The following is a 57,671-nucleotide window of genomic DNA, read 5'->3' on the forward strand; positions in this document are numbered from 1 at the left end:
AAAAAGAAGTGAGGTTATAACATGTCAAAGGTCATTCAAGATATACATACAGCGTTTGAGCATTTAGATGATGGCATGACAGTGCTCGCCGGTGGTTTTGGACTATGCGGGATACCAGAGCATGCTATTGAAGCAATTCGGACAAAAGGTACAAAAGGGTTAACCGTAGTGAGTAATAACTGTGGTGTTGATGATTTTGGACTAGGTCGCTTACTAGAGAAAAAACAAATAGATAAAATGGTCAGCTCATATGTTGGTGAAAATAAAATATTTGAACAACAGCTGATTAATGGTGAGTTAGATGTAGCACTAACACCTCAAGGTACGTTAGCTGAAAAACTACGTGCAGGAGGTGCGGGTATTCCAGCATTTTACACCAAAACAGGTGTAGGTACTTTAATTGCTGAAGGTAAAGAAACACGTGAATTTGACGGTGAAACGTACATTATGGAACGTGCCATTACAGGTGATTTTGGTATTGTGAAAGCTCAAAAAGCGGATACATTTGGTAATTTAGTATTTGAAAAAACAGCGCGTAATTTTAATCCTTTATGTGCTATGGCGGCTAAGACTACTGTCGTTGAAGTAGAAGAAATTGTTGAATTAGGTGAAATTGATCCAGATGATGTACATCTATCAGGGGTATATGTGGATTATATTTATCTAGGCAAGCATTTTGAAAAACGTATAGAAAAACGTACAGTGAAGGAGGCATAACATGGATAAACAAACACAGCGTAAGAAGATTATTCAACGTGCAGCACAAGAAATTCAAAGTGATATGGTGATTAATTTAGGTATTGGTATGCCAACTCTTGTAGCAAATGAACTCAATGATCATGTGGAAAATGTTTTTTTTCAATCTGAAAATGGTTTGCTTGGGATTGGTCCATATCCTACTGAAGATGAGGTTGATCCTGACTTAATTAATGCAGGTAAAGAAACGGTTACTGCTGCTAAAGGTGCATCCTATTTTGACAACGCAGAATCATTTGCCATGATACGAGGGGGGCATATTGATTTAGCAATTCTTGGAGGCATGGAAGTTTCGGAAACAGGAGATTTAGCGAACTATATGATACCAGGCAAGCTTGTAAAAGGTATGGGCGGCGCTATGGATTTAGTGGTTGGTGCTCAGAAAGTAGTCGTTATCATGGATCATATGAATAAGCACGGTGAATCTAAAATAAAAGCAAAATGTGACTTGCCATTAACTGGCGCAAGTGTTGTTAACACGTTAATCACAGATTTAGCTGTTTTTAAATTTGAAGATAAAGTTATGAAATTAGTTGAACTTCAAGAAGGCGCCACACTTGAACAAGTACAAAAGTATACAGCTGCTTATTTTGAAAATTGTTTGAATCGTTAGGTGTTTTTCGAGATTTTATACGATCTATTCCTAGATAAGCCGTTTGTTATATTAAAAAATTAATCTTTAGCCAAGCTTAAAATTCGGTTTAAGTATGTTATTGTAACATTATAGCTTGAATTGATTACAAAGGTGCGAAGATTGATATGAAGCAAAATGCAGAACTGAAAAGTATTGTTATTGCTATTATATTTGCAGCGGCTGCAGATGTGGTTCCTGATGGAATATTTCATAAAATATTGTTGCTAATGGGCATTTTAGCATTTATTTATATGTTGATTACACATTTAAAGTTTACGTTATATCATATTAAAATAGAAGATAATCAGCAACAAACATGGTTTAGTGTGAAAATGGATTATTGGTTGCTTTTTATTAAAAATATGGTGGCCATAACGCTATTATTAGCGATATATTGTGTGTCTGTGTATGTCAATAATCATATGGCTTGGATTATCATTCCTTTACTTATCGTTGGATTTATAGGATTAATCCTATTTGAAAATAAAATGGAAAAGAAGAGTAATATTTTAGAGTCAGAAAATGTAGAAGAATAGAGGTGGCTTATGCAATTTATTGATGCACATGAACAAGCAGAATTATTAAACATGGAAGAAGTCGTTGAAGCGGTCGCAGAATCTTTACAGACCTATTCTGAAGGGAAGACGGATACTCCTTTACGTTATGTACTTCCTTTTAATGAAGATAATCGTTATCTGGTTATGCCGGCCCTATCTGATGAATTGAAAGTTGTGGGTCTTAAAACAGTAACAGTTGCACCTAACAATACAAAGATAGGTAAAAATACTATCGTCGGATCTGTTATATTATCTGATTATGAAACCGGTGAAACATTAGCTGTATTAGAAGGTTCATACTTAACCAAGATTCGTACAGGTGCAATTTCTGGCGTAGCTACAAAATACCTTGCCCGTGAAAATGCAGAAACATTATGTGTCATAGGCACAGGTGACCAAGCGCAGGGATTAATTGAAGCTGTACTAGCTGTTAGAGATATCAAGCGTATTCAACTTTATAACAGAACATATCGTAAAGCTGTGACATTTGCAGAAACAGTACAACAGCAATATCAATTTGTAGATGTGACAGTGATGGAAAATGTTAATGATGCTATATCTAATGCCGATGTTATTGTCACAGCAACCAACGCCACACAACCTGTTTTTAATAAACCATTAGATGCTGGGGTGCATGTGAATGCTGTGGGCTCTTTTAAACCAGACATGCAAGAGTTACCTTCACACGCTATAGCCAATGCCGATAAAGTAGTTGTAGAAGCATCGGAAGCGGCGTTAGAAGAAACAGGAGATTTAATTACCCCTATGGATGAAGGCTTATTTGGAGAAAAAGATTTATATGGAGAATTAGGAGAAATCATCGGTTCTAATTTAGCTGGACGCGAAAGTGATGATGAAATTACCGTTTTTAAATCTGTAGGTGTAGCCATTGTAGATATTATTGTTGCTAATTATTTTTATCAAAAAACACAAGAAAACAATGATGCACTTTAAGTTATATAAGGTCGACAGAGTAAAATTTTGATAGTTTATAGTAAAATTCTTAAGCGTTTCGCCATATCGCTTTATAGTATAATGTAGGTATTATTTTATCCTTTAAAGGAAACTTATGGTGGAACGCTTTTTATGATAGTTTTCTAAGTTGAACGTTTTAAACACCATTTGCACTAATAGCAGAACATATTATAACTCATTTCATTTATTGGGGGAAAAGAATTTTTGCAAAGGGCATGGTGTTATTATTCAATTATTATTAAGTTTTTACCTCAATTTCTTTTGATTTGTTCTTCAAAATTGTTAAACTTGTATTAATATATAGAAAATGTTAATTAACTAAAATTATAATTTTATTTGTGATACTATTGCGTTTTTTTATAATAAAAGTTAGTTGTATGAAGTAATATATTTTATTAAAAGCATTGACGATAAATATCTTATGACTTGAATATATAGGAGGAGAAAAAATGAAAATACTAATTACAGGTGGTGCTGGATTTATTGGCTCACATTTAGCAGAACATTTTAATAATGATAATGAGGTGTTTATATTAGACAATTTAAGCACAGGCCATCGTTCGAATGTTAAATTTATAGATGATGCACATTTCATTGAAAATGATGTGGTTAATACATCTTTTGTGACATCATTAGTAGAGCAAGAACAATTTGATATTGTCATTCATTTAGCAGCAGTAGTTAGCGTTGTAGAAACAATAAATGATCCTATAAAGTCTCAATCTGTCAATATAAATGGTACATTGAATCTCTTAGAAGCCAATCGTCAATATAACCATAATTTGAAGAAGTTTATTTTTGCTTCATCAGCAGCTGTATATGGCAATACTGAGGGGTTGCCAAAACAAGTTGAAACATTTATCGATCCGGAATCACCTTATGCTGTCGAAAAATATGTTGGGGAACAATATACAAAAATTTACAATACGCTATACAACCTACCAACAACTGCTTTAAGATTCTTTAATATTTATGGACCGAGACAAGATCCTCATTCACCATACTCTGGTGTGTTATCCATTATAGATAAAAAATTTAAAAATAATGAAACATTCACATTTTTTGGGGATGGAGAACAAACAAGAGATTTTGTGTACGTAAAAGACTTAGTGCAAGCGGTTTCAATCGTGATGGATAACGCAACAACGAATGGCCAAATATATAATTTAGCTACTGGTAAACAAATATCACTATTAGAAATTTTCGATAAATTCAAAATAGTTTATAATAAATCTATAGACTATCAGTTTGCTGAATCAAGAAGTGGGGATATCAAACATTCTTGTGCTGATATCAAAGGTTTAGAAGCGCTAGGATTTAAGCCACAATATGATATTGTGTCAGGTTTAACTGAATATATTAAATACTCGAATACAGATAAGATAAACTAAGAGGTGGAAGAATGATTGGTAAAACGAAAAAGTTTGTATTAAATCAAACGAAAAGAAAATTAAAATTCATTTCTGAACCATTGAAATTACAACTAAGAAGTAAGTACACAAAAAATATTATGCATTACGCAAATCTTTATAAAACGATTGAAGTAGATAACAAGCATATTTTGTATCAAGTTAGAGACGGACAAAGCATGACGGATAGTCCTTATGCGATATTTAAATATTTAATGAACCATCCGGATTATCAAAAATATATACATATTTGGGTCGTGGCATCTCAAAAAATGCAAAAAGCATTTTCTAAAAAATATAGTAAATATAAAAATGTAAAATTTATTGTAAAAGAAAGTGAAGACTATTTACATTATTTAACAAAGTGTAAATATCTTATTAATAATGCGACATTTCCAACGTATTTTACGAAAAAGCCAAATCAGATATATGTAAACACTTGGCATGGTACGCCATTAAAGGCAATGGGTTTAGATATCAATCAAAATTTATTAGAATCACAAAATACAATTCGCAATTTTTTAAGTTCTGATTATATCATTTCACCTAACCAACATACGACAGATATTTTTAAAAAAGCATTTAAATTAGACGGTTTAAACGATGAAGCAATTTTAGAAATTGGTTATCCTAGAATAGATGCTACATTAAATGCACAGTCAAAAGAAGTTATACAAAAATTAAAAAAACAAGGCATTAAATTAACAGATGCACCGATTTTACTCTTTTCACCAACGTGGCGTGGCCAAACAGTGAGTTCACCAGAAGATAATATTGAAGAAATTGAAGCGCTGATTGAAGCATTAAATAAACAAACACGTTACCAAGTATTATTAAAAGTGCATCCGTTTATTTATAAAAAAGCAGTAGGTAATAAAAAATTAAAGAAATACTTAGTAGAGGATACATTTGATACGAATGAATTACTCAGTATTGTTGATTTGCTCGTAACTGATTATTCAAGTATCTTTTTTGATTATTTAGTTACAGATAAACCTATAATTTTTTATACACCTGATTATAAAGCCTATGAAGAAGACAGAGGATTTTATCTTTCTGTGGATAGTCTCCCAGGGCCAAGTGTACACTCAATTGAAGCATTGGTAGCTACTGTCAAAGAATCACAAAATATGTTAGCGCAATATCAAGGAAACTATCAAAAATATAAACAAAAATTTGTGAATTATGATGATGGTCAAGTCACGGAAAGAGTCGTCAACCAAGTGTTTCATCACGACGCACCCAAAAAAGGTGATCAAAATAATAGAAAAGAGCGTATTTTAATATATCCGGGTGGTATGAAACCTAATGGCATAACAACATCGATTCTAAATTTATTAGAAAATGTTGATTATGATAGATATGATATTACAGTTTACCTTGGATTTAATAGAAATAAAGACGTCATAGATAATTTATATAGCTTAAATGACAATGTGAGAGTTATTTTAAGAAGAGGCCCATTGTTAGCCAACACTTCAGAATACTATCGTAATCTATTGGTTCGCAATAGAGGCATCAAATCGAAAATTGAAGAAAAAATTTATCCTGAAGCAATGTATCAACGCGAATTTAGAAAAGTGTTTGGTAATTCAGAATTTGATGTAGTTATGGATTTTAGTGGTTATGCGATGTTTTGGTCTGAAATCTTGTTAGCAAGTAATGCTAAAAGAAAATTAATCTACTTACACAGTGATATGAAAATGGATATGGAGCGTAAAGTGAACGGTGTGAGACCACATTATGCCAATTTAAAAGGTGTAATGTCCTTGTATCCTTATTATGATAAGCTCGTAAGTGTTTCTGAAGTGACCAAGCAAGAAAATGTTAAAAAAATAGCAAATAGAAAAACAAAAGAAAAATTTAAATCATCGATGAATACAATTAATTTGGATAGAATTTATAATTTGGTGGATGAAGATAATGATATCTTTATGAAAAATGGTGAGCGTGTCATCGTTAGAGAACAGGATAAGCAAATTACAAGCGTGCCATTCCATAAAGCTGATTTTAAAGTGATGACTATGGGAAGATTATCACCTGAAAAAGGATTTGATAATTTAATTCAAGCGTTTAGCGGTGTCGTGGAAGCAAATCCTAATGCGAAATTATATATTTTAGGAGATGGTCCACTCAAAAACCAATTAAGTAAGTTAATTGACTCATTAGATTTATCAGAACATGTATTTTTAATGGGGCAAAAAAGAAACCCATTTAATATTATGAGAGACTGTGATTTATTTGTTTTACCATCTTATTACGAAGGACAATCAATGGTCTTATTAGAAGCGTTAACTGTAGGCATAGATATTTTGGCATCAGATATACCAGCCAATCAATATGTCCTTGACTATGGTAAATACGGTATGTTGAGTTTTAACGATGCTGAATCATTACAAACAAGCATACAACAGTTTATTAATAAGGAAACACCTGCTTATGCTAAATTTGATCCGGAGTTATATAATAAAGAAGCAATTGAACAATTTTATCATTTATTAGATGATTAAAATATCAAATAACTAAGGGATGAGCAATAATGCTCAAGCCCAAAATAAAGGACGCATCCATATGAAGTGGATGCGTCCTTTATTTATTTAAAATCGTTCGATTTATACTGGCTTGTTAATTTGAAATGCTTTGTTTATACAGCAACTTTTGCACATTAACTATGATGTTTATAGTTATTAACAACCATAGGATGTAGCGTATTTCTTCCTACAATAATTCTTACATATGGAATAAAAGATAGTATTATCGCTAATCCAATACAAAATCCAAGTGTGAAAATAGTACTTAGAATTAAAAATAGTGTTGGGAACGTAACAAATGATGCCAACGATCTAGAAATAAAGTCTACAATAATCTGATGTGCTAAATAAATGAAAAATGATATTTCACTAATTAAAAACACAAACACTAAATTAAATCGAGTTAAAAATTTCGATATATAGACGATAAATACAAAACTGATTGCAGAAAATAAGACTAAGTCAAATCGATTAGATTCATTCAGATGTACATCTAAATAAGAAAAGTTAAATGCCATATAACATAAAGCCAATAGCCATATCAATAGCAACCAAACTAAATGACGTTTTAAAAATTGAATAACAGTGTCATAATATTTACCGAAATAGAAACCGACAACAAAGTAAAATAACCAATATAAAATAATCGTTCTACTAAATAATGGATAAAAATCCCAGAATGCAAGATAATCATTACTGTAATACATTAAATAAGAATGTCCAAAACTAATGATAAAAGTAATGACAAGTACAACTATAGGATTGGCCTTACTCAATAATTTATAAAATAAGCGATGTAATATGTAAAACTGAAAAATAACGAGTACAAACCAACCGAAAAATTTACCTTCTAAGACGATATTTAAAAAGATTTCCCAAAATGATTTATCTGAACTATCACCAAGAAATAGCCTGAAAGTGACAAATAAACCAAATAAAGCATAAGGAATTAAAATAAATTTCATACGTTTAAGTAAAAAGTTTTGCGGAATTTTATTTGAATACCGCATGCCTAATAATGTTTCCGACAAAATAATAAAACACGGTGTTGCAAATAATAAAATAACTTGTAAAAAACTAAAAAGTGATTTTTCAAATTGTGAAATATGATAATCGTTTACTAAACCGGTTAAACAATGGACGATGACTATTGCGATACAAAATATCGCCCTAGCATAGGTGAGTTCCATTTTCCTTTCCAAAATCAAAACTCCTCTCAAAATCCATTCCATAATATGATAATTAGTATTAAAAGTAAAGTTTATATGAATTTAGTTTTATAATCATTTTATATAAAGCGTGGCAACTCATAATATAGTAATTGAGTAAGATTAATAAAGAATGATATGATTACATATATTTAAAATAATCATTTAAAACCTTAAATAGTGAAAGGAATCGGTTTATGAAATCAATTTTACTTATTGGTCAATCAAATATGGCAGGACGAGGTTTTTTAGATGGTGTAAAGCCAATCATTGATGAACGTATTTTTATGCTTAGAAATGGTAGATGGCAAATGATGGAAGAACCGATACATAGTGATCGTTCTGTAGCAGGTATTGGACCAGCAGCATCGTTTGCAAAGCGATGGCTAGATGATCATCCAGATGAAACAATTGGATTAATTCCATGTGCTGATGGGGGTACTTCCATTGAAGAATGGTCGGATAAAAGCATGTTGACACGGCATGCTTTAAGTGAAGCTAGATTTGCCATGGAAACTTCTGAATTGATAGGTGTTTTATGGCATCAAGGTGAAAGTGATAGTCAAAATAATAAATATCAAACATATGAAGCAAAACTATCACATTTAATTCAATTTTTTAGGACAGAACTGGAATTACCTAAACTTCCCTTTGTCATTGGATTGTTAGGAACGTTTTTAGGAAAAGAAGGATTTGGCGCTAGTGCTACAGAGTATCAAGAAATTAATAAAATAATAAAAAATATAGCGCAGAAAGAGCATCATTGCTACTTTGTTACAGCAGAAGGCTTAACAGCAAATCCAGATGGCATTCATATAGATGGTTTCTCTCAACGATTGTTTGGAATTAGATATTATGAAGCATTTTCAAGCGCAAAGAACGTCGTAAATCGTTTAGAGAATGAGAGCGAAATTGAAAAAGATTTATATAAAAGTGAATTCACAAAAAATGAACAAATATATATGCTTGTTGCTAGGTTATCTAAAAATAAAATAACGTATCAAGATTTTATCAATGAAATGTCTCAACTGAACTAGTAATCACCTGAGAAGTCATCATTTTTAAAGTATTCATTTTATTCGCTTCATTAACGCCTAAAAAAGCCTTTCAAAACGCACTTCTTTTGTGTGGATTTGAAAGGCTAGTTGTATTTTATCGTTCAAGTTCGGCTATGTTAATCTTCCATGTGTGATTTTAGTAAGTGTGTCATTCGTAGCAAATATTTTAGCATTTACATTGGGTACACCCATGGATTTAAGGCGTTCACTATGCATATTTAAATAGTTTTCGGCATTTTCGTAGCTATCAAATGCATAAATGCCACCCGCTTCTTTTTCATCAGCATTTTCTGTCCATATCTTCCATAAAAAACCTGGTTCCTCATTTATAGATTTCGCTAAATCAGCGAATTGTGTGGACATTTCTTGGCCAAAAGGGCCATCGATTGGAAAATCAACTTGTAAAATATAAATCATGATAAACCATCCCTTTTAAATTATTTATTACGCTTACTATATCAATTTATGTTAAATCGCATAAACTTTTGGCTCAAATCGTTTTCTGATAGGTATTATCACAACTTTTTGAATGATCTTATTGGTATATCAATAAAGCATTTTCATATATAATTTCCATTATTTTGTAAAGAAAGTGTAAATTTACTTGCAAATAAAATAGAGAGGTGTATGATGAAAGTGAATAATTACACTTTGAATATAGGAGACTACAAATAAGGAGTGATTTATTATGCGTAAAGTCGGAAAGTTAATTTCAGCAACTGTCGTAGTATCTACACTGGTCGTTGGTTCTTCAGCAGCATATATCTCAACGAGTAGTCCAACAGCGCAAGCAGCAGAACAAGTCCAAAAATGGGGACACGGTGAAGGTGGCGCAAGCGGTGCAAATAGTGAAAATGGTGTTCGTTCTCAAGCACAAACAACACCTTGGTATAATTACGAAGGTTATACAACATATGACCCGTCATTTACACAAGATTATAACTTCGTACGCGCTTTGAAATATGATAATGTCACGATCGATGGTTATAAAGTTGACACTGATGCCAAAAAAGAATTTGATCATTCTAAGAAAGTTTATGATACAAGCGTAGAATTTAACAGTGACAATGAAGTAGTACAACTCACTTTCTTCACGAAACCTGATTCTGTATCTAAAGCAACGTTTAAGAAAGCACATGCTTCAAATGAAATCATAGAAGATGGAAAATTAGGCAATGGAGATGGCACTTATGTAAAATACGCGACAAATAATGGTTTTTATACTGCATTCTTTGATCAAAATGATAATTTGGTAGAAATAACAATTGGTCAGTAATTAGAATGATGTTTATAAAAATAGGATACAACTAAGAGAAGCTTTGAAATGGTATGTTTTTGATTGTAGTAACATTTAATTTAAATGAAAGTGTACTCTAGGCTGGGGCATTTTAAATGTCTCAGCTTATCTTGTTGTATAGCCATTAAAAAATAGTTTTCATTTAGCAAATGTATCAGCATTTTTGCTGATTATTGTTATTGAAGATATACCGTCAATTTGAATTATATCTATAATTTAATGCGTATGTTTAATAAAGATAATTGTGTTTTGTTATATTTATGATTATAGTTAAACGTAAGTATAGAGCGTTTCGTTCACATATGAATAGGGGGAAAAATATGAAAAAATTATATTTAAGTGTTTTGGTTGGTCTTATTTTGTTAGCAGTCACAGGGAACGTCGCTGCGGCAAAAAGTTTTAACCACATTGAACAAGATAATGATACAATTGTAGGGGTCTATGGCATCAATACCTCTAATGGTAAAGTGATACAGCACAGATCAGATGAACGATTTGCATTTGCATCTACATATAAAGCAATTTCAAGTGGCATATTATTACAAAATACGCCAACATCAGAACTAAATAAAAAAATAACTATTTCAAAAGATGACATTGTCGCTTATTCACCTGTTACTGAAAAATATGTCGGCAAGCAAATGACCTTAAGAGCGTTAATTAAAGCTTCTATGTTGCAAAGTGATAATACAGCAAATAATAAAATTATCGAAGAAATAGGTGGTATTAAAGGATTTCAACAAGCACTAAAACAACGCGGAGACAATATCTCAAACCCGCAAAGACTTGAACCAGACTTAAATTTATATGATCCGCAAAGTACAGCCGATACAACCACACCTAAAATGGCTGCAACAACGTTGAACCATCTTTTAGCGAGTGAGAACATGAGTAGACCCAACCTTGAGCTACTAAAACATACAATGATCCATAATGAAACTGGAGATACATTAATTAAAGCAGGTGCGTCAAAAGATGATGTTGTAGGTGATAAGAGTGGCCAGGGATTAACATATGGTAGTCGAAATGATTTAGCTTTTGTTTATCCAGAAAACCAAAGTAAGCCAATTATTCTTGCTATTTACACGAAAAAAACAGATAAAGATGCGAAACCTGATGATAAAGTGATTCAAACAGCAGCGGAAAAAGCTATTAAGTCATTGAAATAGATTCAGTCAAATGAAATATAGATTGGTACAGAGGGGTTTAACATGGAAATAAAGCAAATGAAATATTTTGTAGAAGTCGTAAAAAATGGTGGGATGACACAAGCATCCGAGCATTTATATATTGCGCAATCTACAATAAGTAAAAATATTAAAAGTATTGAAGACGAATTTAATATTACTTTATTTGATAGACGAAAAAAGCATATTATTTTAACAGATATCGGTCAGATTTTTTATGATAAATGTGTGGAAGCATTAGCGGTTCTAGATGATTTATCATTAGAAATGGGAGATGTAACAAATTTAGAAAAAGGTCATATTAGAGTAGGTATATCTGCGATTATGAATGTGAGACTTTTTACAGAAAGTTTAAATCACTTTCATAGTAAATATCCAAAAGTAACTTACGAAGTGATTGAAGGTGGCGGGAAAGCTGTAGAGTCTTATTTGAATAATGATGAAATAGACGTGGGTATTACTACGTTGCCTGTAGATAATGATATTTACCATGCCATTCCATTATATAATGAGAAATTATTGTTAGTTGTAAACAGAGATGCGATGCTTGCTAAACAAGCATCGGTCTATCTAGGCGATTTAAAAAATGAGCGTTTTATTATGTTTCATGATGATTATTATTTAAAAGATCAAATTATTGAAAGTTGTAGAAAAGTTGGCTTTCATCCAAAAACAGTTGCAAAAATGTCTCAAATTACATTTATTGAAAATATGATTCGAGATGGTATCGGTGTGAGTATATTACCAGAAAGTATCGTAGATATTTTAAATGATGACCTCATAGGTATAGAAATTTCTGGCGCAGATGTATCGTGGAATTTGGGAGTTATTTGGAAAAAAGATAGCTATATGAATTATGTAACACACGAATGGATTAAATTTTTAAAAGATACACAGTAATAGTGGTTAACAAGGTGTTCATGGTTGTGAAATATGTATTCCATAACAGAATATTATATATTCCAACTATGTATTTTAATCATATTTCAGTGCGTAATATAATAGAGATATAGAGGTAGTAAGTACTGATTATTAATAGAAGAGTAAAAGTTAAAACATTTATGATAATCCCTAGCGCCAAAATATTAACTATATATGCGTTTCATAATTTAAAGCTCATAACAAATTTATCTAGAATTTAACTAATATAATAACTCTCCCCATTCATTCACTAAAATAAGGACACCCTATTCTTATTCATTATTATATTATTGAGCAATGATATTAAAAAACTAAGCTTACCTTCTAAATCAGTACAGTTAATATAAACGAACCTCTTGTCAAACATCAAACAAACATATAAACATGCCCAAGCCTTAGAAATAGGTTTGGGCATGTTTATTTTAAATGTTTTTTTGAATTTTAGGATGAAGATGATATGCGGGCGCTGTGACTTCATTTTTAATAACTTTGTCTAAAGTAGCTACAATTGTTTGAGCAATTTCAGCGGTTGGCACGCCAATCGCGTTGACAGGGTAATCTAATTTTTTAATTTGTGGTATATTGTCATATGAATATAGGGTAGGGTGATCTTGTGGTCCAAGTGCATTAATGGTGCCGACTGTAATATCATAGCTACCACAGATAACCCCTGGTGCAAGTGCATGTGCTTGTAAAAATTGTTTGACGGAAGATTCTGTTTCAATTGCATTCAAACTTGTAGAATCAATGATACGATAATCTATTTTGTGTTCGTTACAATATTGAGCAATCGCCTCTTTTTTAGCGATTTGTCGTGTATCGTTTGTATGTATATCACCAATATAATCAATATGGTCTATGCCCTGATCAACCAATGCTTTAATTGCCATAATCATCGCTTCTGAATGATTTACATTTATGATCGGATAAGGAATATCACGATTGACACCATAGGCAACGACAGGAACGTTATTATAAATTTCTGGAGATAAGTTTGTTGCATCACCTTCATCAAAAATGACGATACCATCACAGCCGAATTCAACAAATTTTTTTGAAGCGGCAGCGACATCGTCGATAGACACAAACATGACATAACCTAAATCTTTAATGGCATGATTGATTTCTGAAATAAGATGTGTCACGGCTACACGATCTACAGAAGGCCAGATTAATCCTATTGTGCCGCTTTTCTTTGAGACAAGTGCTCTAGCGGAGTGATTAGGTATATAATTCATTTCTAGAGCTTTTTGTTGAATCATATTTTTTGTTTTTGGTTTTACGAGATGAGAATTTTTAAGTGCTTTACTAACTGTGGAATAGCTGACACCACAGGCTTCAGCAACATCTTTTAAAGTTACAGCCATAAAATTTCTCCTTGAAATTGATTGATTTAAATGCAAATTAATTATACCATAGAGATAAGCATTACAATATTTTTTTGTACAAAAATAACAACGTTGTTATTTTTAAAGGTATTGTAATTGATATCATATTTGAGGGGTTGAAGACATGGATTCAATGAATACAATGAAAGAGATTCAACAAGGTAAACACATTGCTGTCATGCGCACAGAAGATGCAAAATCATTTTTAGATATTGCACATACCATTATTGACAAGGACCTTCATACGATTGAGGTAACTTTAACTACGCCGAACGCTATAGAAATTATAGCTGAACTATCAAAAAGGGAGGACGCATTGATTGGAGCAGGAACAGTATTAGATAGCATTTCTGCACGTACTGCCATTTTAAATGGTGCAAAATTTATCGTTAGCCCATCCTTTGATAAAGAAACAGCGAAAATTGCTAACTTATATGATGTGCCATATATTCCAGGCTGTATGACAGTTAAAGAAATGGTTGAGTCATTACGTTATGGTTGCAAAGTCCTTAAACTATTCCCAGCGACACAATTCACACCTAAGTCAATTAAAGATTTCAAAGGGCCATTACCACAAATTGAAATTGTGCCTACAGGTGGTGTTGGTAAAGCAAACCATAAAGAATGGTTAGATGCTGGTAGTTTTGCAGTTGGCATTGGAAGCGAAATCACAAAAATTTATCAACAAGAAGGAAAAGATGCTTTAGAAAGATATATTTCAGAAATAAAAAGCGAGGTATAACAATGACGGTCTATGGTTTTGGTGAAGTATTATTACGTTACACACCACCAAATTATGAACAGTTGAAAGATGCCAATATGTTTAAAGTTAATGTTGGTGGTGCAGAATTAAACGCACTTGTGACACTAGCACAATTTGGACACGAGACTGAAATGTTGACGGTATTACCTAATCACGCGCTTGGTCATTTAGCATTACAAAAAATGTTTCAAACACGTGTAGGTACTGCTTCAGTGAAATATAATAACGGCAGAATTGGCACATATTATATGGAAGAAAGTTTCGGATTTCGTAGTGGCAAAGTCATTTATGATCGTGAACATTCAACGTTTGCTAATCATGGTGAAGATGTAATGGAAGGAATCAATGCTCAAAGCGGTGATTTCTTTGTATTTACAGGTATTACGTTAGCTGTAAATAAAATGATTCGTCATCAAATTGTCGATGTATTAAAGAAACTAAAGCAACAAGGCGTTAAGATAGTGTTCGATATTAATTTTAGAAGTAATTTATGGTCAAAAGAAACAGCAGTACCAATAATCAAGTCTATTTTACCATTTGTCGATGTTCTATTTTTTGGAAAAAAAGATGCTACACATCTACTTGAAACGAACGATTTAGAAGATGACATTCAGACATGTGCAAAAACAATTCAATCCAAATACGACATCGAATTGATGGCATCAAGTAATAGAAATATAGAACAAAGTACATTACAAGGTATTATGCTGACAAAAGAAAAATATATTGAAGGCCAAGCATATACTTACACCGTTTTAAACAGAATTGGTGCTGGTGATGCATTTATGGCGGGGGTATTACATGGACTGAATAAAGAATGGCAACCAGAAGATACAGTAGATTTTGCAACAAAATGTTCTGTTCTACAACATACAACAAATGAAGATGCACTAAGTGTACAAGAAAGTGATGTTTTTAATTTATCAACGCATTTTGGAGAACTGAAGCGATAAAAACTGCAATACAAGGGGATTAATCTTTATGAGGAAATTTATACTCCTTCTTGTAAGCGCATTCTTTGCGATGGGGATGGTATCGATGATGCTTACAAATGAGGAGACGATTGCTAAAACAAAGACCAAAGAAATCATGTTAGCGCATAATCAGCCAACAGAACATCCTGTTCATAAATCATTAAAAATTTTTAAAGATAGATTAGAAAAAGAATCACATGGTCAAATAAAGGTGAATATTTATCCGAATGGTCAACTCGGTAGTGAGCGTGAAGCGATAGAAATGACACAAACGAATGCAATTCAAATGACTAAAGTTTCGGCTGGCGCACTGGAAAGTTTTTCGCCAACGTATTCATTATTTAATATGCCATATTTATTTGAGTCAGAAGATAATTATCGACACGTAATGAAACGTAAAAACGTACAAGATGCTTTCTTTAAATCGACAGACGACCAAGGATTTTTAGGTATTACTTACTATGATGCTGGTATGCGTAATATCTACACGAAAGATAAGAAGATTAAAGACAACAAAGATTTGAAAGGCTTGAAGATTCGTGTTCAACCAGGAAAAACAAGCGTAGATTTAATTAAATCGTTAGGTGGTACGCCAACACCGATGGATTATGGTGAAGTGTACACTGCAATGCAATCAGGTGTTATTGATGCAGCAGAAAATAATGAAACTTCTTTAACAACGAATAACCATGGTGAAGTTGCTAAAAATTATTACTACACAGAACATGCAACCGTGCCCGATATTTTAATTATGAACAAAGAAACCTATGACAGCTTGACGAAACAACAACAAAAATGGTTAGAAGATGCTGCGGATTATTCCACAAAAAAACATGAAGTTATTTGGGATAAAGCAGTGAGCGATGCTAAAAAAACAGCGACAGAAAAAATGGGCGTGAAGTTTCATGATGTAGACAAGTCTACATTTAAAGCGACTTCTAAACCTCTTCAAGATGAATTTAAAAATAATCCTGATACGAAAGAGGATTATAAACTAATCGAGAAGGAGGAACAGCGCTATGAAAAAAGCAAAACAAATCATTGATAAATTGTTGTTAACGCTAGCTGGTATTACGCTTTTTGTAATGGTTATCTTATCGATTTATCAAGTCGCAACACGCTTTATTTTTAACACACCAAGTACGACGAGTGAAGAAATTGTTAGATTCTTGTTGATATGGTTTGGGCTATTGAGTGCTAGTTATGTCTTTGGGATTAAACAGCATATTGCCATTGTATTTATCAGAGAAAAATTACCTGAAAAAGTACAGCTATACTTGGAAAAGATTTCGGACATTATATTAATTATCGTGGCATTCGTGCTCATGATTTGGGGCGGTTTTGAAGTTGTGAAATTGACTTGGTCTCAAATCGCACCGTCAACAGGTTTATCAATGGCCGCGATGTATGGCGCATTGCCTGTTTCAGGAGTATTTATTATATTCTATGCATTTTATAATTTATTAAATACAGAGGAAATGACTGCAGTTCAAGAGCGTGATGAGCTTGAAGGTGGTGATGGCTTATGACAACGATTGCAGGATTAGTATTATTTATCACTTTCTTCATTTTTCTTATCATTGGCTTACCTATTGCATTAGCGATTATTTTAAGTTCTATTATTACGCTGTTATTGATTTTACCATTTGATGTCACTATCGTAACTGCAGCGCAGCGTATGGTAACCGGCATTGATGATTTTACGATGTTAGCGATTCCGTTATTTGTGCTAGCGGGTATCATCATGAACAACGGCGGTATTGCATTTAGATTAGTTAACTTTGCGAAGGTGCTCGTTGGCAGATTACCAGGATCATTAGCTCATACAAATATTGTTGGTAATATGCTTTTTGGTTCTATTTCTGGTTCTAGTGTAGCTGCAGCAGCTGCCATGGGTCGTATTATGGGACCTATGGAAAAAACACAAGGTTATAAAAAAGAATACTCAGCAGCAGCAAATATCGCATCAGCACCTTCAGGTTTACTTATCCCACCGAGTTCACTATTGATTGTTTATTCATTAGTCAGCGGCGGGACATCCATTGCAGCGCTATTTATCGCGGGTTATATTCCAGGAATTTTATGGGGTATTGCGTGTATGATCGTTGCTTATGTAATGGCGAAAAAACAAGGTTATAAAGTATCAGAGAAAATAAGTTGGAAAGATAGATTATTCTTAACATTGGATGCATTACCAAGTTTGTTTTTAATTGTAGTGGTTATCGGCGGTATTGTCGGAGGTATCTTTACAGCAACAGAAGGTGCAGCAGTCGCGGTTTTATATTCTGTAGTACTTTCGTTGATTTATAAAAGTTTAAAAATCAAACAATTATCCAACGTTATCAAAGAAACAGCTGAAATTAGCGGAATGATTTTATTCTTAATCACCGCTTCGGCATTATTTTCACTTGTGATGAGTTATACCGGTTTACCGGAAGCGATATCCAATGGCATTATCTCAATGACTGACAACCCAATTGCATTGTTATTATTAATCAACGTTATTTTATTAGTCATTGGTACTTTTATGGATATTACACCAGCAGTACTTATATTCACACCTATCTTTTTACCGATTTCAGAAGTATTAGGCCTTGATCCAATTCATTTTGGTATCATTATCGCGTTTAACTTATGTATTGGTAATATCACACCACCAGTTGGTAGTGCGTTGTTTGTGGGAGCAAGTGTAGGCGGTGTGCGTGTTGAATCAGTATTTAAATATTTAATTCCATATTTTGTGGCATTAATTATTTTAATGCTAATCATTACTTTTATTCCACAATTATCACTATTCCTTCCGAAATTACTAGGATTATAGAAAAGGAGCAATTATATGACTTTAATTAATGATAATTTTTTATTAAATAGTAAAACAGCAGTAAAGCTATACCAAAAGGTTAAAGATTTACCAATTTATGATTTCCATTGTCATTTAGACCCAAAAGAAATTTACGAAAATAAAAATTATGACAATATTACACAATTATGGTTAGGTGGAGATCATTATAAATGGCGTTTAATGAGAGCTTATGGCATTGAGGAAGCTTTTATTACAGGCAGTGTTGATGATTTTGATAAATTCCAAGCATTTATGCATATGTTACCGTTTGCTATTGTGAATCCAATGTATCATTGGTGTGCATTAGAATTAAAACGCTATTTTAATGAAGATACAGATTTAGATAAAGTGAATATCAGTAAATTATATAAATCACTAAATAAAAAGTTAGCAAAACCTTCACACACACCACAAAATTTAATTAAGCAAAGTAATGTTAAAGTGGTATGTACGACGGATGATCCATGTGATGACTTGAAATATCATAAGTTATTAAATGAAGATAGCAACGTTACATTTAAAGTCATCCCAACGTTTAGACCAGATAGTTATGTTTTCTTAAATAATGAGTCTATCCATACAAAAATCGACCAATTAAATCAAGCGACGGATTGTGACGTTCAAGATTTAAATACTTACATTGATGCGTTAAAAGCGCGTGTACATTATTTTGATAGACAAGGTGCACGTAGTTCAGATCAAAGCTTTGAAAAGACACCGTTAGTAACAGCAACTGTTGAAAAAGCAACTGAAATTTATAATGCGCTAAAACGTGGTGAACAAGTAACAGAAACTGAACAATATGAATTAGCAGGTTATATATTAACTGAAATTAGTAAGGTTTATGAAGAATTAGGTTGGGTTGTACAATTCCACCTTGGACCAACAAGAAATAATAACTCAAGCATGTTTAAAATTACAGGACCAGATAGTGGCTTTGATAGTGTAGGCGAACAGCTAAGTGCTAAAAAATTAAATGTCTTACTAGATCATCTAGAACAAAATCATGCGTTATCAGATACGATTATTTATCCAAATAATGGTAATGACCATTTAATGGTACAAGCAACTGCAGGGAATTTTACTAATAGTAATCACAAAGTCCAACTCGGTGCTGCATGGTGGTTTAATGATACAAAAGAAGGTATGGAGCAACACTTAGTAGAGTATGCTAATGTCGGTTTATTATCTAAATTTGTAGGTATGCTTACTGATTCACGTAGCATGATTTCGTATACACGTCATGAGTACTTTAGAAGAATATTATGTAATTTCTTAGGAGATAGAATTGAAAAAGGTGAGATTCAATTATCAGAAGAAACCATCACTAAAATAGTGAAAGATATTTGTTATAACAATGCAGTGAAATTATTCAAAATAGAAGGCGTTGAGGAGGTATAACCATGGAATTATCATTTCGTTGGTATGGAGAAGATGACCCAGTAACATTAAATAATATTAGACAAATTCCAGATATGAAACAAATTGTTACAGCTATTTATGACATTCCTGTTGGAGAAGTTTGGACTAAAGAAAGAATTGCAGCATTAAAACAGTCAATTGAAGATGCGGGTTTGAAATTTGAAGTTGTAGAAAGTTTACCTGTCAGTGAGGAAATAAAGCTTGGTACAGATAAACGAGATCAACTCATTGAAAACTATAAAACTTCACTGATTAATCTCGCTGAAAATGGTGTTAAAACGGTAACTTATAACTTTATGCCGGTATTTGATTGGACACGTTCGCAATTAGATTATGATTTATCAGATGGTTCCAATACACTGATCTATAACCATGATCAAATTAAAGATATTGATCCACTAACGACGAATTTAAATCTACCAGGTTGGGATGAAAGTTACACACGTGAAGAGATGAATCAACTGATTACATCTTACCGTGAAACATCTGATGATCAACTATGGGATAACTTAAAATACTTCTTAGATGCTGTATTACCAACTGCTATCGAACATGATGTGGATCTGGCTATACATCCGGACGATCCACCTTGGTCGATATTTGGTATACCACGTATCATTAAAAATAAAGAAAGTTACGAACGTTTATTATCCATTAGCAATGATACACATAATGGCATTTGTTTCTGTACTGGTTCATTAGGCGCATTAGCAGAAAATGATTTACCGAGCATGATTCGAACATTTGGTGATCACATTCATTTTGTACACATGAGAAATGTTAAACGTATTGGTGAATATTCATTTATAGAAACAGGCCATTTATCTAAACATGGTTCAGTAGATATGAAAGCCGTTACTGAAGCGCTGAGAGACATTGATTACAAAGGTACCATCAGACCCGACCATGGACGTATGATTTGGGGAGAAACAGGTAAAGCTGGTTATGGCTTGTTCGATAGAGCTTTAGGTGCAACTTATATTAATGGCTTAATAGAAGGAGTGAGTAAATAATGGCAACACAATTTAAAGATGTTAATGTCGTTATTACAGGTGCGACAGGTGTCATTGGTTCTACTTTTGTCAAAGCACTTGTAGAGAAAGGCGCGAATGTGGGAATACTAGGTCGTTCCGAAGACAAAATTGTGGAATTGCAAGATGAAATTGATATAGATAGAGCGCAAACGGTAGGGTTAGTAGCAGATGTGTTAGATAAATCAGCTTTAGAGCAAGCGAAACAAACATTCAATGATAAGTTTGGCGCAATTACGATACTTATCAATGGCGCAGGTGGCAATCATCCTGATGCGACAACGAATGATGAAATGTACGACAAAGCAGGCGACAAAACGTTCTTTGATCTTACAGAAGAAGGTGTAGATAAAGTTTTTAAATTAAACTATACAGGCACATTTTTACCATCACAAGTATTCGGCAAAGATGTTGTTGCTTCTGAAACAGGAACAATTATCAATATTTCATCTATGAACGCATTTACACCGTTGACAAAAATTCCAGCGTACAGTGGTGCAAAAGCTTCAGTAAGTAACTTTACACAATGGTTAAGCACTTACTTTGCGGGACAAATTCGTGTTAATGCAATTGCACCAGGATTTTTCGAAACAAATCAAAATAAGGCATTGCTAAGAAATGAAGACGGTTCATATTCAGAACGTGCTCAAAAAATACTTTCACAAACACCAATGGATCGTTTTGGTGTACCTGAAGATATTTTAGGCACATTATACTGGTTAATGGATCACGATATGAGTGGTTTTGTCACAGGTATTGTAGTTCCAGTTGATGGTGGCTTCTCATCATATTCTGGCGTATAAATAAAATAATCAAGTAAAAAATCAACACTTTCATTTTTATAAGATGAAAGTGTTGATTTTTTTTGTTGAATAACTAGTTGATTAAAATAGCAGTGATTCTATTCGTCATTATAAGTAATATTGTTGCGATATAATACATCTTCTAATTTTTCTAAATTGGATAGTGCATTATCTGAAGTACGTCTGCCAAGTTCCAACACTAATGCATCGATCAGCGCAATAATTGGAATGATTGAAAAATGATCCTTTCTAACAGAAAGTTTTAAAGTAATAGTTGCATACTCTAAAACTGGTGAAGAGTCATAATCTGTGATTAAAATAACACGGTTGCCTTGACGCTTTGTTTCTTTTACAGCTTGAATCACTGAATTTGTGTAGGGTTCAAAAGCGAAGACAATCAATATATCATTTTTAGTCATTTTGGTAATTTTATCAAAAATAGCATCAGTATCATTACTAAGCTGATGAATATTTAAATAAAATTCGTTTAGTAAATGCTCAAAATATAAGGCAGTCGCCCTATAAGGACGTGTACCAAGGATACATACACTCGTTGCATTTTCTATATATTCAACAGCAGTAGCAAAGTTTTCTATTAAGTCAGGTTTTAACGATTGATTTAATAAATCGACGCTTTTATCCCAAACATCAGTCAATGCATAACCTTGTTCATGATTGATGTCACCAAAAGCATTTTTAAGAGAGAATTTAGTTTCATTTGGCAAGGCTTCATTGTAAATATCTTTACGAAAATCATTGAAATTTTCATAATCTAAAGCGTGTATGGTACGCATAACTGTAGAAATTCCAACTTCAGCTTGTTGAGACAATTCTTTAATCGTTATTAACCCTAAGTCTTCAAAATGTTTAAGTATAAAGTCACAGAGTTTTTGCTGTTTTTTGGGTAAACTTTTTTTAACTTTTACAATTTTTGATTTTAAATCTGGATTTTGATTCATAAAAACCAAGCGCCTCGTTTCTGTTCATTCAAATAACTTTATCTATATCATAACAAAGGTTTATAGCAAATAAAAATTCTGAAAAAGAACAAAAATATTCCTTTTATAAATGTAAGGGTTTACATTCGTTCATTCAAGTGATAATATTCTATTTAATAAAAACAAGGGGGTATAAAATTGCTAAATTATAAATTTGAAGATTTAAAACCAAAAGTGCAATCATTTTTGAAAGAAGATATCCAACTTTATATTAATGGCTCTTATTGTAATGCTAATGAAGGAAAGGTATTTGAAGTTTTGGATCCTTCTACTGAAAAGGTCATAACTAATGTACATGAAGCTGATCATGTAGATATTGATTATGCAGTTGATTCAGCAAGAGCAGCTTTTGATAATGGTGAATGGACAAAAATGGAAGCGCATACAAGAAGTAATATTATTTATGATTTTGCACAGTTGTTAAAAGCACATCGAAAAGAGTTGGCTCAACTTGAATCTATTGATAGTGGCAAACCATATGATGTTGCATTAGTGGATGATATAGATGGAACAATTCAACAATTTGAATATTATGCTGGATTTGCAACAAAAATTAGTGGTAAAACCACTCAAATTTCAAATGACTTGGTCAGTTACACGGTTCACGAACCTATTGGTGTTGTTGGACAAATTATTCCTTGGAATTTTCCATTATTAATGGCTTCCTGGAAATTAGGTGCTGCATTGGCCGTGGGTTGTACGATTGTTATAAAACCAGCGACTGAAACGCCATTATCGTTATTATATGCAGCTCAGTTATTTAAGCAGGCTGGCTTTCCTGATGGGGTAGTTAATATTGTTCCTGGCCCAGGTAAAACAGCAGGTGAGGCAATCGTTAATCATTCGAAAATAGATAAAATCGCATTTACTGGTTCTACAAATGTAGGTAAGAATGTAATGAAAAGTGCAGCAGATGAAATAAAAAATGTCACGTTAGAATTAGGCGGTAAATCTCCAGCTATTTTATTAAAAGATGCTGACTTAGATGAAGCGATTGAAGGCGCATTTAGTGGCACAATGTATAACCAAGGACAGAATTGTAGCGCTTGTACGCGTGTTTATGTGCATAGAGATATTTATGAAACTGTTTTAGAGGGATTAAAGGAAAAAGCAGCGTCAATAAAATTAGGTCCAAGTATGGATGATAGTTATGATATGGGGCCGTTGATTTCAAAGAGACAACAAGACAAAGTAATAGATTATATAGAGAAAGGAAAAAAAGAAGGTGCCAGATTAATATTTGGTGGTAATCAAGCATATGAACAGGGGTATTATGTTGAACCTACTATTTTTGCAGATGTGGAAGATGATATGACCATTGCGAGAGAAGAAATATTTGGTCCAGTCATGTCTGTCTTTGTATTTGATGATATTGATGAAGTCATTGATAGAGCTAATGATAGTCAGTATGGTTTAGCTTCAAGTGTTTGGACACAAAATATTAAACACGGTCATTATATATCCAAAAAGTTAGAAGCTGGCACAGTATGGATTAACACAGTCGGTCTTGAAATAGAAACAATGCCTTTTGGTGGTTATAAACAATCTGGTATCGGTAGAGAAATGGGCGGCGAGTATGGATTAGAAAGCTATACGTCAGTTAAAAGCGTCATGATTAATATAGATTAAAATAAAAAAAGATAAGGAGCATAATATTATGTATAAACCATATGGAATGATAGCAGCTTTACCAACACCAATGTTAGAAAATGGAGATATTGATTTTGAATCGTTTGAAAAATTAATCGAACATGTAATTGCAGGAGGAATTCACGGCGTGCTAGTAGGGGGGAGTACTGGAGAATACTCACTGATGACTTTCGAAGAGCGAAAAAAAATCATAGCATTTGTAACATCCCAAGTGAATAAAAGAGTCCAAGTAATGGCAGGAACTGGTTGTCATAGAACGCTTGATACAATTGAATTGACGAATTATGCAGAACATGTTGGTGCAGACTCAGCATTAGTCATCAATCCATATTATATGGTTACAAGTGACGAAGGGATATTAGATCATTATAAAGCTGTGGCTAAAAATGCTGACATTGGCATCGTTATTTATCATTATCCAGATGCAACAGGCGTTGAACTTTCACCTGAATTAATACATGAAATTAGTCAAATTGAAGGTGTGATCGGTATTAAAAATACTGCAGACGGTATTCATACATCTAAATTACTTAACTTAGTGAAAGATAATACAGATTTTGCTTTGTTAAATGGTTTTGAAGATCTATTTTTACCTTCATTATCAATAGGAGCAAATGGTGCAATAGGCCTTGTACATAATTTAGTTCCGGATAAAATTGCAAAACTGTATGAGTTAGTTCAAGAAAATAATGTAAAAGAAGCAGCTGAATTAAATAAGAAATTACTACCTTTATTTAACTTATTAGAAGAAGAAACTGTACCTGGAACAGTTAAAGCTGGTTTGAAAGCATTAGGTATCTCAGGAACTGCGTGCCGCTTGCCGTTACAACCAGCATCTGAATCTTTTGAAAAGAAAATGACACAATTATTGAATGAAATAAATAACTAAGTGCAAGAAAATTAGAATAAGAAGGTGCTAATATGAAAGATGTCATTATTATCGGTGGTGGATTGGCAGGATTATCAGCGGCATGGAGATTAAGTAACCACGATATACTATTATTAGAATCAGAAAATCGTGTTGGTGGACGCGTGATGTCTGAAAGACGTGGTAACTATTGGATGAATTGGGGCGGGCATGTTTATGCAGGCGAAGGATCAGCAACAGATGATTTATTAAAATCTGTAGGTGTTAAGTCATTACCAGTGCCTGGAAAACTTTCTGCTATGCATTTAAATGGAAAACTTTTGTTAGATGGACGAGTAGAATTGTACCCATTTAGAGTGCCTATGTCATGGAAATCTAGACTAGCAATGTTGACTGCAGGTGCAAAAGTAAGAGCTGCAGTGATGAAATATGCGAAGGTTGCTCAAAAGAAAGAAGTTGAAGATTATAGTGTACAACAACAACGCATTTTAGATTTTATGAATAATAAAACATTTTCGGAGTTTACAGGAAAATTACCAGTTGACGCAGATGCTATTTTTAGGCCTACAGTAAGTAGGTCAACAGGTGAACCTGAACAAATTTCAGCTGGTGCAGGCATCGGTTACTTTCATATGATTTGGAATAAAAAAGGCGGTTTATCCCAAAACATAATGGGAGGTCCATCGACATTAACGAACACAATTGCCAACCATTTAAAAAATAAAGTTGAAATCAATGCACACGTCCAAGAAATCATTCATAATCAAGACTTTGTAACAGTGAAATATCAACAAAATGGAACTGAGTTTGTGGAAACTGCAAAGTATGCCATCATAACTACACCAGCACCAATCACACGTAAAATTACAAAAAATTTAAGTGCAAAGCTAGATTATGCACTTAGCCAAATTAAATATGGCCCACATGTGAGTGCATCATTCTTAACAAATGAACAAGGTAAACAAATTTGGGATGATGTGTACGCATTTGCTACTCCCAAGAGATCATTCGATATCTTAATACACAATTCAAATGTCATTCATGCACAACAGAAAAATCGTGAACAGGGCAGTAGCTTTATGACATTTTCACCTGCGAATAGAGGTAAAGCATTAATTGACAAATCTGAAGACGAAATATTAGAAATATACCTGAATGATTTAGAAGAGATTCTTCCTGGGTTTAGAGATTATGTCGTAGAAGCTAAGGTGAATAAATTTCCATATGGATCAGCGTATGTGTATCCTGGACGTGCTGATATACAATCAACATTAATAGAACCAGAAGGGCGTTTGTTTTTAGCAGGCGATTATTTAGGCACGTTTTATACTGAAACAGCAATTCAAACTGGGTATACTGCAGCTCAAAATATTAATAGCTTATTAGGTTTTACCAAAAATAAAGATTTGCGAGAAGTTTTGTAAGCGTTTACAAAAACGATGTGGAGGCTATTTTATGACAAATAAATCTATGGAGGATATGCCCTTTTGCAAGTTTCACATGAAAATTTTTTCTTATGCTAGTGGCAGTTCTTTTGTTGATGGCTATAGTTTAGGAATTATAGCCATCGCACTTTCAGTAATGCAAAATGATTTTGAAATGTCTGTGACGATGATTGGTTTACTAGGTATGGGGACATTAGCAGGTATGGTCATTGGCGGGTTAGTTGGCGGTTATTTTACTGACATATTAGGACGGAAAAAAATGTTTATTATTGATATGTTGTTATTAGGTGTTTTCACCACCGCACAATTTTTTGTTGCAGATCCAATGCAGTTAGTAGTATTGAGACTGTTGATTGGTATTGCACTAGGTACAGATTATCCAATAGCTGGTTCGCTTATGAGCGAATTTGCACCCAGAAAGCATAGGGGAGCATTGTTAGGTGGCATTAATGCATTTTGGTTTATTGGCTATGCTATTTCGTATCTTGTTGGTTATTTTATGCTCCCATTAGGCACAGAGAGTTGGAGATGGATGTTATTAAGCGGGGCTTTACCAATTATCTTTTTATTATTAGCTCGACTTAATATGCCAGAATCTCCACACTGGTTAACAAAACAAGGGAAAAGTGTAGAAGCAGCACAAATTGTAAAAAAAATATTTGGTGACGACGTGGTTGTTTCAAATACAATTCATGAGCATAAGAAAACAAATTTGGCAGATATTTTTAAAAATGGTTATGGCAGACGTACATTTTTTGTTTCTGTATTTTGGTCATTACAAGTGATGACTACATTTGCTATTGGAACGTATATCCCTGAGATTCTTTCACAATTTGGATTCCATGAAGGCTCACAAAAATATTTAGGATCTGCTGTTATTAATATGTTTTATTTAATAGGTATTTTTCCAGCATTATACTTAGTTGAAAAGTATGGAAGAAGACCAACTTTGATATGGCCCTTCTTGATTACTGCACTAGCTTTGTTATCATTAGGTATAGTATCTGGAGGAAACGCTCCATTTCTAATTATACTTGTACTATTTATTATTTACGGTATTTTCAATACAGCTATGGGAAGCCACCAATGGATTTATCCATATGAACTATTCCCAACTTATGTACGTGGTACAGGTGGAGGATTTACTACTACTGTGAGTCGATTAGCATCTGCTTTAAGTACATTTTTCTTTCCGATGATTTTAGAAAATTATGGGTTGAGTATAACAATGTATATTTCATCAACCCTATTATTTATTGGTTTTATACTGTCAATCTATATGGCACCGGAAACGAAAGGGAAAAATTTAGAAGAGGCAGGAGCTATTTAGGTTAAATTTTAAAGTTTTTTGAGTCTAGGTATAAATGAATGGCTTTGATTTAATTGAATACGGTTGTTATGAGCTGAATGAAGTGAAAAAGTTGACTAGATAAATTGTTTATTAACCCTAGTTACTTTTGCTGGGGCGAGACAAAAGCATCTACTATGAAAGTATGATATTTGTCTCGCTCCCGTTTGTTTCGATTTTTGTGTTTTTAATCTATTGGCACAACGATTATTTATTTTGAAAACCTGATAAATAGTACATAGTAACTAACTTTGAAGGGGATGTATGATAAATGAGTAAAGATAATAAGGCTGCAGTTAAGACTGCGCTCGCTTATCTTAGTTTTATAGTTGGCGCAGGATTTACAACGGGCCAAGAACTATTACAATTCTTTGTTAACCATGGAAATTATGCATATATTGCAGTAATTCTTACAGGTATTATTGTAACGTTTGCAACTAGACAAATTTCAAAAATTGGTTATCGTTTGGACGCGAATACATATGAAATTTCATTGAAACATATTTTCGGAAAATATGTCGGTAAGGTAATTGATTATTTAACAATTTTCTTTTTATTTGGTTTAACTGTGGTCATGATTGCTGGTGGAGGCTCTGCGCTTTATCAAGGGTTTGGACTTCCGATGTGGACAGGTTCATTAGCGATTGTAATTTTACTTTTTATTGTACTGCAACTTAAATTTAATAAGATCATGACAATATTAAGCGTAGTTACGCCGTTTTTAGTAATCGCCGTTTTAGTGATTGCGGGCTATAACATTATCAATCCTACAATTCCATTTTCAGAGGTAGCACAATATACAAAACCATCTAAAACGTCTAGTTCCATATGGTGGTGGGATGCAATTGTTTATGGAGGATTAATTATTGGAAATAGCTTTAGTTTCCTAACCATCGTTGGCAGTGATGCTATGAGTCATAAAACAGCGCGTAGGGGAGCGTTTTACGGTGGCCTGTCATTTAGTATATTGTTATTAATTATGACGTGTGGATTAATGGCTAACATCCAAAATGCTAATAGTGTAGATATTCCTACATTATTATTGGCCAATGATATACATCCTTATATAGGTGTATTTATGTCAGCAGTAATGATTGGTGTTATTTTCAATAGCTGTATTGGTATGTTGTATCCATTTTTAAGTAGATTTACACGACCAAGTAGTAAAGGCTACGTTGCACTTTTGGCAATTTCTTTAATTGTAGCTTTTATCTTAAGTTTTATTGGCTTTGTAGATCTTGTAAACTTTGTGTTTAAAACATTTGGCTATATTGGTCTGTTTATCAGTGCTGCATTATTAATTAGATGGGTTTATAATAAATTTAGTGAAAAACGTTTAATGTAATCGCTAAAAATGTAAATAAAAGACGTATAGTAACCAATTTTGTAGACAATTGGACTATACGTCTTTTTAATTTAAGACAAGAAACTTGTAATTGCGTCAACTAGACTATAAAGGCCTAAGAATGTGACGATTAAAACAACGATAAAACCGATAATATTAAGCCAAATGTTATTGACGAAACGGCCCATTAGATTTTTCTTGTTGATGATAATAAAGATTAGTATGGCAACGATAGGTAATATAATACCATTTAAAGCTTGTGCCACTAACAATACTTCTAATGGTTCAAATCCGAGTGAGGATGTTGTAATACCAATAAGGATAATGACTGTAAATACAATCTTGTATTTTTTACTTTCCATGCCACCTTTCCATCCTAATAAGCTACTTATTGTAGCTGCCGCACCAGTAGGGGAAGCAATCGCTGATGAAAGCCCAGCTGCAAACAAACCAATGCTAATTGCAAAGGGTGCAGCATCGCCTAAAACTGGTTTAAGTGGTCCAGAAAGTTGAATAATACTTTTGACTTCATCACCTCGAATTAATGTGGCAGCGGCAATAAGAATAGCTGCCGAAATAATACCGCCAACAGTTATTGAAATAATAGTATCCCAACGCGCAAATTTGAGTTCTTTTATACCATTAAAACGTTCGTGTACCGCTGTAGAGTGGATGAAGAAATTATAAGGGACTACTGTTGTTCCAATTAATGCTATGACAGTTATAATAGAGCCATTCGGAATCGTAGGTACAAATACACCCTTTAAAATACCAAAAATATCTGGCTTAATCACAACCATAGTTGTAATAAAGATGATGCCCATGATTACCATAAGGAAAATCATTATTTTTTCCAAAAATTTATAATTACCAAATAACCCGATAAGTAAAATAATAAAGCCGATGATAGGCGCTACTAGATTTTCTGGTAAATTTAATAGATATGCTGCACCAAGTGAAGTTCCAATTAAATCGCCACTAATATAAGCAGCACAACCAATGGTTACAGCTATTAAGGTAAACCATACAATAATCAGTTTACCTACTTTATGGGCAAACAATTCTTGTATTGCTTCCCCTAAACCTTCTCTTGTTACGAGTGACAGTCGAATAATCATTTCTTGGAGTACGATGGTTGCAACAATTGAGAAAACAACAGCCCATAATAGACTATAACCAAAACCAGCGCCACCTTGTGTCATTGTTGTTACGGTTCCAGGACCAATAAATGAAGCGGTGATAATCATACCAGGACCAAGAGATTTAATAATCTTCCTTACATTTTTGACCAATGTCATCACCCCTCATTATTTCGTTTTATTTAAATAATTTACATGACCCGCAAGTACATATAATACAGCTGTTGAAACGAAGTGTGCAGAGTTCTGGTTTGCGTCTTGCATTGGATAAACTTCTACATAATCCATACCGCATAAGCCTAACGCACCAAACTCATATATCATTGTTAATAGTTCATAAGAACTTAGTCCATTGCCATCTACAGGACCGCCTGGATTAAAGGCAAAGTCTAGTACATCACTGCAAATTGTTAAATAGACGACATCTACATCTTTACTCGCTTGAGCATAAATGTCTCTAGCATATTGTTTTAAATCTTTTGCTGCTCTAATATCATTAATCGTAAGTGTTACTGCACCAGCTTCTTGAGCATAACGGCCTGTCTCTGGTTTGTTTCTAGGACCATGAATACCTGTATGAATGATACTTTCATTACGTATACCATCTGTTTCATATAATCTCATGAATGGGGTATTACGAGCGTAAATTTCTCCTTCATAATCAGGCATGTTGTCATAATGCGCATCCAAATGTATAATGCCCACTTTTTTACCCGTTTCTGTCAGTGACTTAAGAATAGGGTAAGTGACACCATGTTCACCACCAAAACCAACTAAAAATTTCTCGCTTTCCCATAGCCTTTTAGTGAATTTTTCAATGTTTTCATAGCTTTGTTGATTATTGTGCGCAACAAATGGTACATCACCGACATCGCCCATTGTTAAATGTTCGCTAATATCAATATGGTTCAACTCTGGTAAATATTGACTATAACGTGCTGAGCAAACTCTAATTTGTTTTGGACCTAATTCAACACCAGTATAGTCACCCCAGGTACTTTCACCTTCAAAAGGTGCACCATAAACAATAACATCTGTATCTAAATTATCTGTGGATGTAAGATTTTTACCATTTAAAAAACATGGTACATTACCATAAATATTGTTTTTCATAATGTATAACCTCCCCTTTGTTGTAAATAAGTATATATTGGATAATTTTTAATTTCAAACAAATTCAGAAAATTCTATTTTTAAACCTTTTAAAAATGTAAATATATCAATAGGAAAGTATTTTAGTTTTGAAATTTGATTAAATCATGAATACTAAGGTAAAAAAATAAGCTGATTCAAATTCGAATCAGCTTTTTGCGCCATAAAATAGAAAGTAAGTATTATGCCCAGCCACGGAAACGTGTTGCTTCAGCTGTACGTTTTAGACCTACAACATAAGCTGCTAAGCGCATATCCATTTTTCTATTTTCTGCCAAATCATAAATTTTATTAAATGCTTCAACCATCTTTTCTTCAAGTTTCGTGATAATTTCTTCTTCAGACCAATAATAGCCTTGATTATTTTGAACCCATTCGAAATAAGATACCGTTACGCCACCTGCACTAGCAAGTACATCTGGTATGATTAAAACGTCACGGTGCGTTAATATTTTAGTTGCTTCTTGTGTCGTAGGGCCATTGGCTGCCTCTGCCACAATTTTAGCTTTAATTAAATGTGCGTTTGTTTCTGTAATTTGATTAGATAATGCTGCAGGAATTAAAATATCACAGTCGAGTTCAAATAATTTTTCATTAGGAAGGACTTCTTCAAACAATGGTGTTACACGACCATGTTGTTCCTTCAATGCTAGAAGGTGTTCAATATCTAGACCTTCAGGATCATATAAAGCGCCTCGACTTTCCGATATTGCGACAATTTTAGCACCTTTATCATGTAAAATTTTAGCAATGAAACTTCCGGCATTACCAAAACCTTGAATCACTACACGAGAACCTGCAATATTAATATTTCGACGTTTTGCAGCTTCTTCAATTGTGATTACAGCACCTAGCGCTGTAGCACGATTACGGCCTTGCGAACCACCTAAAGAAAGTGGTTTACCTGTAATAAACGCAAATGCATTTGAACGGTTGATTTTACTATATTCATCCATCATCCAGGACATAATTTGGGGGTTTGTATATACATCTGGTGCTGGAATATCACTGGCAGGTCCTACAAATTGCGAGATAGCTTTGACATAACCACGTGATAAACGTTCTAGTTCTAAATTACTCATTTCTCTTGGATCACATATAACGCCACCTTTACCACCACCGAAAGGTAAGTTTGTGATACCGCATTTCATTGTCATCCACATCGATAATGCTTTGACTTCTTCTACATTCACGTCAGGGTGGAAACGGATGCCACCTTTTGTTGGGCCAACAGCTTGATTGTGTTGCGCACGATATCCTTTAAACGTTTTGACAGTGCCATCATCCATGCGTACAGGAATTCGAATTTCTAAAAACCTTAAAGGTTCTTTGACAAGTTCATACATACCATCGTCAAAACCTAATTTATGTAGGGCTTCCTTCATAATTTCTTGAGTCGAAGTTACTAAGTTATTATTTTCTGTCATGTTTATCTCCTCTATCATTACTTCAATATATAAGTTACTTATATATAAATGTTATCGATAATAAGATATAAAATCAATACATAATAACTGAATTTTTATAAAAGTTAGAAAATTCAATTAATATAAAGGTGTATAATTTTTTTGTGAACAAATATTTCATTTTAAGCTTAAATAGTGATTAAATATTGCAGAGGACGCCAAGAAAACACATTACAGTGGTGAAAATCAACATTACAAAATTGGTTAATTATACTTAAATCTTAATAGATATTGAAAGGAGAATGATGTTGTAGATAGTTATATTTAATGTTACTAAAATATAAGTGCTCATGGGATAGTTAAAAGTGATTTTTAATGGTGTACGAAAATGGCTAGCCATGATTAAAGACCATATATTTATTATAATAGTTATATTTTTTTATGACACGTTACATTGTGTATTGCTCATCTATATTGGGACTATGTCATAACTAGACTTCTCTACTATAGCTATGAACAATGAAGAAACATACGTCTTAAATATTTATATTTTACATAGATTTTACCTCGCAATAGTGATATAGAATGAAATCAACATAATGCACAATGAAAATAGAAATAAATCATATAGTAAATGACTCATAAACTTTATAGTATAAATAAAATAATAGTGTAATAACACAATTTTATTTAAAATAATTTTGAGGAATAGTTGTAATTTTCAGAAATAAATAATATTATACAATCAAACATTTTTGATTTATAGTATTTTGCAACTTGAAGTTAAGGGGTATGATTTTAAGTTCTATATGTTGGTTATGTTTTAAAACAAAGGAATTGGAGCAAATTTATGACAAATAAATTAAACAGAGAGTTAAGCAATAGACACATTCAACTTATTGCTATTGGTGGTGCTATTGGTACTGGCCTATTTTTAGGGGCAGGTCAGTCTATCAGTTTGACTGGACCATCGATATTACTCACTTACATTATTGTAGGTTTTGTTTTATTTTTATTTATGCGCGCGATGGGGGAAATGTTGCTTGCTAATACGAAATACAAAACATTTGCAGATATTGCTCATGATCAAATTGGGCCTTTTGCTGGTTTTGTAACAGGATGGACGTATTGGTTAACATGGATAACTTCAGGTATGGCAGAAATTACAGCTGTTGCGAAATATGTAGAATATTGGGTTCCAGATTTACCAAATTGGATTACATCATTAGCTTGTATCTTGATACTCATGACTTTTAACTTAACGAGTACTAAAATGTTTGGTGAGTTAGAATTTTGGTTTGCCATTATTAAAGTTGTAACGATATTGGCACTCATAGTTGTGGGTGTAGTGATGATTATATTTGCGATTCAAACGCCATTTGGAAAAACGAGTATATCTAATATTTATAGTAATGGTGGATTATTTACACATGGTGCTTCTGGATTCTTTATGTCATTTCAAATGGTTGTTTTCTCATTTACAGGTATAGAAATTCTAGGTATTACAGCAGGTGAAACGAGAAATCCACATAAAACGATACCTAAAGCGATCAATAGTGTACCTATTCGTATTTTACTATTTTATGTGGGTGCTTTAGCCGTTATGATGTCAATTATTCCTTGGCAGGATATAGATCCGAACAACAGTCCATTTGTCAGCTTATTTGCATTAATTGGTGTACCGTTTGCAGCTGGTTTAATCAATTTTGTAGTACTTACAGCAGCATCATCGGCTTGTAATAGTGGTATTTTTGCAAATAGTAGAATACTTTTTGGACTGTCGGAAAAAGGTCAAACACACCACTTGCTAATGAAAACGAATCATAGAGGTGTACCTTTTGTCGCAATACTTGTCACTTGTGCGTTGTTATCTATAACTGTACTTTTAAATTATTTTATTCCAAATGCGACACAAGTATTTTTCTACGTAACTGCAATTTCAACTATTTTGTTAGTTGTTGTATGGATGTTCATCATGCATGCTTATGCAAAATATGCGAAATCAAATCCTAACCACCACAAAGAAAGTCAGTTCAAGTTACCAGGTGGTATTCACACTGCAAGGTTTGTACAATTATTCTTTGTCTTTGTGTTGTTGATATTATTTATTGTACCTGACACAAGAATGGGTGTTGTGTTGTCGCCAATATGGTTTATATTATTGGGACTCATCTATTTTAATTACACGAAAAAAGAAAAAGCGCTTCAATCACAATCTAAAGAAAAAGTATAATAAAAAAAATTTTAGGGAATATAACCAAAGTAATGATTACTTATAGGTTATATTCCTATTTTTTTAGGAGGATAAAAATGGCGATACAGTATGCTAAAGATCAATCAGGTGTTTATCAAACAATAAATTTGAAAATCAAGAGTGATGCACATAGTATTTTTGATTATTTAAGTACCACGGAAGGGATACAACAATGGTTTCCTCAATTGTCATTTCAAGAACGCGTAGAAGGTGGAAAAATGTTGTTTCACTTAGATGATAGTGAAGATTTAGAAATGCGTATTACACATTTTGAAGCAAATAAAAGGATTGGTTTTACATGGGATATTGGGAAAGTGAAATTTGAATTATATGAACATCAATCCTATGTAGAACTCATTTTTTATGAGTATTTACCTTTTGAATTTCCACATATTACACTAGATTTTGCTGGATGGCAATTTCAAATAGAAAGTATCAAAAATATTGCCGAAACAGGTAAGCCGTTAGAGCAACAGGATTGTGATTTTGAAGCGAAGAAAACTGAAATTGAAGCCAGTTTAGCGGTGATTTAAAGTGAAATGCATTAAAAATTTATCAAAAAATAAGGCAAGCAAACGGAAACAAATTTCGTTTGCTTGCCTTATTAGTGCGACAAAATATATTGTAACTGATCTTTTGTATTTAAAGAAATCGTTTGTATATCAATGGTTTGTTTAGGTTACATAAGCTTAACGTTAATAACTGGTATTTTTAGCTACTTTTTTTCCATGTAGAATGAAATAAAGTACTATAGATAAAATAACGAGTGCAGCCATAGTGATATATAAATTACGATAACCCATAATTGGGATAAGCACACCTAAAATAAATGGCCCTATACCAGCACCAAAATCTGCAAACATATAGAAAGTAGAAGTTGCGAGTCCAATTTTTTCTACTGGAGACTGTTGTATAGCAATCGCTTGCGCACTTGGAATGATTGTACCGTAACCGATACCAATAAAAATTGCTGAAATAAGTAATAATAAACTTGTATGTGTTGCACTTAAAAGTATGAGTCCAACCATGAAGCTAATTAATACTGGATACATTACCTTATTTTCACCGAAATGATCATAAATTTTTCCAGTAAACGGACGTGTAACAAAGGTACTTACTGCATATACAATAAAGAAGAAACTAGATGCCGTAGCAAGGTTGATTTGTTCTGTATAAACAGTTAAAAACGATAGTACACTAGAATATGCGATACCAACGAATATGATAACAAAGGATATTGGTAATGCTTCTTTTTGGATATAAGCACTAAGCCCTTTTTGCTTAGATTCATTGTCCGTTGTTGACGGTTCTGGTTTTGGTAACCCTTTGATGAATAATGAGATAACAAAAGCGAAAATAATGACTGCCAAGCTAACGATAAAAATAGATTCGAAACCAAATCTTTGATTTAATATGATACCAGTGAATGGTCCGATTGCTGAAGCGGTCGTTACACTTAATGCATAATAACCAATACCTTCACCCTTACGTTTATCTGGAATAATTCTAGATGAAATTGTACCAGTTGCAGTTGAAGATAGACCAAAAGCAATGCCATGTAATAATCTTACTATCATTAATATAAGAAGACTGTTGATTGCAAAGTATAAAGCAACAGTGATGATTGAGAAAATAATACCGTATATTAACACTTTTTTAGGTTGCAGATTATCGATAATTCTTCCCGATACTAAACGTCCAAATAACATACCGATGATGAATATACCAGCTGCTAAACCACCCATGCTTTCCGAGGCGTGGTATTTATCAATCGTAAATATAGTGACAGTGACGATTAATGTATAATGTATTAAATACATTAAAAAGTTTGTCATTGTAATGAAGATAAAATCTTTTGACCAGAGTTTATCGTACATATTTAATACCGTCCTTTAATATAAATTTTTAACCATGATTTATTATAATAGATAATATATACTAATGTATAATTAGAATTTTTTAAGTTTACATAAGCTTTACTAATGTAAGGGGGATATAATGAATTTTGAACAATTATCGTACGTAAAAAAGATTTATGAGTTAGAATCTATTGTTCATGCTTCAGAAGCTATGCATATTAGCCAATCAGCAATGAGTCAGTCCATTGCTAATTTAGAGTCAGAGTTAGGATATAAAATTTTTAATCGTTCACGCAAAGGGACATTGCCGACGGAAGTTGGAAAACGACTTATACCTTTGATTATAGATATTTTAGAAGCTCAGACGGGTTTATTATCTGAAGTAGAAGCATTGCATAGTAATATCAAAGGTTCATTGAAAATAGCTACCATACCAACTTTATTTAATAAAATTGTACCTAAAGCTTTATCAAACTTTAAAAAGGACTATGCGCATATTGACGTAGAAGTGTTTGAAAGTGATAGACAAGAGATTATAAAAATGATTGAAAATAATGAGATAGACATCGGGCTTATAGGAAAAACTGAAAATGAAACTTTTAGTCATCGTATTGTCCCACATTCATTAAATTTATCTACTGATTTTAAACTAATTGTACCTAAAAAATCTAAACTGTCTTTAAAAAGCATGGTTGAAATGGAATCGATTAAACAGTTTCCTTTTGTCTTGTATGATCGCAATTTTTATCATAATAATTTTAAAGCATTTGAAGATGAGAATGGGCCGTTAAAAATTGTGTTTAGAACGAATAACCCAAGTGTATTGATTAAAACAGTTTCTGAAGGATTGGGTGTAAGTATCGTATCGAGTTTGATGCTAGAAGATGATCCATTTATATTAAATGGTTTAATTGAGATGTTACCCATTGGCTCACCGTTTGATTATTATATTTATTTTACAGCTTTAACAAATGTTAATCATGTTAATGAACAAACAATTCGTACTTTTATTGAGTATTTAAAAAAATAAAGTCCCACTAACTCAATAAATTGAGAAGTGGGACATATGCATGAGCTTGAGCGCTACGTTTTTCAATTTTAGTCATCGCTACAGGGGTGGGAGGACGAAATCTTATTATTAAAATTAAATTTCTGTCTCATTACCCCTTATTTTGTGCTTGATATCCTAGACGGTTAACATGTTAGTTTAGATATAAATTTTATGACTGTATTTTATCGACGAATTGATAAAATTGTGTAATGTCTGACAATTGTTGGTTACATTTGATACTGTCAAAACAAATATAGTCACCTTTTTTGGTATATTGTCCATCACTAGAAGTACGAGTTTTACGCATAAATAGAGCGACATTAGATTCCTTATTACAAATTGCGCAATAACCCTTAACGGTTTGGTTAGCAATGTCACCATAAAACCCAGTTAGTAATCCTTGTTCGTCATAATAGATGATGAATTTTCTGTTTGAAGCGATATCGTTCCATCCAATATAAGTACTTTCCAAAAGAATTTCATCACTAATAAGTGGCGATTTAAGCTTTTTAATTTTACGAAAAGTTTTTTCAACTTGCTTCTTTGAAGGGTGTTCAAATGGTATGACATATGTTTGTAAAGTTGCTAAAATCTTATCTACTTGAGCTTTAGAAATGCGTATATTCATTAATTTTTCAATAGCTTCAATCAGCGTATCGTCTGTTTGATGAAACTGTTGATAAATGTCTTCTTTGGTTGTTTCTTTTATAGAAGTAATTGTATTTAAGTCATTTACAGATTTATAAGCATTAAGTAAATGTGCGATGCGTTCTTTGATATAGTTAAATTGATATGGATAAAGTTGTTTTTCCAATTTTTTAAATTCCTTTCACATTATAATTCTTAAAAGCAAAAGATGCTTTGTGAAAAGAAATTTTAAACAAAGCATCAAACTATAGACAGTAATTGCTTTGTATTAATAATGAAGCATTGTTATGCAACATATCATCATCTCCACGTAATGTATTTGTTTGTTTTATATCAAATTCATAAAGAAATGTCAAAAGCAATATATGATAAAGTTTTCTCGTGAATTGAGATAAAAAACTTAACAATATTCAGTTTTTGCCTACAATATCATTAAAATATAACAAATCGATTTATGTACACTCGTGGTATACAAAAAAGCGCTTTTATAGTATAATATTTATAAATACTAGATGTTTGTCCATTACAAAAATACATTACATTTTCTGTAATAAACAAGGGAGTTTTTGATTATGAAAAAAATAATGATTACAGGTGCTTTAGGTCAAATTGGTACGGAGCTCGTAGTAAAATGTAGAGGGTTATATGGAAACGATAATGTACTTGCTACAGATATTAGAGAGCCAGAAGCAGGTTCAGCGATTGCTGATGGCCCATTTGAAATTTTAGATGTTACAGATAAAAACAGAATGACAGAAATCGTTGAGTCTTTTAAACCAGATACTTTAATGCATATGGCTGCACTATTATCTGCAACGGCTGAGAAAAATCCACAATTTGCATGGGATTTAAATATGGGTGGTCTTTTAAATGCTTTAGAAGTAGCTCGAGAATATGATTTACAGTTCTTTACACCAAGTTCAATTGGTGCATTTGGACCTTCAACACCGAAAGTAAACACACCACAAGTTACGATTCAACGACCAACTTCTATGTATGGTGTTAATAAGGTTGCTGGTGAGTTATTATGTCAATATTACTTTGATAAATTTGGTGTAGATACAAGAAGTGTTAGATTCCCTGGATTAATATCACATATTAAAGAGCCTGGTGGCGGTACAACAGATTATGCAGTAGATATCTATTTTAAAGCAGTTCGTGAAGGACAGTATACAAGCTATATTGCCAAAGATACATTTATGGATATGATGTATATGGAAGATGCGGTTGATGCAATTATCAAGCTAATGGAAGCAGACGGTGTGAAATTAATTAATCGTAATGCGTATAATTTGAGTGCAATGAGTATTGAACCAGAAATGGTCAAAGCGGCAATTCAAGAACATTACCCAGATTTTAAATTAAATTATGAAGTTGACCCAGACAGACAAGGAATTGCGGATAGTTGGCCGAATAGTATCGACACTAGTTGTGCTAGAGCAGAGTGGGACTTTAACCCTAAATATGATTTGGCTAAAATGACAGAAGTGATGCTTAAAGAAATCTCAAGAAAAGATAAAGTCAGATAATTATTTTTGCAATGATTGATGAAGCAGTGACTAACACATAATAATCTTTTTCAAAATAAAATCGCTAATCCATTATGGGTTAGCGTTCTTTTGTATTTAAATTTTTACGATTTTGATTGGACATGTTTGTCTAGGATGTGAGTTACATATTTCAAACCCGTAAGCCTGTCACTCCTCTTATTTTCGTCAACGGTAGCACTGTGGCAATTTAATGCAATTGATAAGTTTTAACCCTAAAAATATGCCTTTTTTGCATTGTTCAATACATTTGATCAATGAAAACTTTAAGCTTAATTTCTAATAATAAATTGCGGTATATAAATGTGAATTTCTAAAGTATATCAGTAAATATGAACGTTTATACTTTAATCAGAGCCACTTATGTACTATTTTTTTATATAATGATAAGCTTGATTTAATAAATTTAATTAGTCTAACATAAAGATATTGTTATTTTTTAAATTTTTTGAAAATTATTGAACGAAACTATTCTGATTGGTATAATTTAATGTATTACCTATTAATAGAACATTGGAGGAAACAGTCATGTCAGAAAAAATTAAATTGATACAGCGTGAAAGCCTTAAAGAAAAACCGGATCCAAGTAATTTAGGATTTGGAGAATATTTCACAGATTATATGCTCAGTTTCGATTATGATATTGATCAAGGTTGGCATGATTTGAAAATTGTGCCTTATGGACCAATTGAACTTTCTCCAGCAGCCCAAGCATTACATTATGGACAAGCAGTATTTGAAGGATTGAAAGCCTACAAACATGATGGTGAGGTAGATTTATTCCGACCATCTGAAAATTTTAAACGTATTAACAATTCTTTGGCACGTCTGGATATGCCTAAAGTTGATGAAGATACCTTGTTAGAAGGTTTAAAACAATTAGTAGATATCGAACGTGATTGGGTGCCAGAGGGGGAAGGTCAATCATTATACATAAGACCCTATGTATTTGCTACTGAAGGCATTTTAGGCGTACGACCTTCATATTCATATAAATTATTAATCATTCTATCACCTTCAGGTTCATATTACGGTGGGGACTCTTTAAATCCTACAAAAATTTATGTGGAAGATGAATATGTGCGTGCTGTCCGTGGCGGTGTTGGTCATGCAAAAGTTGCTGGTAACTATGCAGCTAGCCTTTTAGCACAAACAAATGCATCAGCACAAGGCTATGATCAAGTATTATGGTTAGATGGTGTAGAGCAGAAATATGTTGAAGAAGTCGGCAGTATGAATATCTTCTTTGTAGAAAATGGCAAAGTGGTTACACCAGAATTAAATGGTAGTATTTTACCAGGTATTACACGAAAAACAGTCATTGAATTAGCGCAAAATCTAGGCTATGAGGTAGAAGAACGTCGCGTATCTATCGATGAGCTAATTGAAGCACACCATAATGGTGCATTAACTGAAGTATTCGGTACTGGAACAGCAGCGGTTATTTCACCAGTTGGTCAATTGAAATACGGCGATACTGAAATAGTTATCAATAATAATGAAACAGGAGAAGTAACTCAAAATTTATATGATAATTATGTTGGTATTCAAAGTGGTAAACTTGACGATCCGAACGGCTGGAGAGTAGTTGTACCAAGATATTAAGTTTTTTCAAAAATCGATAACAATAGTTATTACAATAAAAGGAGCAAGTCAGAAATCTAATTTAACAAAGATTTCAGCGTCTTGCTCCTTCTTTTTTGTTTGAAAACCATCAGCATTAAGACAGCGATGTTTCAACTTATTGCCAATATTTATATAGTGGGCCATCCTTGCCATATATTGGATCTGTGTCAGGTAAACTTATGTTTTTGATGTTCTCTAAATTTTGTGGCCATTCATCAGGTTTCCCTGAACAAAAATCATAATCATTACCATTTGGGTAAGCACCAATTACTGCAAAATCATGATGACTATGAACAAGTTTATGGCCAAAACCAGCTGGTATGATAATGACATCACCCTGTTGTATATCTACATGAGGGCCAAGTTCACCGCCTAGTTGTACGGTGGCCTTTCCTGAAACAACAATAAGTACTTCATGTGTATTGCTGTGATAATGATGTGTTGGAAATATGCCACCACGCCAAGCATTTGACCAATTGTTCTTAGATAAAATATCTAGAGGGCTCTCTTTTGGCTTGATTACATTTTTATATAGCAGTAATGCATATCTGGAGTTATTGGGAATCGAATCATCGCTGTCGCAAGAAATGGTTTCTATTTGAATATTAGGATTAGGCGTCAATGTATTCACCTCTTTTGTGGTATTACTATACGTCATAACCTAAATTTTAGTTTTTTAAACGGTGTGCATAGTCAGTGTGTTAGTTGAGTTATTTGTTTTAAGAACGATTTTTATATTAAAATTAAGTAGTAAATTGAGTGATACATATTGTTTAACATAGGAGCTGTTGAAAACATGGAATGGATATTATTTGATAAAGACGGCACAATCATATATTTTGATCGCAGTTGGATGAAAATAGGGTTGCAACTCGTTGATGACTTTATGGAAACATATAAGGATTCGATTGCTGATATAGATGGAAGTTACGCGTATTTAGGTATCATAGATGGCGAAATTCAACCAGGTACGATCATGGCGTCAGGAGCATTAGATGAAATGATTGAGGCATTTTGTAAAATTGCAAATCAAGATGTAACAAATTGGGCTCAACAAAGAAGTCAAACACTTGTTGATAATAGGGTGCCAGAAAATGTTTTAGTTGAAGGCATCAGCGAAACACTAGATACGCTGAAACAAAGAGGTTACAAATTAGGTATTGTGACAAGTGATTCTAAAAAAGGGGTAGAGCAATTTTTGGAATACACACAATTCGACCATTACTTCGATATTGTAATTTCTACTGAAGCGGATGCCGTTGAAAAACCAAATCCTGAAGTGTTGAATCCGCTTTTTTATAGATATAATGTAGAACCTGAAAATGTAGCAATTATAGGTGATACTGCGAATGATATCCAAACTGGCATCAATGCTAAATTAGGGTTGAAAGTTGCAGTTTTAACTGGTGTTGGCTTAAGAGAATCTTTTGCTCAAGCGGATTATATTTTTGAAACTGCAAATAGTGTCGTCGATATATTATAATAATAGAAATGATGCACAAAATATGGGAGTGGGACAGAAATCTAATTATATTAAATAGATTTTGTCGTCCAACCCTAGCAAGGATGACTAGAATTGAAAAAACTTGATTTAAAGCGCATTTTCAGTTCAGTCATCTACTGACAATATGAAATGAGGTTGGTACGAATCCATTATGTCTCAGCCTCTTTTTGTATAAAACGTATATGGGGTGATTGAATGATTGATGGAAGATATGCAACTTATCGTGGGGAAACATATAAAGTGGTAGAAATTGTAAGTAATGAGGTATTGTTAGTTACTGAAGATGAACGAGCTACAGAACATGGTTTTGAAGCACAAACATATCGTCACGCTGCGCATACATTATATTATAAAAATGTAGCCAGAGACGATGTTGATGAACTTTATGAATTATATCAAGAAGCGAGATATAGTGGTGCTATTTTTGATTTATATCAAGACGTAGAGGGTCAATTGTATATTGGAACTGAAGATGAAGATAAAGCAAGTACATTTGATCTCGACCAAACAGATGAATATTATTATAGTAAATATGTTGATGAAGATGAGATAGAAAAGATTATATATCGTAAACATATTGAATAAAGTCCCACTTCCCAACTTGTTGGGTTAGTGGGGCTTATGCATGGGCTTTTAACTCAGGTGAATGAGTTATCTTGTTGAAGTGGGACAGAATGAATTTATTTAAAATGACTTCGTTGTCCGACCCTTTATTGTGCGCTACAAAATCTGTTTTATAGCGTACGTATTGTTGTTTTTAAATACTTTCAAACAGTGAAAATATTATCGTTGATCTACATTGCGATAAGTTTCAATGATGTGACGGATTTTATCAATGACAGGGTTTAAGGATTCTGGATCTGCATGTAAATCATATTCATTAATGTTCACCCTTACAACTGGACACGCATTGAATTCACTAATCCAGTCTTCATAACGTTTGAATAATTTTTGCCAATATTCTGGATCTGTTTCAATTTCCATTTGGCGACCACGTTGTTTGATACGATCAATCACTTCATCATAATCACATTCTAAATAAATAAGTACATCTGGTTTTGGGAAGTAAGGTGTCATGACCATAGCATTAAATAGTTCAGAATATGTGTTGAAGTCTTCTGGACTCATTGTGCCTTGTTCTTCATGCATCTTAGCAAAAATATCAACATCTTCGTATATTGAGCGGTCTTGGATAAAACCACCACCGTATTCAAACATACGCTTTTGTTCTTTGAAACGCTCAGCTAAAAAATATATTTGCAAATGAAAGCTCCATCGTTCAAAATCATTATAAAACTTATCCAAATAAGGATTGTGATCTACATTTTCAAAAGACGTTTTGAAATTTAATCTTTGTGCTAAAGCTTTCGTTAATGTTGATTTTCCAACGCCGACTGTACCAGCGATTGTTATCACAGCATCTTGAGGGATACCGTATTTATTCATCATCTTTTCCTCCAATCAATGGTTGCACTAAATTTAAAATATAATTATAATCATTTTCTTGCTTCATGAAATCTAAATCAGTCGTATCTATTCGAATCACACTTTCACCATCTGCTTTTAATGAACGATAATATGCATTATAATCACGTTTTAAATTAAGTAAGTAGTCGTCTTCTATCTGATGTTCGAAGCTACGATTGCGTAATGCGATGCGCTTTTTCAATATTTCTAAATCTGCATCTAGAAAGATAATCACATTTGGCATTTCCAAATCTTCAGTTAAAATATCGTAAATTCTAGAAAATTTATCGAATTCAGAAGGTGTTAAAGTATTATTTGCAAATATTTTATTTTTATAAATATGGTAATCACTTACGATGCCCGTATGAATTGCTTCAAGATCTTGAAATTGTTTGTAACGATTACATAAAAAGAACATTTCTGTTTGGAAACTCCATTTGGAAATGTCTTCATAAAAATCGGATAAAAAAGGATTTTCATTTACAATTTCTTTTTCTTCATAATAATTAAAAGTTTGACTAAGCTTATGTGCTAGTGAAGATTTACCGACACCAATCGGTCCCTCAACAGCAATAAATTGTTTTTTCATATTTTTACCGCTCCAATGTTAAAATAGACAATAAATATTGTACCATATGTGAGGTGATAGACACATGTATACTGACCAATTTTATATGGAAATTGCGCTAGAAGAAGCACGAAAAGCTGGTGCTATTGGAGAAGTACCAATAGGCGCCATTGTCGTGAAAGATAATGAAGTCATTTCACGGGCGCACAATTTACGAGAATCCACCCAAGATCCTACTGCACACGCTGAACATATTGCGATTCAAAAGGCTGCCAAACAGCTTAATAGTTGGAGGTTAGCATCCTGCAAACTTTATGTTACTTTAGAGCCTTGTGTGATGTGTTCCGGCGCAATCGTCATGAGTCGTATTCCCGAAGTGATTTATGGGGCGCAAGACTTAAAAGGTGGTTGTGCAGGTAGCTTGATGAATCTCTTGCAAGAATCGAGATTTAACCATCGCGCAAAAGTTACTACAGGCGTATTAGCAGAGGAATGTAGCCATTTATTGAAGACATTTTTTAAAGACATTAGACAAAAGAAGAAAATCATACGAACAGAGGATAATACAAATTGTGAAACTTTTGGTAAAATATGAATGTGTTACAAAATTATGGCGAATGATAAATGTGTCATTAAATAGGTGTTATTGAGATAAAGTAGAAACGAGGTAAGCCAATGATAAATTTAATTGCAACAGATATGGATGGTACGTTATTGAACGCTGCACATGAAATATCAGAAGACAATATCCAAGCTATCAAATATGCACAATCACAAGGCATCACAGTAGTAATTGCTACAGGACGTGCATTTTATGAGGCGAATGCACCAATCAACCAAACAGATTTAAAAGTGCCATATATTTGTTTGAACGGTGCAGAAGTAAGAGATGAATCATTTAATATTATGAGCACTTCAAATTTAAATAGAGAACTCATAAATCGAATTACAGAAGAACTAAATAAAGAAAATATTTTCTATCAAGTGTATACGAACTTAGGCATCTATACTGAAAATCCATTACGGGACTTAGAGATTTATATTGATATTGCGCAACGTGCTGGACAAGAAGCAGATGTGGAAAAAATAAAAAGTGGTATTCAAAAACGTATTGATAACGGTACGTTAAAAGTAGTTGATAATTATGACAAAATTCAAGATACACCTGGTGAAATTGTAATGAAAATATTAGCTTTTGATAGTGATTTAGAAAAAATTGATCGAGTTAGTGAAACATTAGCAAAATCAGAAAGTTTGGCAGTTTCTTCTTCATCACGCGGAAATATAGAAATTACGCATTCAGATGCACAAAAAGGTATTGCTTTAAACACGATTGCAGAGCGTCTAAATATTGATATGAAAAATGTTATGGCAATCGGTGATAATATGAATGATGTTTCAATGTTGGAACGCGTTGGCTATTCAGTCGCTATGGAAAATGCGGCACCAGAAGTTAAAGCAATCGCAAAATATGAAACAGATTCTAATGAACAAAGCGGTGTGGGTAAAGCGATAATGAAACTACTTAGAGAAAATAACAAATCATAGCATGAGGTGAAAGTGTAGATGAAAGGATTAATCATAATAGGGAGTGCTAAAATGGGCTCGCATACGAATGCTTTAGCCCATTATTTAAAAGGTCATTTTGAAGACCAATATTTTGAGGTAGAAATCTTTGATTTAGCAGAACATCCAATTCATCAATTGGATGTTTCTGGCGTATCTTCGCCAAGTGAAGTATATAAAAATAATTTAACATTATTACAAACTAAAGCGCGAAATGCAGATTTCTTTGTATTAGGAACACCAAACTACCATGGTTCATATTCCGGTATTTTAAAAAATGCATTAGATCATTTAACGATGAATGATTTTAAAATGAAACCAGTGGGGTTAATTGGCAACAGTGGTGGTATTGTAAGTTCTGAACCATTGTCTCATTTACGTTTGATTGTACGTTCATTACTCGGAATCGCAGTGCCAACGCAGATTGCGACACATGATACAGATTATAATAAATTGGATGATGGTACTTATTATTTGGATAATGAGGAGTTTCAATTACGTTCGAGATTATTTGTAGATCAAATTATTTCGTTTGTAAAAAATAGTCCGTATGAACATTTGAAATAATGTGAAGTTATTTTTGATTAAAAGATTACAATAGAAGTTGTATCTTACGATGTACATAATCTAAAGGTTTTTGGAGCGCATATAAAATCAAACGTTAATTTGATTTTATATGCGCTCTTATGTTGTTGGTAATGAATTAAGCACTACTGTGAAGTATTGAATCAACAATTAAATGATACTGTTCAATCAGCTGTTTAATTTCTGCTAACTTGATATCATGCAAATAAATACATCTTTCATCAGTTTGATCTCGAGACTTTTTTAAAAGATTAAGTTCGATGAAATGATTGATTTGTGATGAAACAGGTGAATTTTGGACTTGTAATAACTTTTTCAATTCAATAGCATTTATTTTATTTTTATTGAGATAGAGTAATTTATCCAAAATGATTACTTCGGAAATAGTAAGATTCAAGTTTTGTTTCACCACTTTATTAATCAATCCTCTTTTTTCTTCATAAATAATAGTATTCATGTCGTCACCACACTTTTAATATTTTACTTTTATGCGTTAGATTGAAATTGTTGATAAAAATCGAATTTTAAATGTTGAATTTCTGACCGACTTTTTGTATGGGGGTGAATATCGGAAGGATGGCAACCAATAACATTGTTGAAAAGATAGCAATATTCATTTTGAGTACGAAAACCGTAACGTTGTTGTACGATATTTAAATGATCACCGTTAAGCAAATCGCATACGGAAGCATGAATTTTAGATGACGTAATATATTGAGATAATTTACAGTTCATCAATGTTGAAAATTCTCTTGATAGAAAGCTATTATTTACAAAAAAATAATTAGCGATTTGTTTGCAAGTTATTTTAGTAGTTAAATGTGTGTTTACATATTGAACCACATCTTTAATTAAAGCTGTTTTATAACTGCATTGTATTTCGGAACTTTGCGAGTTATGATACTCAGAATATTGAATATTTTTAATCAAATGCTTAATGGCTTCGTTTAAGTTACTTATAGATTGATGTTGAATCGCATCAACTATATCTAAAAATTGGACGCGTCTCTCTTTTTTAATCGATATATGTTCAATAGCGTCAAAATTTAGTTTCTGAAAGTATTGATAATAGTAAAAATTATTTAGTGAAAGACAAATTAAACTACCATTAAAAGAGATTTGTGTATTGGATTCATAGTCATGGACATGAAATACGTCACCTACTTTAAAATGGTGGAAAGTAGTGTTTTTCAAAACCATAAATTCTCCTTGTGTTATTAAAAAAACATGCAGAAAATGTGGTCTGCTTAATTGACTTATAGGGACATGCTTCGCATGATATGTTTTTAAAGTATAATCCATTTTATTGATTTCACCACTTACATCAAAATAAAAATTAATTATAAACTACTACTGTCATTATTTTAATATGAAAATTGTATATAGAACATTAATAAAATTTAACAGTTAATATACATTATTTTATAATTAGTTGCAGATGGGGATATTTAGTGGTGGTATTTTTAAATGAACCATTAAAATTTTACTATTACAAATTTAAGTAATGAATTTGGAGAAAAATAACATTATTTAGTAACTATAGAAAGTTTAATTGTTGGGAAAATTTTTTGAAAATAAAACAAAGTTAGAATCAAAAATAATAGGCTGCTAAACTTCTATTATCATTTAGAAATTCAGTAGCCTAATTTTTGATGACTTGCTATATTGATTTGTAGCTATGCGTGCTATTTTCTATATTTTATTTTTGCAAAAGCATCATGTTGGTGAATAGATTCTTCGTTTCTGCATTCAATATCAAAGCCTTCAATCCAATCAAAATCAACTAAATCTGCTGCGATAAGGCGAATCAAATCTTCAACAAACCTCGGATTTTCATAAGCGCGTTCCGTGACACTTTTTTCATCTGGTCGTTTTAATATAGGATAAAGTATAGAACTTGCATTGGCTTCCATTGCATCTAAGATTTTTTCTTTGTAATCGTCTGTTAAAATAGCTTCGTTGTTCAAAATAGCTTTAACTGTAATGATACCGCGCTGGTTATGTGCCGAATACTCACTAATTTCCTTTGAACAAGGGCACAATGTTGTAACTGCAGCTTGTAGTGTAATTTCTTTGCGTGTAATACTTTCTTTGTCTATCGCCATACCGTATGTCACATCTGCATGACCTACTGCTTTAATATTCGTGATCGGACTGTGACGGTCAAAGAACCATTTAGCTGAAACATCAACACCAGCAGCATTTTGTTCCATGCGCTCTTGTAAGCTACGCAAAAGTCGATATAAAGAATCAAAATCTAATTCAATGCCATTATCGTAGTGTTTTTCAACACTTTCTAGAATGCGGCTCATGTTTATACCTTTTTCATCTTGATTAAGGCTAGTTGAAAAACTGAAGTTTCCAGCTGTTTGGAAACGATCTACTAATACAGGGTATACAAGATTTTTAATGCCTACTTCTTCAATTTCAAATAAGTAGTTTTTATTCGTGCTTTGCAAATCTGTCATTTCTTCTTTAACGGTTGGTTTTGTACCTTCGATTGGATCAACTGAACCAAAATGCTTCCATCGACCTTCTCGAGTTGATAAATCAAATTCTGTCATGATATTGCCTCCACTTAAGATTCAAAGTTATAAGTCCAATAAGGTTCAACTTCTAAAAAGCTTTGCGCTTCTCCAGAAACATCAGGTGTAGCAAGTTGTTTCAAGAATGGTCCCGTTTGAGATGCGTGTGCTTCAAAAGCGCGAAGTTTTACCTCTTTATAATCACTGATCTCATTTAGAATGTCAGGTTCACCTAATTTTTCAGGCGCGTCATTGCTAAATGCAACAAGTTGTAGACGGGGTCTTTCTGATGGTTTCATGCGTCCCACAGTTCTCACAACTGCTTCTGCTGTAGCTTCATGGTCTGGGTGTACTGCAAATTGAGGATAGAACGATATGATGACGGATGGGTTTAATTCATCAATTAATGATTGCACCATCTCATCCATTTCGTCGTGAGGTTCAAATTCTACAGTTTTATCACGCAAGCCCATTTTGCGCAAATCAGTTATACCAATGGCTGCCATCGCAGCTTCTAATTCTTTTTCACGAATGTCCGGCAAAGATTCACGAGTGGCAAATGGTGGATTGCCTAAATTACGTCCCATTTGACCTAATGTTAAACAAGCGTATGTGACTGGTACACCATTATCTATATAACGCGCCAATGTACCTGCAGATGAGAATGATTCATCATCTGGATGTGGAAATATAACTAATACATGGCTTTCCTCTGTCATGATTTATCCTCCTTATGCTTTAAATGATTGAGTGCTTATTTCTAAAGCAGCTGCTAATTGACCTTCATAATTAAAACCAGCTAATAGAAACTCACCATGTTCATTTATTTCGTAGTGTGTTAAACCTTGAACATAGACCCAACCGCCATCTTTGAGTTTCAAACCTACGCGATATGGATCTTTATTGCCACCTTTAAGCTGTGCATGCTCAAAAGTGACTTGAATATTTCTTAAAAAAGTGCCCGCGTTAAATACACGTTGATCAAAATGTGCAGCATATGCACCATTCGTTGTCTCTACATGTAAATACACGGGTTTATCTTCATATGAAGAAAGTAATGTTTGTACTTTTTCATCTATTATTGGTTCCAAACTTTTGCCTCCTTGATTCCAAAACCCTATACTTTTATGAAATAAATTGTACTATACAAGTGTTAATAAAAATAATTAGTCTAATCTTTAGTGTAAACTGACTTTGAAACATTTTCTACCTGAAAAGTGAATTTCAACTTAGATTTATACATAAAATTTGATTATCTATTTATTTTACTAAAAACAGCGATGAAAATGTATTAGTCTGCTCATTACACCTTTAGTCATTTTATATAATATTTGCAATTTATTAAATATCTATTTTCTGTAAAAAATATCAAAAGAACGTATAATAGAAGTATCATCAAATTTTGTTTATAACAAATAACAAATTCAACATATTGGGGAGGGCAATAATATGAAAGTTACAAATTTAGGTTCTAGTGAATATGCTTCATTTTATGTTGCATGTGAATTGTTTAAACAAATGAGTCAACAACCACATAGTAAGTTAGGGCTAGCTACTGGTGGGACAATGGTCGAAGTTTATGAATTTCTAGTTAGTTTACTGCAAAAGAATCAACTAGATGTATCTGAAATAGAAACATTTAACTTGGATGAATATGTCGGCTTATCAGCGACACATGAACAAAGTTATCATCGATATATGAATGATATTCTATTTAATCGTTATCCACATTTCACGAAATCTTTAATACACATTCCAGATGGAGCTGCAGATGACTTAATGGCAGAAACGAAAAGATACGAAGATTTAATCAATCAAAAAGGGCCACTGGATATACAAATATTAGGTATAGGTGAAAATGGTCATATCGGCTTTAATGAGCCAGGTACTGATATGAATAGCACAACTCAAGTTGTAGATTTAACAGCTAGTACAATCAATGCCAATAGTCGTTATTTTGACAATGAAAGTGAAGTACCTAAACAAGCTGTGTCTATGGGTTTGGCTTCAATTTTAAAAGCGAAAAGAATCATTTTATTAGCATTTGGAGAGAAAAAGAGAGCGGCAATTGAACAATTAGCTAAGCATGAAGTAAATAAACAAGTGCCAGCTACGATATTGCTCGCACATCCAGATGTCGAAATTTACGTTGATGACGCTGCAGCACCACGCTTATAATCTCTCAGTTTAAATCATCATTGTAAGGGTAAATAGTTTATGCGTAAGTTTTTAAATAAAGTAAGTTAGGTCATGATTTCCATGCCTATCATTAAATCAAGAAGGGATGATCATTTTGGAATTACAACTAGCAATTGATTTATTAAATAAAGAGGAAGCGGCAGAACTTGCAAATAAAGTTAAAGACTATGTTGATATTGTAGAGATTGGTACACCTATTGTGATAAATGAAGGTTTACCGGCTGTACAACATTTAGATAATAATATAGATGGTGTGAAAGTACTTGCAGATTTAAAAATTATGGATGCAGCAGATTATGAAGTAAGCCAAGCTGTTAAATTTGGTGCAGATGTAGTAACAATTTTAGGTGTCGCAGAAGATGCTTCTATTAAAGCTGCAGTAGACGAAGCACATAAAAATAATAAAGAATTACTTGTAGATATGATTGCAGTACAAGACTTACAAAAACGTGCTAAAGAATTAGACGAATTAGGTGCAGATTATATCGCTGTTCATACTGGTTATGATTTACAAGCAGAAGGTGAATCTCCATTAGAAAGTTTAAGACAAGTTAAATCAGTAATTAACCAATCTAAAGTTGCTGTAATTGGTGGTATTAAACCAGATACAATTAAAGAAGTCGTAGCTGAGGAACCTGATTTAGTTGTAGTTGGCGGTGGTATTGCTAACGCGGATGATCCAGTTGAAGCAGCAAAACAATGTAGAGACGCGATTGAAGGTAGATAAGATGAGTGAAATTACAAATTATCGTTTGATTTTAGACGAGTTAGATCATACGTTATCTCATGTTAAAGATAGTGAAACACAAGCTTTTTTATCACAAGTGACTAAAGCAAATCATGTTTTTGTAGCGGGTAAAGGACGTTCTGGATTTGTAGCAAATAGTTTTGCTATGCGCTTAAATCAACTTGGAAAATTTGCTTATGTTGTTGGTGAATCAACAACACCTTCAATTACTGAAGATGATTTATTTATTGTCATTTCAGGTTCAGGTTCAACGGAACATTTGAGATTATTAGTTGAAAAAGCAAAATCTGTCGATGCAGAAGTCGTGTTATTATCAACGAATCCGAATTCGGCAATTGGTGCATTGGCTAATACGGTTATAGAACTTCCTGCAGGTACAAAATATGATGCAGAAGGATCCGCACAACCTTTAGGTAGTTTGTTTGAACAAGCAGCGCAAGTCTTTTTAGATAGTCTAGTATTAGATTTAATGAACGAACTTAAAGTCGATGAAGAAACGATGCAAAGTAATCATGCTAATTTAGAATAGTGTATTACAATAAAATATATAGTCGTTGAGTATGTTATATGTTAAAAAATGCATCTCATTCTCATAAAAAGAGAGCTAATTCCAAATGGATTAGCTCTCTTTTTTACGGTTGAAATTTTGCGATTTTAGCCGTGCATGTTTATCAGGGCGTATGATTTACAAAATTCGAGTTGTTGTTGCTCACTTGTAAATTTCTGACTATTGTAAGAAATTTATGTCCGTTTGTCGAATAGATGATAAGTTTTAATGGAATGAAGTAGTGGTTTAAGTGGAATAAATACTGCTGGATTCTTATGAAAAGTGAATTTATACTAAAATTTTGTATCAATAGTGATGAAATTTAAAGTTTATCAATGTAAATACTAACGATATTATTAATCAAAATAAAAATATTCAGTATACAAATTTGTTTAATAATAAATATATTAAATCATATTAAAAATGGGACGATTTACCACGAATCGCTCATTTTTTTGTTTTTTTAAGGAATTGGAATTCAAAATTGCTCAATTTAAATTAAAAAAATGGGATGTTTATGGCATTAGAAACCAAATGTTTTCATTACGTTATTCTATACTTTAAATGTTAATATATTTTGTATGAAAGTTAACAAAGGGGGGCTGGAATTTGAATATTTTAGAAGAAATAGAAAATTACGCAAAGCAACAACCGCATCAAGTTGCTTTGAGCTTTGATAAACAAGATTTAACCTATAGTGAATTAATCAAAGAATTGAACATAAAAAGTGGCTTGTTTTCTAATATACCTAAGCATAGTTTTGTAGGAGTGGTAACACGACATCCACAAAAGACAATGATTTTATATTTAGCATTGTTAAAAAATGAATGTGTACCGTGTATTTTCGATGATAGATGGTCGAGCGCACAAACCTTTAATTTAGTCGAAAAATATGGTGTTCAATATCTAATAGAAGAAGATGATTTAAGTATACATAATGTGGCCAAAAAGGATAAATTCAAGAACGATGGGGATTTGCTGCATATCGCTTTTACATCTGGAACAACAGGTTTACCTAAAGCATATTATAGAGGAGCATTATCTTGGATTAAGTCCTTTTCAAAAAATGATCAATTATTTGACAGGACCATAAATACAATCGTGGCTCCAGGTCCGATGTCACATTCTTTGTCATTATATGCATGCATTTATGCTTTGTATACAGGTAGAACATTTATAGGACAGCAATATTTTGATGCAAAGTGTTTAATGCAAACAATCCAACACTATAAAGTAAACACAGCGTGCTTTATGGTGCCAACAATGATACAAGCTTGTGTTTCAACTCAAATTTTAATAGAAGGAAAGCATTATATTTTAAGTACTGGAGATAAACTTGCCCTGCACGTTCGTCAACGTATTCAACAATATTTTCCCGAAAGTGATTTGATTGAATTCTTCGGGACATCAGAGGCTAGCTTTATTAGTTATAACTTCAATAATAGTGCGCCACCAGATTCTGTTGGTAAATTGTTTCACAACGTGCACGTAAATATTGAACAGTCAGACGAATCAGGGATAGGTTTATTAAAAATACGAAGTGAAATGTCATTTAGTGGTTATGTCGATGAAGATGTCTGCGATGATACGTGGATTGAAACAGGGGATTTTGCTTCATGTGATGCGCAGGGACATTTATTTTTACATGGTAGAAAACATGACCGCATGATTATTGGTGGACGTAATGTTTATCCGTTCGAAATTGAACAGAATGCAAAATGTATTGATTTATTCAATGAAGTAGTCGTTATCAGTGAAAAACATTCTAGATTTGGAGAAATTGCCATATTACTTTATACAAGTGATCGTATAGTTAGTTATAACTATTTTAGAACGATAATGAAACATCATGTAGCACGTTACCAAATACCATCGAAATTAGTTAAAGTAAAACATATGATCTATACCTCGAGTGGAAAAATTGCGCGAGAACGTATGAAGCAATGCTATTTAAAAGGAGAATTATAAATGAATGAAGCGGTAATTGTAGCAGCAAAACGAACTGCATTTGGTAAATATGGTGGGAAATTACGCCATTTAGAACCTGAATTATTATTACAACCATTATTCAATTATTTTAAACATAACTATGCAGCAATAGTTAGTAATATAGATGACGTAATTTTAGGTAATGTTGTAGGAAATGGTGGTAATATTGCACGTAAAGCACTTTTAGAAGCTGGATTTAATCAACAAGTGCCAGGTGTGACGATTGATCGTCAATGCGGCTCAGGGTTAGAAGCTGTAAACCAAGCTTGTCGCATGATACAAGCAGGTGCTGGATCAATATATATCGCGGGTGGTGTGGAAAGTACAAGTAGAGCACCGTGGAAAATTAAACGACCGCAATCTGTATATGATACGCATTTACCAGAATTTTATGAAAGAGCCTCGTTTGCACCTGATGACCAAGATCCATCTATGATACAAGCAGCTGAAAATGTTGCTGAAAGATATGGTATATCAAGATTTGACCAAGATGAATTCGCATGGCACAGCCATCAAAAAACGCTTGATGCTTATCAACATCATAATATTACCCAAGAAATAACGCCATTGACGATTAAGGGAGAAATATTTGAACAAGATGAAAGTATTAAAACTAAATTAACGCAACAAACGTTAGGCCGATTAAAGCCATTATTACCAAATGGAAGCATCACTGCTGGCAATTGTTGTATGAAAAATGATGGTGCTGTATTACTACTTGTCATGGAAAAATCAGTTGCTCAAGCATATGGCATACAAAGTGGATTATCATTCATTGATCAAGTAACCGTAGGTGTAGATCCTAATATACTTGGCATTGGTCCTGTGCCTGCTATTGAAAAGGTATTAGCAAAACAGCAACTGTCTTTAAATGATGTCGATGCTGTAGAGTTAAATGAAGCATTTGCATCTCAAGTTTTAGCAAGTCAACAAGCATTAAACATACCAGCAGAGAAATTAAATATTTACGGTGGCGCTATAGCTACTGGACACCCTTATGGTGCAAGTGGTGCTGCACTTGTTACAAGGTTGTTTTATATGGAGCATAAGTATAGAACAATCGCAACCATGGGTATTGGAGGAGGTATGGGCAATGCCACATTATTTGAAAGGTGGACATGAACAACAAGAAATGGTATTCCATAAAAATGATGTAGAAGCTTATAATCAATTGTTTGAACAATCGAATAGCACTGATGTTTCTCCGCTTTATTGTGCGAGTCTATGGCCTGAATTTGAATTGTTCAAACCTTTTATTTCTAGTAATTTACTATTAAAGTCAACAGAAATTGAACAATATCATCCATTAAAAATTGATGTTATATATCAAGTACAATTAACATTGATTGAACAGAAAAAAATTCGTCAATTTATTAAATATAGCTTTGAAATGAAAATAAATAAAAATAGGACTAATTGTATATATATTATGCAAACGTTTTTAGAGAAGGTGTAAAATGATACAGATATTACCCAACGATGTAGAGCAATATTTGCGTCTTATCAAAGATGAAAATCCTTTGCATCGTCAGATTGTACCGGGACAAATGATTGTGCAACTTGCATTGATATACAATGAATTGAATTGGAAAAGTTATAAAATTAATTATGTTGAACCAGTTGATATATATGAATTTCTTCAATTTGATCTTGAAAGTAAACATAAATTAGTTGTGAAAAATAATCACAATAAAGTTAAAGTTACTATTTTGAAAAAATAGGTTGGTAATCAATGAAAATTGTCCGTAATTAGATAATGAATTTAAAAGAAAAATGAGTTTCTTCATATTTAAAATTAAATACATTTTTTGTATAAAAATTAAAAAACGAAAATTAAAAAATTTGAATCAGTTTGACATACACTCCGAACTCAGTATAATA

General features: G+C 32.9%; 57 protein-coding genes. 40 read left to right on the forward strand and 17 right to left on the reverse strand.

Annotated features, from left to right (window positions below):
- The first annotated feature begins 21 nt into the window (after window positions 1-21).
- From KA873_RS10110 to KA873_RS10135, 6 genes are all read left to right on the forward strand, one after another.
- Window positions 22-717, forward strand: coding sequence for a CoA transferase subunit A (locus KA873_RS10110; protein ID WP_107385851.1), 696 nt, complete (start codon window positions 22-24; stop codon window positions 715-717).
- Between the two features lies 1 nt (window position 718).
- On the forward strand, window positions 719-1,369 hold the full coding sequence (locus KA873_RS10115) for a 3-oxoacid CoA-transferase subunit B (protein WP_107504778.1): 651 nt from the start codon (window positions 719-721) through the stop codon (window positions 1,367-1,369).
- A 146-nt stretch (window positions 1,370-1,515) separates the two neighbouring features.
- Window positions 1,516-1,926, forward strand: a complete 411-nt coding sequence (locus tag KA873_RS10120) for a hypothetical protein (RefSeq protein ID WP_107385849.1) — start codon at window positions 1,516-1,518, stop codon at window positions 1,924-1,926.
- A 9-nt stretch (window positions 1,927-1,935) separates the two neighbouring features.
- Entirely contained in the window at window positions 1,936-2,901 is a 966-nt protein-coding gene (locus tag KA873_RS10125) for an ornithine cyclodeaminase family protein (RefSeq protein ID WP_210140296.1), read from the forward strand.
- 470 nt (window positions 2,902-3,371) lie between these two features.
- Window positions 3,372-4,313 carry an NAD-dependent epimerase/dehydratase family protein gene (locus KA873_RS10130; RefSeq protein WP_210140297.1) on the forward strand — a complete coding sequence of 314 codons (942 nt, stop codon included), beginning with the start codon at window positions 3,372-3,374 and terminating at the stop codon, window positions 4,311-4,313.
- 11 nt (window positions 4,314-4,324) lie between these two features.
- On the forward strand, window positions 4,325-6,841 hold the full coding sequence (locus KA873_RS10135) for a glycosyltransferase (RefSeq protein ID WP_107504782.1): 2,517 nt from the start codon (window positions 4,325-4,327) through the stop codon (window positions 6,839-6,841).
- A gap of 155 nt (window positions 6,842-6,996) precedes the next feature.
- Here KA873_RS10135 and KA873_RS10140 read toward each other — a convergent pair whose 3' ends face one another.
- Window positions 6,997-8,064, reverse strand: coding sequence for an acyltransferase family protein (locus tag KA873_RS10140; RefSeq protein ID WP_107385845.1), 1,068 nt, complete (start codon window positions 8,062-8,064; stop codon window positions 6,997-6,999).
- Window positions 8,065-8,267: 203 nt separating this feature from the next.
- On the opposite strand from KA873_RS10140, the gene KA873_RS10145 reads away from it, so the two are divergent.
- Entirely contained in the window at window positions 8,268-9,107 is an 840-nt protein-coding gene (locus KA873_RS10145; RefSeq protein ID WP_107524079.1) for a sialate O-acetylesterase, read from the forward strand.
- A 132-nt stretch (window positions 9,108-9,239) separates the two neighbouring features.
- Here the strand turns inward: KA873_RS10145 and KA873_RS10150 are convergent, their stop codons facing one another.
- Window positions 9,240-9,545, reverse strand: a complete 306-nt coding sequence (locus tag KA873_RS10150; RefSeq protein ID WP_154409580.1) for a monooxygenase — start codon at window positions 9,543-9,545, stop codon at window positions 9,240-9,242.
- Between the two features lie 271 nt (window positions 9,546-9,816).
- Here KA873_RS10150 and isaB point away from each other — a divergent pair, with 271 nt between their 5' ends.
- The 3 genes from isaB to cidR all read left to right on the forward strand — a co-directional run bounded on the left by isaB (window position 9,817) and on the right by cidR (window position 12,512).
- Entirely contained in the window at window positions 9,817-10,404 is a 588-nt protein-coding gene (gene isaB / locus KA873_RS10155) for an immunodominant staphylococcal antigen IsaB family protein (RefSeq protein ID WP_107385842.1), read from the forward strand.
- A 341-nt stretch (window positions 10,405-10,745) separates the two neighbouring features.
- Window positions 10,746-11,594, forward strand: coding sequence for a class A beta-lactamase (bla, locus tag KA873_RS10160; protein WP_210140298.1), 849 nt, complete (start codon window positions 10,746-10,748; stop codon window positions 11,592-11,594).
- 42 nt (window positions 11,595-11,636) lie between these two features.
- Window positions 11,637-12,512: a cidABC operon transcriptional activator CidR gene (gene cidR, locus KA873_RS10165; RefSeq protein WP_107385840.1), complete on the forward strand. Its 876-nt coding sequence runs from the start codon at window positions 11,637-11,639 to the stop codon at window positions 12,510-12,512.
- 443 nt (window positions 12,513-12,955) lie between these two features.
- Here cidR and KA873_RS10170 read toward each other — a convergent pair whose 3' ends face one another.
- On the reverse strand, window positions 12,956-13,900 hold the full coding sequence (locus KA873_RS10170; RefSeq protein ID WP_107385839.1) for a LacI family DNA-binding transcriptional regulator: 945 nt from the start codon (window positions 13,898-13,900) through the stop codon (window positions 12,956-12,958).
- Between the two features lie 145 nt (window positions 13,901-14,045).
- Here KA873_RS10170 and eda point away from each other — a divergent pair, with 145 nt between their 5' ends.
- Genes eda through KA873_RS10210 form a run of 8 tightly spaced genes read left to right on the forward strand, consistent with a single transcriptional unit; the run spans window position 14,046 to window position 21,756 of the window.
- Window positions 14,046-14,663 carry a bifunctional 4-hydroxy-2-oxoglutarate aldolase/2-dehydro-3-deoxy-phosphogluconate aldolase gene (eda, locus tag KA873_RS10175; protein WP_210140299.1) on the forward strand — a complete coding sequence of 206 codons (618 nt, stop codon included), beginning with the start codon at window positions 14,046-14,048 and terminating at the stop codon, window positions 14,661-14,663.
- Window positions 14,664-14,665: 2 nt separating this feature from the next.
- Window positions 14,666-15,637, forward strand: a complete 972-nt coding sequence (locus tag KA873_RS10180; protein WP_119535619.1) for a sugar kinase — start codon at window positions 14,666-14,668, stop codon at window positions 15,635-15,637.
- Between the two features lie 28 nt (window positions 15,638-15,665).
- The gene (locus KA873_RS10185; protein WP_210140300.1) at window positions 15,666-16,703 is read left to right on the forward strand and encodes a TRAP transporter substrate-binding protein; all 1,038 of its coding nucleotides are present in this window, start codon (window positions 15,666-15,668) and stop codon (window positions 16,701-16,703) included.
- Complete coding sequence (locus KA873_RS10190) at window positions 16,678-17,187, forward strand: TRAP transporter small permease (RefSeq protein ID WP_210140301.1); 510 nt, start codon at window positions 16,678-16,680, stop codon at window positions 17,185-17,187. Before KA873_RS10185 ends, KA873_RS10190 begins: the two co-directional genes overlap by 26 nt.
- Window positions 17,184-18,479, forward strand: a complete 1,296-nt coding sequence (locus tag KA873_RS10195) for a TRAP transporter large permease (protein WP_107384037.1) — start codon at window positions 17,184-17,186, stop codon at window positions 18,477-18,479. Before KA873_RS10190 ends, KA873_RS10195 begins: the two co-directional genes overlap by 4 nt.
- Before the next feature lie 15 nt (window positions 18,480-18,494).
- On the forward strand, window positions 18,495-19,901 hold the full coding sequence (uxaC, locus tag KA873_RS10200) for a glucuronate isomerase (RefSeq protein ID WP_154409574.1): 1,407 nt from the start codon (window positions 18,495-18,497) through the stop codon (window positions 19,899-19,901).
- 2 nt (window positions 19,902-19,903) lie between these two features.
- Complete coding sequence (locus KA873_RS10205) at window positions 19,904-20,935, forward strand: mannonate dehydratase (RefSeq protein WP_119535617.1); 1,032 nt, start codon at window positions 19,904-19,906, stop codon at window positions 20,933-20,935.
- Complete coding sequence (locus tag KA873_RS10210; protein WP_210140302.1) at window positions 20,935-21,756, forward strand: SDR family oxidoreductase; 822 nt, start codon at window positions 20,935-20,937, stop codon at window positions 21,754-21,756. The genes KA873_RS10205 and KA873_RS10210 overlap by 1 nt, the downstream gene beginning before the upstream one ends.
- A 98-nt stretch (window positions 21,757-21,854) precedes the next feature.
- Here the strand turns inward: KA873_RS10210 and KA873_RS10215 are convergent, their stop codons facing one another.
- On the reverse strand, window positions 21,855-22,715 hold the full coding sequence (locus tag KA873_RS10215) for a MurR/RpiR family transcriptional regulator (RefSeq protein ID WP_107504790.1): 861 nt from the start codon (window positions 22,713-22,715) through the stop codon (window positions 21,855-21,857).
- A gap of 177 nt (window positions 22,716-22,892) precedes the next feature.
- Here KA873_RS10215 and KA873_RS10220 point away from each other — a divergent pair, with 177 nt between their 5' ends.
- From KA873_RS10220 to KA873_RS10240, 5 genes are all read left to right on the forward strand, one after another.
- Window positions 22,893-24,383 carry an aldehyde dehydrogenase family protein gene (locus tag KA873_RS10220; RefSeq protein ID WP_210140303.1) on the forward strand — a complete coding sequence of 497 codons (1,491 nt, stop codon included), beginning with the start codon at window positions 22,893-22,895 and terminating at the stop codon, window positions 24,381-24,383.
- 28 nt (window positions 24,384-24,411) lie between these two features.
- Window positions 24,412-25,293 (forward strand): 4-hydroxy-tetrahydrodipicolinate synthase, encoded by an 882-nt coding sequence (gene dapA / locus KA873_RS10225; protein ID WP_107385829.1) that lies wholly within the window; start codon window positions 24,412-24,414, stop codon window positions 25,291-25,293.
- A gap of 32 nt (window positions 25,294-25,325) precedes the next feature.
- On the forward strand, window positions 25,326-26,696 hold the full coding sequence (locus tag KA873_RS10230; RefSeq protein WP_192959449.1) for a flavin monoamine oxidase family protein: 1,371 nt from the start codon (window positions 25,326-25,328) through the stop codon (window positions 26,694-26,696).
- A gap of 31 nt (window positions 26,697-26,727) precedes the next feature.
- Window positions 26,728-28,047, forward strand: a complete 1,320-nt coding sequence (locus KA873_RS10235; protein WP_107385827.1) for an MFS transporter — start codon at window positions 26,728-26,730, stop codon at window positions 28,045-28,047.
- A 289-nt stretch (window positions 28,048-28,336) separates the two neighbouring features.
- Entirely contained in the window at window positions 28,337-29,410 is a 1,074-nt protein-coding gene (locus KA873_RS10240; RefSeq protein ID WP_210140304.1) for a YkvI family membrane protein, read from the forward strand.
- A gap of 71 nt (window positions 29,411-29,481) precedes the next feature.
- Here KA873_RS10240 and KA873_RS10245 read toward each other — a convergent pair whose 3' ends face one another.
- The 3 genes from KA873_RS10245 to KA873_RS10255 all read right to left on the reverse strand — a co-directional run bounded on the left by KA873_RS10245 (window position 29,482) and on the right by KA873_RS10255 (window position 33,128).
- Window positions 29,482-30,657 (reverse strand): Nramp family divalent metal transporter, encoded by a 1,176-nt coding sequence (locus KA873_RS10245; protein ID WP_394859105.1) that lies wholly within the window; start codon window positions 30,655-30,657, stop codon window positions 29,482-29,484.
- 60 nt (window positions 30,658-30,717) lie between these two features.
- The gene (locus KA873_RS10250) at window positions 30,718-31,662 is read right to left on the reverse strand and encodes an agmatinase family protein (protein WP_119535613.1); all 945 of its coding nucleotides are present in this window, start codon (window positions 31,660-31,662) and stop codon (window positions 30,718-30,720) included.
- Window positions 31,663-31,883: 221 nt separating this feature from the next.
- Entirely contained in the window at window positions 31,884-33,128 is a 1,245-nt protein-coding gene (locus KA873_RS10255; RefSeq protein WP_107384029.1) for a Glu/Leu/Phe/Val family dehydrogenase, read from the reverse strand.
- Window positions 33,129-33,957: 829 nt separating this feature from the next.
- Here KA873_RS10255 and KA873_RS10260 point away from each other — a divergent pair.
- Together KA873_RS10260 and KA873_RS10265 are read left to right on the forward strand one after the other, a co-directional pair.
- Window positions 33,958-35,340, forward strand: a complete 1,383-nt coding sequence (locus tag KA873_RS10260; RefSeq protein ID WP_107521414.1) for an amino acid permease — start codon at window positions 33,958-33,960, stop codon at window positions 35,338-35,340.
- A 77-nt stretch (window positions 35,341-35,417) separates the two neighbouring features.
- Window positions 35,418-35,894: an SRPBCC domain-containing protein gene (locus tag KA873_RS10265; RefSeq protein WP_210140310.1), complete on the forward strand. Its 477-nt coding sequence runs from the start codon at window positions 35,418-35,420 to the stop codon at window positions 35,892-35,894.
- A 162-nt stretch (window positions 35,895-36,056) separates the two neighbouring features.
- Here KA873_RS10265 and KA873_RS10270 read toward each other — a convergent pair whose 3' ends face one another.
- Window positions 36,057-37,238 carry an MFS transporter gene (locus KA873_RS10270; protein ID WP_107385821.1) on the reverse strand — a complete coding sequence of 394 codons (1,182 nt, stop codon included), beginning with the start codon at window positions 37,236-37,238 and terminating at the stop codon, window positions 36,057-36,059.
- 121 nt (window positions 37,239-37,359) lie between these two features.
- Here KA873_RS10270 and KA873_RS10275 point away from each other — a divergent pair, with 121 nt between their 5' ends.
- Window positions 37,360-38,250: a LysR family transcriptional regulator gene (locus KA873_RS10275; protein WP_210140312.1), complete on the forward strand. Its 891-nt coding sequence runs from the start codon at window positions 37,360-37,362 to the stop codon at window positions 38,248-38,250.
- 190 nt (window positions 38,251-38,440) lie between these two features.
- Here the strand turns inward: KA873_RS10275 and fusF are convergent, their stop codons facing one another.
- Complete coding sequence (fusF, locus tag KA873_RS10280) at window positions 38,441-39,085, reverse strand: fusidic acid resistance EF-G-binding protein FusF (RefSeq protein WP_183077236.1); 645 nt, start codon at window positions 39,083-39,085, stop codon at window positions 38,441-38,443.
- A gap of 406 nt (window positions 39,086-39,491) precedes the next feature.
- On the opposite strand from fusF, the gene KA873_RS10285 reads away from it, so the two are divergent.
- Entirely contained in the window at window positions 39,492-40,448 is a 957-nt protein-coding gene (locus tag KA873_RS10285; RefSeq protein WP_107385818.1) for an NAD-dependent epimerase/dehydratase family protein, read from the forward strand.
- Between the two features lie 546 nt (window positions 40,449-40,994).
- Entirely contained in the window at window positions 40,995-42,071 is a 1,077-nt protein-coding gene (locus KA873_RS10290) for a branched-chain amino acid aminotransferase (protein ID WP_107384022.1), read from the forward strand.
- A gap of 136 nt (window positions 42,072-42,207) precedes the next feature.
- Here KA873_RS10290 and KA873_RS10295 read toward each other — a convergent pair whose 3' ends face one another.
- Window positions 42,208-42,723 (reverse strand): cupin domain-containing protein, encoded by a 516-nt coding sequence (locus KA873_RS10295; protein WP_348634398.1) that lies wholly within the window; start codon window positions 42,721-42,723, stop codon window positions 42,208-42,210.
- Between the two features lie 165 nt (window positions 42,724-42,888).
- On the opposite strand from KA873_RS10295, the gene KA873_RS10300 reads away from it, so the two are divergent.
- Both KA873_RS10300 and KA873_RS10305 read left to right on the forward strand, forming a co-directional pair.
- Entirely contained in the window at window positions 42,889-43,575 is a 687-nt protein-coding gene (locus tag KA873_RS10300; RefSeq protein ID WP_107385816.1) for an HAD family hydrolase, read from the forward strand.
- A gap of 216 nt (window positions 43,576-43,791) precedes the next feature.
- Entirely contained in the window at window positions 43,792-44,181 is a 390-nt protein-coding gene (locus KA873_RS10305; RefSeq protein WP_107385815.1) for a hypothetical protein, read from the forward strand.
- A gap of 198 nt (window positions 44,182-44,379) precedes the next feature.
- Here KA873_RS10305 and KA873_RS10310 read toward each other — a convergent pair whose 3' ends face one another.
- Window positions 44,380-45,042: a deoxynucleoside kinase gene (locus KA873_RS10310; RefSeq protein ID WP_107384018.1), complete on the reverse strand. Its 663-nt coding sequence runs from the start codon at window positions 45,040-45,042 to the stop codon at window positions 44,380-44,382.
- Window positions 45,035-45,652, reverse strand: a complete 618-nt coding sequence (locus KA873_RS10315) for a deoxynucleoside kinase (RefSeq protein WP_107385814.1) — start codon at window positions 45,650-45,652, stop codon at window positions 45,035-45,037. The genes KA873_RS10310 and KA873_RS10315 overlap by 8 nt, the downstream gene beginning before the upstream one ends.
- 64 nt (window positions 45,653-45,716) lie before the next feature.
- Between KA873_RS10315 and tadA the strand changes: the two genes are divergently transcribed.
- From tadA to KA873_RS10330, 3 genes are all read left to right on the forward strand, one after another.
- The gene (gene tadA / locus KA873_RS10320) at window positions 45,717-46,226 is read left to right on the forward strand and encodes a tRNA adenosine(34) deaminase TadA (protein WP_119536048.1); all 510 of its coding nucleotides are present in this window, start codon (window positions 45,717-45,719) and stop codon (window positions 46,224-46,226) included.
- An 80-nt stretch (window positions 46,227-46,306) separates the two neighbouring features.
- On the forward strand, window positions 46,307-47,179 hold the full coding sequence (locus tag KA873_RS10325) for a Cof-type HAD-IIB family hydrolase (RefSeq protein ID WP_107384015.1): 873 nt from the start codon (window positions 46,307-46,309) through the stop codon (window positions 47,177-47,179).
- A gap of 18 nt (window positions 47,180-47,197) precedes the next feature.
- Window positions 47,198-47,764: an NADPH-dependent FMN reductase gene (locus KA873_RS10330; RefSeq protein WP_107385812.1), complete on the forward strand. Its 567-nt coding sequence runs from the start codon at window positions 47,198-47,200 to the stop codon at window positions 47,762-47,764.
- A 136-nt stretch (window positions 47,765-47,900) separates the two neighbouring features.
- Here KA873_RS10330 and KA873_RS10335 read toward each other — a convergent pair whose 3' ends face one another.
- The 5 genes from KA873_RS10335 to KA873_RS10355 form a co-directional block, all read right to left on the reverse strand.
- Window positions 47,901-48,239 carry a transcriptional regulator, SarA/Rot family gene (locus KA873_RS10335; protein WP_107385811.1) on the reverse strand — a complete coding sequence of 113 codons (339 nt, stop codon included), beginning with the start codon at window positions 48,237-48,239 and terminating at the stop codon, window positions 47,901-47,903.
- Window positions 48,240-48,268: 29 nt separating this feature from the next.
- Window positions 48,269-49,084, reverse strand: a complete 816-nt coding sequence (locus tag KA873_RS10340) for a helix-turn-helix transcriptional regulator (RefSeq protein ID WP_210140316.1) — start codon at window positions 49,082-49,084, stop codon at window positions 48,269-48,271.
- 383 nt (window positions 49,085-49,467) lie between these two features.
- Window positions 49,468-50,346, reverse strand: coding sequence for a GTP cyclohydrolase FolE2 (gene folE2 / locus KA873_RS10345; protein ID WP_107386566.1), 879 nt, complete (start codon window positions 50,344-50,346; stop codon window positions 49,468-49,470).
- A gap of 14 nt (window positions 50,347-50,360) precedes the next feature.
- Window positions 50,361-51,026, reverse strand: a complete 666-nt coding sequence (bshB2, locus tag KA873_RS10350) for a bacillithiol biosynthesis deacetylase BshB2 (RefSeq protein ID WP_019468220.1) — start codon at window positions 51,024-51,026, stop codon at window positions 50,361-50,363.
- 12 nt (window positions 51,027-51,038) lie between these two features.
- Window positions 51,039-51,398 (reverse strand): YojF family protein, encoded by a 360-nt coding sequence (locus tag KA873_RS10355; RefSeq protein ID WP_107386567.1) that lies wholly within the window; start codon window positions 51,396-51,398, stop codon window positions 51,039-51,041.
- A 358-nt stretch (window positions 51,399-51,756) separates the two neighbouring features.
- Here KA873_RS10355 and nagB point away from each other — a divergent pair, with 358 nt between their 5' ends.
- The 7 genes from nagB to KA873_RS10390 all read left to right on the forward strand — a co-directional run bounded on the left by nagB (window position 51,757) and on the right by KA873_RS10390 (window position 57,511).
- Window positions 51,757-52,485 carry a glucosamine-6-phosphate deaminase gene (gene nagB, locus KA873_RS10360; RefSeq protein ID WP_107504836.1) on the forward strand — a complete coding sequence of 243 codons (729 nt, stop codon included), beginning with the start codon at window positions 51,757-51,759 and terminating at the stop codon, window positions 52,483-52,485.
- Between the two features lie 115 nt (window positions 52,486-52,600).
- Window positions 52,601-53,233, forward strand: a complete 633-nt coding sequence (gene hxlA / locus KA873_RS10365; RefSeq protein ID WP_107386569.1) for a 3-hexulose-6-phosphate synthase — start codon at window positions 52,601-52,603, stop codon at window positions 53,231-53,233.
- 1 nt (window position 53,234) lies between these two features.
- Window positions 53,235-53,783: a 6-phospho-3-hexuloisomerase gene (hxlB, locus tag KA873_RS10370; protein WP_107386570.1), complete on the forward strand. Its 549-nt coding sequence runs from the start codon at window positions 53,235-53,237 to the stop codon at window positions 53,781-53,783.
- A gap of 627 nt (window positions 53,784-54,410) precedes the next feature.
- Window positions 54,411-55,769, forward strand: coding sequence for an AMP-binding protein (locus KA873_RS10375; RefSeq protein ID WP_210140321.1), 1,359 nt, complete (start codon window positions 54,411-54,413; stop codon window positions 55,767-55,769).
- Window positions 55,770-56,912, forward strand: coding sequence for a thiolase family protein (locus tag KA873_RS10380; protein ID WP_107386572.1), 1,143 nt, complete (start codon window positions 55,770-55,772; stop codon window positions 56,910-56,912).
- Complete coding sequence (locus tag KA873_RS10385) at window positions 56,884-57,246, forward strand: hypothetical protein (RefSeq protein WP_181187657.1); 363 nt, start codon at window positions 56,884-56,886, stop codon at window positions 57,244-57,246. Before KA873_RS10380 ends, KA873_RS10385 begins: the two co-directional genes overlap by 29 nt.
- Before the next feature lies 1 nt (window position 57,247).
- Window positions 57,248-57,511, forward strand: coding sequence for a hypothetical protein (locus tag KA873_RS10390; RefSeq protein WP_210140323.1), 264 nt, complete (start codon window positions 57,248-57,250; stop codon window positions 57,509-57,511).
- Window positions 57,512-57,671: the final 160 nt, after the last annotated feature.

This window comes from Staphylococcus sp. GDY8P45P (genome assembly GCF_017892745.1).
In the GTDB taxonomy this organism is placed as follows: Bacteria; Bacillota; Bacilli; order Staphylococcales; family Staphylococcaceae; genus Staphylococcus; species Staphylococcus cohnii.

Bases quoted from the DNA above. Each gene is read 5' to 3' on its own strand.
- KA873_RS10305 (WP_107385815.1), top strand. From the start codon at position 43,792: ATGATTGATGGAAGATATGCAACTTATCGTGGGGAAACATATAAAGTG.
- KA873_RS10255 (WP_107384029.1), bottom strand. From the start codon at position 33,128: ATGACAGAAAATAATAACTTAGTAACTTCGACTCAAGAAATTATGAAG.
- KA873_RS10330 (WP_107385812.1), top strand. From the start codon at position 47,198: ATGAAAGGATTAATCATAATAGGGAGTGCTAAAATGGGCTCGCATACG.
- hxlB (WP_107386570.1), top strand. From the start codon at position 53,235: ATGAGTGAAATTACAAATTATCGTTTGATTTTAGACGAGTTAGATCAT.
- KA873_RS10110 (WP_107385851.1), top strand. From the start codon at position 22: ATGTCAAAGGTCATTCAAGATATACATACAGCGTTTGAGCATTTAGAT.
- folE2 (WP_107386566.1), bottom strand. From the start codon at position 50,346: ATGACAGAATTTGATTTATCAACTCGAGAAGGTCGATGGAAGCATTTT.
- KA873_RS10240 (WP_210140304.1), top strand. From the start codon at position 28,337: ATGAGTAAAGATAATAAGGCTGCAGTTAAGACTGCGCTCGCTTATCTT.
- KA873_RS10260 (WP_107521414.1), top strand. From the start codon at position 33,958: ATGACAAATAAATTAAACAGAGAGTTAAGCAATAGACACATTCAACTT.
- KA873_RS10290 (WP_107384022.1), top strand. From the start codon at position 40,995: ATGTCAGAAAAAATTAAATTGATACAGCGTGAAAGCCTTAAAGAAAAA.
- cidR (WP_107385840.1), top strand. From the start codon at position 11,637: ATGGAAATAAAGCAAATGAAATATTTTGTAGAAGTCGTAAAAAATGGT.
- KA873_RS10180 (WP_119535619.1), top strand. From the start codon at position 14,666: ATGACGGTCTATGGTTTTGGTGAAGTATTATTACGTTACACACCACCA.
- uxaC (WP_154409574.1), top strand. From the start codon at position 18,495: ATGACTTTAATTAATGATAATTTTTTATTAAATAGTAAAACAGCAGTA.
- KA873_RS10270 (WP_107385821.1), bottom strand. From the start codon at position 37,238: ATGTACGATAAACTCTGGTCAAAAGATTTTATCTTCATTACAATGACA.
- KA873_RS10130 (WP_210140297.1), top strand. From the start codon at position 3,372: ATGAAAATACTAATTACAGGTGGTGCTGGATTTATTGGCTCACATTTA.
- KA873_RS10205 (WP_119535617.1), top strand. From the start codon at position 19,904: ATGGAATTATCATTTCGTTGGTATGGAGAAGATGACCCAGTAACATTA.
- KA873_RS10230 (WP_192959449.1), top strand. From the start codon at position 25,326: ATGAAAGATGTCATTATTATCGGTGGTGGATTGGCAGGATTATCAGCG.
- KA873_RS10340 (WP_210140316.1), bottom strand. From the start codon at position 49,084: ATGGATTATACTTTAAAAACATATCATGCGAAGCATGTCCCTATAAGT.
- KA873_RS10390 (WP_210140323.1), top strand. From the start codon at position 57,248: ATGATACAGATATTACCCAACGATGTAGAGCAATATTTGCGTCTTATC.
- KA873_RS10190 (WP_210140301.1), top strand. From the start codon at position 16,678: ATGAAAAAAGCAAAACAAATCATTGATAAATTGTTGTTAACGCTAGCT.
- bshB2 (WP_019468220.1), bottom strand. From the start codon at position 51,026: ATGACAGAGGAAAGCCATGTATTAGTTATATTTCCACATCCAGATGAT.
- KA873_RS10120 (WP_107385849.1), top strand. From the start codon at position 1,516: ATGAAGCAAAATGCAGAACTGAAAAGTATTGTTATTGCTATTATATTT.
- KA873_RS10115 (WP_107504778.1), top strand. From the start codon at position 719: ATGGATAAACAAACACAGCGTAAGAAGATTATTCAACGTGCAGCACAA.
- KA873_RS10285 (WP_107385818.1), top strand. From the start codon at position 39,492: ATGAAAAAAATAATGATTACAGGTGCTTTAGGTCAAATTGGTACGGAG.
- KA873_RS10245 (WP_394859105.1), bottom strand. From the start codon at position 30,657: ATGATTATCACCGCTTCATTTATTGGTCCTGGAACCGTAACAACAATG.
- bla (WP_210140298.1), top strand. From the start codon at position 10,746: ATGAAAAAATTATATTTAAGTGTTTTGGTTGGTCTTATTTTGTTAGCA.
- KA873_RS10310 (WP_107384018.1), bottom strand. From the start codon at position 45,042: ATGAATAAATACGGTATCCCTCAAGATGCTGTGATAACAATCGCTGGT.
- KA873_RS10235 (WP_107385827.1), top strand. From the start codon at position 26,728: ATGACAAATAAATCTATGGAGGATATGCCCTTTTGCAAGTTTCACATG.
- dapA (WP_107385829.1), top strand. From the start codon at position 24,412: ATGTATAAACCATATGGAATGATAGCAGCTTTACCAACACCAATGTTA.
- KA873_RS10250 (WP_119535613.1), bottom strand. From the start codon at position 31,662: ATGAAAAACAATATTTATGGTAATGTACCATGTTTTTTAAATGGTAAA.
- nagB (WP_107504836.1), top strand. From the start codon at position 51,757: ATGAAAGTTACAAATTTAGGTTCTAGTGAATATGCTTCATTTTATGTT.
- KA873_RS10170 (WP_107385839.1), bottom strand. From the start codon at position 13,900: ATGGCTGTAACTTTAAAAGATGTTGCTGAAGCCTGTGGTGTCAGCTAT.
- KA873_RS10325 (WP_107384015.1), top strand. From the start codon at position 46,307: ATGATAAATTTAATTGCAACAGATATGGATGGTACGTTATTGAACGCT.
- KA873_RS10210 (WP_210140302.1), top strand. From the start codon at position 20,935: ATGGCAACACAATTTAAAGATGTTAATGTCGTTATTACAGGTGCGACA.
- KA873_RS10315 (WP_107385814.1), bottom strand. From the start codon at position 45,652: ATGAAAAAACAATTTATTGCTGTTGAGGGACCGATTGGTGTCGGTAAA.
- KA873_RS10215 (WP_107504790.1), bottom strand. From the start codon at position 22,715: ATGAATCAAAATCCAGATTTAAAATCAAAAATTGTAAAAGTTAAAAAA.
- KA873_RS10300 (WP_107385816.1), top strand. From the start codon at position 42,889: ATGGAATGGATATTATTTGATAAAGACGGCACAATCATATATTTTGAT.
- KA873_RS10185 (WP_210140300.1), top strand. From the start codon at position 15,666: ATGAGGAAATTTATACTCCTTCTTGTAAGCGCATTCTTTGCGATGGGG.
- KA873_RS10275 (WP_210140312.1), top strand. From the start codon at position 37,360: ATGAATTTTGAACAATTATCGTACGTAAAAAAGATTTATGAGTTAGAA.
- KA873_RS10150 (WP_154409580.1), bottom strand. From the start codon at position 9,545: ATGATTTATATTTTACAAGTTGATTTTCCAATCGATGGCCCTTTTGGC.
- KA873_RS10380 (WP_107386572.1), top strand. From the start codon at position 55,770: ATGAATGAAGCGGTAATTGTAGCAGCAAAACGAACTGCATTTGGTAAA.
- KA873_RS10135 (WP_107504782.1), top strand. From the start codon at position 4,325: ATGATTGGTAAAACGAAAAAGTTTGTATTAAATCAAACGAAAAGAAAA.
- isaB (WP_107385842.1), top strand. From the start codon at position 9,817: ATGCGTAAAGTCGGAAAGTTAATTTCAGCAACTGTCGTAGTATCTACA.
- KA873_RS10265 (WP_210140310.1), top strand. From the start codon at position 35,418: ATGGCGATACAGTATGCTAAAGATCAATCAGGTGTTTATCAAACAATA.
- KA873_RS10145 (WP_107524079.1), top strand. From the start codon at position 8,268: ATGAAATCAATTTTACTTATTGGTCAATCAAATATGGCAGGACGAGGT.
- eda (WP_210140299.1), top strand. From the start codon at position 14,046: ATGGATTCAATGAATACAATGAAAGAGATTCAACAAGGTAAACACATT.
- KA873_RS10385 (WP_181187657.1), top strand. From the start codon at position 56,884: ATGCCACATTATTTGAAAGGTGGACATGAACAACAAGAAATGGTATTC.
- KA873_RS10125 (WP_210140296.1), top strand. From the start codon at position 1,936: ATGCAATTTATTGATGCACATGAACAAGCAGAATTATTAAACATGGAA.
- tadA (WP_119536048.1), top strand. From the start codon at position 45,717: ATGTATACTGACCAATTTTATATGGAAATTGCGCTAGAAGAAGCACGA.
- KA873_RS10335 (WP_107385811.1), bottom strand. From the start codon at position 48,239: ATGAATACTATTATTTATGAAGAAAAAAGAGGATTGATTAATAAAGTG.
- KA873_RS10195 (WP_107384037.1), top strand. From the start codon at position 17,184: ATGACAACGATTGCAGGATTAGTATTATTTATCACTTTCTTCATTTTT.